Annotated in this window: 44 protein-coding genes (1 of these 44 running past the window's edge); 30 read left to right on the forward strand and 14 right to left on the reverse strand. The window is 60.7% G+C overall.

Going from position 1 to position 57,671, the window contains the following annotated elements; translation table 11 throughout:
- Nucleotides 1-93: 93 nt before the first annotated feature.
- The 7 genes from ACQRBT_RS20995 to ACQRBT_RS21025 form a co-directional block, all read right to left on the reverse strand.
- Entirely contained in the window at nt 94-1,494 is a 1,401-nt protein-coding gene (locus ACQRBT_RS20995) for a sigma-54 interaction domain-containing protein (RefSeq protein ID WP_244383324.1), read from the reverse strand.
- 109 nt (nt 1,495-1,603) lie between these two features.
- The gene (locus tag ACQRBT_RS21000) at nt 1,604-3,175 is read right to left on the reverse strand and encodes an ABC transporter ATP-binding protein (protein WP_090370575.1); all 1,572 of its coding nucleotides are present in this window, start codon (nt 3,173-3,175) and stop codon (nt 1,604-1,606) included.
- Nucleotides 3,176-3,185: 10 nt separating this feature from the next.
- On the reverse strand, nt 3,186-4,208 hold the full coding sequence (locus ACQRBT_RS21005; protein ID WP_161549799.1) for an ABC transporter permease: 1,023 nt from the start codon (nt 4,206-4,208) through the stop codon (nt 3,186-3,188).
- The gene (locus ACQRBT_RS21010) at nt 4,208-5,269 is read right to left on the reverse strand and encodes a microcin C ABC transporter permease YejB (protein WP_060752575.1); all 1,062 of its coding nucleotides are present in this window, start codon (nt 5,267-5,269) and stop codon (nt 4,208-4,210) included. Before ACQRBT_RS21010 ends, ACQRBT_RS21005 begins: the two co-directional genes overlap by 1 nt.
- A complete protein-coding gene (locus ACQRBT_RS21015) occupies nt 5,269-7,128 on the reverse strand; it encodes an extracellular solute-binding protein (RefSeq protein ID WP_412047527.1) in 1,860 nt (619 codons plus the stop codon). The genes ACQRBT_RS21010 and ACQRBT_RS21015 overlap by 1 nt, the downstream gene beginning before the upstream one ends.
- 130 nt (nt 7,129-7,258) lie before the next feature.
- Nucleotides 7,259-7,540 carry a peptidylprolyl isomerase gene (locus ACQRBT_RS21020; RefSeq protein WP_060752577.1) on the reverse strand — a complete coding sequence of 94 codons (282 nt, stop codon included), beginning with the start codon at nt 7,538-7,540 and terminating at the stop codon, nt 7,259-7,261.
- Nucleotides 7,541-7,657: 117 nt separating this feature from the next.
- A complete protein-coding gene (locus tag ACQRBT_RS21025; RefSeq protein ID WP_060752578.1) occupies nt 7,658-8,152 on the reverse strand; it encodes a DUF1543 domain-containing protein in 495 nt (164 codons plus the stop codon).
- Between the two features lie 105 nt (nt 8,153-8,257).
- Here ACQRBT_RS21025 and ACQRBT_RS21030 point away from each other — a divergent pair, with 105 nt between their 5' ends.
- The gene (locus ACQRBT_RS21030) at nt 8,258-9,079 is read left to right on the forward strand and encodes an aldo/keto reductase (RefSeq protein ID WP_060752579.1); all 822 of its coding nucleotides are present in this window, start codon (nt 8,258-8,260) and stop codon (nt 9,077-9,079) included.
- Between the two features lie 490 nt (nt 9,080-9,569).
- Here the strand turns inward: ACQRBT_RS21030 and ACQRBT_RS21035 are convergent, their stop codons facing one another.
- A complete protein-coding gene (locus tag ACQRBT_RS21035) occupies nt 9,570-10,085 on the reverse strand; it encodes an Hcp family type VI secretion system effector (RefSeq protein WP_060752580.1) in 516 nt (171 codons plus the stop codon).
- A gap of 484 nt (nt 10,086-10,569) precedes the next feature.
- Here ACQRBT_RS21035 and tssA point away from each other — a divergent pair, with 484 nt between their 5' ends.
- The 16 genes from tssA (at nt 10,570) to ACQRBT_RS21115 (ending at nt 30,328) form a co-directional block, all read left to right on the forward strand.
- Nucleotides 10,570-12,123 (forward strand): type VI secretion system protein TssA, encoded by a 1,554-nt coding sequence (gene tssA, locus ACQRBT_RS21040; RefSeq protein ID WP_412047526.1) that lies wholly within the window; start codon nt 10,570-10,572, stop codon nt 12,121-12,123.
- 25 nt (nt 12,124-12,148) lie between these two features.
- The gene (gene tssB, locus ACQRBT_RS21045; protein WP_104994008.1) at nt 12,149-12,646 is read left to right on the forward strand and encodes a type VI secretion system contractile sheath small subunit; all 498 of its coding nucleotides are present in this window, start codon (nt 12,149-12,151) and stop codon (nt 12,644-12,646) included.
- Nucleotides 12,647-12,673: 27 nt separating this feature from the next.
- Entirely contained in the window at nt 12,674-14,152 is a 1,479-nt protein-coding gene (gene tssC / locus ACQRBT_RS21050) for a type VI secretion system contractile sheath large subunit (protein WP_412047525.1), read from the forward strand.
- A gap of 14 nt (nt 14,153-14,166) precedes the next feature.
- Nucleotides 14,167-14,568 carry a type VI secretion system baseplate subunit TssE gene (gene tssE, locus ACQRBT_RS21055; RefSeq protein WP_060752584.1) on the forward strand — a complete coding sequence of 134 codons (402 nt, stop codon included), beginning with the start codon at nt 14,167-14,169 and terminating at the stop codon, nt 14,566-14,568.
- On the forward strand, nt 14,558-16,345 hold the full coding sequence (tssF, locus tag ACQRBT_RS21060; protein WP_412047524.1) for a type VI secretion system baseplate subunit TssF: 1,788 nt from the start codon (nt 14,558-14,560) through the stop codon (nt 16,343-16,345). Before tssE ends, tssF begins: the two co-directional genes overlap by 11 nt.
- Nucleotides 16,309-17,316 (forward strand): type VI secretion system baseplate subunit TssG, encoded by a 1,008-nt coding sequence (gene tssG / locus ACQRBT_RS21065; RefSeq protein ID WP_060752586.1) that lies wholly within the window; start codon nt 16,309-16,311, stop codon nt 17,314-17,316. Before tssF ends, tssG begins: the two co-directional genes overlap by 37 nt.
- A 12-nt stretch (nt 17,317-17,328) precedes the next feature.
- Nucleotides 17,329-19,755 carry an AAA family ATPase gene (locus tag ACQRBT_RS21070; RefSeq protein WP_412047523.1) on the forward strand — a complete coding sequence of 809 codons (2,427 nt, stop codon included), beginning with the start codon at nt 17,329-17,331 and terminating at the stop codon, nt 19,753-19,755.
- The gene (locus ACQRBT_RS21075; RefSeq protein WP_244699372.1) at nt 19,752-21,284 is read left to right on the forward strand and encodes a sigma-54 interaction domain-containing protein; all 1,533 of its coding nucleotides are present in this window, start codon (nt 19,752-19,754) and stop codon (nt 21,282-21,284) included. Before ACQRBT_RS21070 ends, ACQRBT_RS21075 begins: the two co-directional genes overlap by 4 nt.
- Before the next feature lie 81 nt (nt 21,285-21,365).
- Nucleotides 21,366-21,497, forward strand: coding sequence for a hypothetical protein (locus ACQRBT_RS21080; RefSeq protein WP_048729418.1), 132 nt, complete (start codon nt 21,366-21,368; stop codon nt 21,495-21,497).
- Between the two features lie 16 nt (nt 21,498-21,513).
- Nucleotides 21,514-22,698 carry a type VI secretion system-associated FHA domain protein TagH gene (gene tagH, locus ACQRBT_RS21085; RefSeq protein WP_412047529.1) on the forward strand — a complete coding sequence of 395 codons (1,185 nt, stop codon included), beginning with the start codon at nt 21,514-21,516 and terminating at the stop codon, nt 22,696-22,698.
- A 5-nt stretch (nt 22,699-22,703) separates the two neighbouring features.
- On the forward strand, nt 22,704-23,189 hold the full coding sequence (gene tssJ / locus ACQRBT_RS21090; protein ID WP_244699371.1) for a type VI secretion system lipoprotein TssJ: 486 nt from the start codon (nt 22,704-22,706) through the stop codon (nt 23,187-23,189).
- Nucleotide 23,190: 1 nt separating this feature from the next.
- On the forward strand, nt 23,191-24,519 hold the full coding sequence (tssK, locus tag ACQRBT_RS21095; RefSeq protein WP_412047522.1) for a type VI secretion system baseplate subunit TssK: 1,329 nt from the start codon (nt 23,191-23,193) through the stop codon (nt 24,517-24,519).
- Between the two features lie 5 nt (nt 24,520-24,524).
- Complete coding sequence (icmH, locus tag ACQRBT_RS21100; protein WP_412047521.1) at nt 24,525-25,385, forward strand: type IVB secretion system protein IcmH/DotU; 861 nt, start codon at nt 24,525-24,527, stop codon at nt 25,383-25,385.
- Between the two features lie 16 nt (nt 25,386-25,401).
- Nucleotides 25,402-28,761 carry a type VI secretion system membrane subunit TssM gene (gene tssM / locus ACQRBT_RS21105; RefSeq protein WP_412047520.1) on the forward strand — a complete coding sequence of 1,120 codons (3,360 nt, stop codon included), beginning with the start codon at nt 25,402-25,404 and terminating at the stop codon, nt 28,759-28,761.
- Nucleotides 28,758-29,489, forward strand: coding sequence for a PP2C family protein-serine/threonine phosphatase (locus tag ACQRBT_RS21110; RefSeq protein WP_412047519.1), 732 nt, complete (start codon nt 28,758-28,760; stop codon nt 29,487-29,489). Before tssM ends, ACQRBT_RS21110 begins: the two co-directional genes overlap by 4 nt.
- Nucleotides 29,486-30,328: a serine/threonine-protein kinase gene (locus ACQRBT_RS21115; RefSeq protein ID WP_161549809.1), complete on the forward strand. Its 843-nt coding sequence runs from the start codon at nt 29,486-29,488 to the stop codon at nt 30,326-30,328. The genes ACQRBT_RS21110 and ACQRBT_RS21115 overlap by 4 nt, the downstream gene beginning before the upstream one ends.
- Nucleotides 30,329-30,380: 52 nt before the next feature.
- Here ACQRBT_RS21115 and ACQRBT_RS21120 read toward each other — a convergent pair whose 3' ends face one another.
- A complete protein-coding gene (locus tag ACQRBT_RS21120; protein ID WP_060752596.1) occupies nt 30,381-30,659 on the reverse strand; it encodes a hypothetical protein in 279 nt (92 codons plus the stop codon).
- Nucleotides 30,660-30,950: 291 nt separating this feature from the next.
- On the opposite strand from ACQRBT_RS21120, the gene ACQRBT_RS21125 reads away from it, so the two are divergent.
- Nucleotides 30,951-33,026: a PTS sugar transporter subunit IIC/EAL domain-containing protein gene (locus tag ACQRBT_RS21125; RefSeq protein WP_412047518.1), complete on the forward strand. Its 2,076-nt coding sequence runs from the start codon at nt 30,951-30,953 to the stop codon at nt 33,024-33,026.
- Here the strand turns inward: ACQRBT_RS21125 and ACQRBT_RS21130 are convergent.
- From ACQRBT_RS21130 to ACQRBT_RS21140, 3 genes are read right to left on the reverse strand one after another with little or no spacing between them, the layout of a single operon-like run.
- Nucleotides 33,023-33,865 carry a metal-dependent hydrolase gene (locus tag ACQRBT_RS21130; protein WP_060752598.1) on the reverse strand — a complete coding sequence of 281 codons (843 nt, stop codon included), beginning with the start codon at nt 33,863-33,865 and terminating at the stop codon, nt 33,023-33,025. The genes ACQRBT_RS21125 and ACQRBT_RS21130 overlap by 4 nt on opposite strands.
- A gap of 15 nt (nt 33,866-33,880) precedes the next feature.
- Entirely contained in the window at nt 33,881-34,771 is an 891-nt protein-coding gene (locus ACQRBT_RS21135; RefSeq protein WP_412047517.1) for an SDR family NAD(P)-dependent oxidoreductase, read from the reverse strand.
- Nucleotides 34,768-36,306, reverse strand: coding sequence for a flavin-containing monooxygenase (locus ACQRBT_RS21140; protein WP_412047516.1), 1,539 nt, complete (start codon nt 36,304-36,306; stop codon nt 34,768-34,770). Before ACQRBT_RS21140 ends, ACQRBT_RS21135 begins: the two co-directional genes overlap by 4 nt.
- A 277-nt stretch (nt 36,307-36,583) precedes the next feature.
- Between ACQRBT_RS21140 and ACQRBT_RS21145 the strand changes: the two genes are divergently transcribed.
- The 10 genes from ACQRBT_RS21145 to ACQRBT_RS21190 all read left to right on the forward strand — a co-directional run bounded on the left by ACQRBT_RS21145 (nt 36,584) and on the right by ACQRBT_RS21190 (nt 50,137).
- Nucleotides 36,584-37,582 carry an alpha/beta fold hydrolase gene (locus ACQRBT_RS21145; protein WP_412047515.1) on the forward strand — a complete coding sequence of 333 codons (999 nt, stop codon included), beginning with the start codon at nt 36,584-36,586 and terminating at the stop codon, nt 37,580-37,582.
- 318 nt (nt 37,583-37,900) lie between these two features.
- The gene (locus tag ACQRBT_RS21150; protein WP_104993990.1) at nt 37,901-39,181 is read left to right on the forward strand and encodes an alkane 1-monooxygenase; all 1,281 of its coding nucleotides are present in this window, start codon (nt 37,901-37,903) and stop codon (nt 39,179-39,181) included.
- A gap of 131 nt (nt 39,182-39,312) precedes the next feature.
- Nucleotides 39,313-39,807: an alkane oxidation protein activator PraA gene (gene praA, locus ACQRBT_RS21155; protein ID WP_161549816.1), complete on the forward strand. Its 495-nt coding sequence runs from the start codon at nt 39,313-39,315 to the stop codon at nt 39,805-39,807.
- 135 nt (nt 39,808-39,942) lie between these two features.
- Entirely contained in the window at nt 39,943-40,428 is a 486-nt protein-coding gene (gene praB / locus ACQRBT_RS21160; protein WP_104993988.1) for an alkane oxidation protein activator PraB, read from the forward strand.
- 115 nt (nt 40,429-40,543) lie between these two features.
- Nucleotides 40,544-41,989 carry an outer membrane protein transport protein gene (locus tag ACQRBT_RS21165; protein WP_104993987.1) on the forward strand — a complete coding sequence of 482 codons (1,446 nt, stop codon included), beginning with the start codon at nt 40,544-40,546 and terminating at the stop codon, nt 41,987-41,989.
- Between the two features lie 300 nt (nt 41,990-42,289).
- Nucleotides 42,290-44,815, forward strand: a complete 2,526-nt coding sequence (locus ACQRBT_RS21170) for an acyl-CoA dehydrogenase (protein ID WP_412047514.1) — start codon at nt 42,290-42,292, stop codon at nt 44,813-44,815.
- Nucleotides 44,816-44,869: 54 nt separating this feature from the next.
- Complete coding sequence (locus ACQRBT_RS21175) at nt 44,870-46,213, forward strand: 3-oxoacyl-ACP reductase (RefSeq protein WP_412047513.1); 1,344 nt, start codon at nt 44,870-44,872, stop codon at nt 46,211-46,213.
- 3 nt (nt 46,214-46,216) lie between these two features.
- On the forward strand, nt 46,217-47,107 hold the full coding sequence (locus ACQRBT_RS21180) for a MaoC/PaaZ C-terminal domain-containing protein (RefSeq protein ID WP_104993984.1): 891 nt from the start codon (nt 46,217-46,219) through the stop codon (nt 47,105-47,107).
- Nucleotides 47,104-48,402 carry an acetyl-CoA C-acetyltransferase gene (locus ACQRBT_RS21185; RefSeq protein WP_060752609.1) on the forward strand — a complete coding sequence of 433 codons (1,299 nt, stop codon included), beginning with the start codon at nt 47,104-47,106 and terminating at the stop codon, nt 48,400-48,402. The genes ACQRBT_RS21180 and ACQRBT_RS21185 overlap by 4 nt, the downstream gene beginning before the upstream one ends.
- 31 nt (nt 48,403-48,433) lie before the next feature.
- Nucleotides 48,434-50,137 (forward strand): AMP-binding protein, encoded by a 1,704-nt coding sequence (locus ACQRBT_RS21190; protein WP_412047512.1) that lies wholly within the window; start codon nt 48,434-48,436, stop codon nt 50,135-50,137.
- A 402-nt stretch (nt 50,138-50,539) separates the two neighbouring features.
- On the opposite strand, the gene ACQRBT_RS21195 is transcribed toward ACQRBT_RS21190, so the two are convergent.
- Complete coding sequence (locus tag ACQRBT_RS21195; RefSeq protein ID WP_412047511.1) at nt 50,540-51,655, reverse strand: Gfo/Idh/MocA family protein; 1,116 nt, start codon at nt 51,653-51,655, stop codon at nt 50,540-50,542.
- Nucleotides 51,656-51,979: 324 nt separating this feature from the next.
- Between ACQRBT_RS21195 and ACQRBT_RS21200 the strand changes: the two genes are divergently transcribed.
- Together ACQRBT_RS21200 and ACQRBT_RS21205 are read left to right on the forward strand one after the other, a co-directional pair.
- Nucleotides 51,980-53,020, forward strand: a complete 1,041-nt coding sequence (locus tag ACQRBT_RS21200; RefSeq protein WP_412047528.1) for a WD40/YVTN/BNR-like repeat-containing protein — start codon at nt 51,980-51,982, stop codon at nt 53,018-53,020.
- 16 nt (nt 53,021-53,036) lie between these two features.
- Nucleotides 53,037-55,412, forward strand: a complete 2,376-nt coding sequence (locus ACQRBT_RS21205) for an efflux RND transporter permease subunit (RefSeq protein ID WP_412047510.1) — start codon at nt 53,037-53,039, stop codon at nt 55,410-55,412.
- Nucleotides 55,413-55,820: 408 nt separating this feature from the next.
- On the opposite strand, the gene ACQRBT_RS21210 is transcribed toward ACQRBT_RS21205, so the two are convergent.
- A protein-coding gene (locus tag ACQRBT_RS21210; RefSeq protein WP_412047509.1) for a dermonecrotic toxin domain-containing protein crosses the window boundary here: on the reverse strand, nt 55,821-57,671 show its end. The gene runs 3,084 nt beyond the window's last position; 1,851 of the gene's 4,935 nt are visible here — the last part of the coding sequence; its start codon lies beyond the right edge, outside the window — the gene reads right to left on this strand; it ends in the stop codon at nt 55,821-55,823.

Consider the following 57,671-nt stretch of genomic DNA (forward strand, 5'->3'; position numbering starts at 1 on the left):
ATGCCAGGCAATAAAAATGCTGACTGGAGCACCGCTATCGGGAGCAAGCCCCCTCCCACAGGAGGAAGTCTCTATTATGAGAGCTTTGTCTCTTTATTGAGATTGGATGATGCCCAGCGCCACCATCTTCTTGTACAGCGTCGACCGCCCAAGCCCCAGGCGCCTGGCCGCCTCCACCACATTGCCGTCACAGGCTTGCAGTGCGCCCGTGATCACCTGCCGATCAAAGCGTTCCCGTGCAGCGCTGAACGACTCACCCTCGATCGCCCGCAGCGTACTGCGCTCCACCGGGCTGAACGTACCGATCGCCGCTCGAATGTCTGCGGCATTCAACACCAGGTCATCACTCAACAACGCCGCACGCTCCAGCACATTGCGCAGCTCGCGGATATTCCCCGGCCACGCATGTTGCGCCAGCAACCCCAAGGCCTCGGGGGCGAGTTCGTGGCGGCTGAGCAGTTCTTCAAGAATCGCCTCGCTCAGCGCCGGGATGTCCTCCAGGCGCTCACGCAAGGGCGGCACCTGGATCGGCAGCACGTTGAGCCGGTAATACAAGTCCGCACGAAACTCACCGCGCTTGATCGCCGCTTCCAGGTCCATGGAGGTGGCGGCGATCACGCGTACATCGCTGTGCAGCATCTCGTTGGAACCGACCGGTTCATATTCCTTTTCCTGCAGCACCCGCAGCAGTTTGCTTTGCAGCGGCAGCGGCATATCGCCAATTTCATCGAGAAACAGCGTGCCGCCCTGGGCGATCTGCAGTTTGCCGGGGCGCCCCTTACGGTCGGCGCCGGTAAACGCGCCGGGGGCGGTGCCGAAGAATTCGGCCTCCAGCAGGTCTGCGGGGATGGCCGCGCTGTTGATACTGACGAAGGCTTTGCTCGCCCGATTCGAAGCGCCATGAATCGCCTGAGCGAGCAGCTCCTTGCCGGTGCCGGTCTCGCCAAGCAGCAATACCGGTGACTCGGCACTCGCACTGCGGCGTGCCCGGCGTTTGACTTCCAGGCTGGCAGTGCTGGTGCCGATAAAATGGGCGAAGTTGTACTTGCTCTGACGCTTGCGCAGCAGCGAGCGGGTCGACGCCAGCTCCTGTTGCATGCTCAGGTAACGTTCGATCATCGGCGACAGGTTGCGCAGTTCATCAAACAGCGCAAAGCCAATCGCCCCGATCACTGCCCCGGCTTCGTCATGGATCGGCAGGCGCATCACCACCAGCGGGCCTTTGGGCGTGTCCTGGATATCCAGCAGAATCGGCCGGTCGGTGCGCACCACTTGGCGCAGCAGGCTGTTGGAAATGACCTTCTCACAGGGCTGGCCGATGGCTTCGTCAGCGCTGTTGAGCCCGAAGCGCTTGGCGTAGCGCTCGTTCATCCAGACGATATTTGCGTCGCGGTCGACAATCACCGTGCCTTCACTGGACTGCTCGATGATCTCGAACAGCGACTGGATCGCCTGGCCGCGAACCTGTTGGTAGTCCTTGAGGCTGGTACTCATGCGTGCAGAATCCTGTAGGCGCGAGCTTGCTCGCGAAAAACATCAACGATAACGCAGCGCTGCCCGATACCCCGTGTCGCCTATTTGTGCTTCGCGAGCAAGCTCGCTCCTACAAGGGGATGTGCGCCGCTGCCAGCAGCTCTTTGGTGTAAGGGTGTTGCGGTGCATCGAACACGTCGTGGCTCGCGCCGCGCTCCACCACTTTGCCGTCCTTGATCACAATCATGTCATGGGCCATGGCGCGTACCACGGCCAGGTCATGGCTGATAAACAGGTAGGTCAGGCCGTATTTTTCCTGCAACTCACGCAGCAACGCTACCACCTGTTTCTGCACTGTCCGGTCGAGTGCCGAAGTGGGTTCGTCGAGCAGCATCAGTGCAGGCTTGAGCACCAATGCGCGGGCGATGGCGATGCGTTGACGCTGGCCGCCGGAAAACTCATGGGGGTAACGATGCCGGCTCTCTGGGTCGAGGCCCACATCCTTGAGCACCTGGATCACCTGGGCGTCGCGATCTTCCAGGCTGCACGGCGCATGCACTTCCAGGCCTTCGCTGATGATCTGCTGCACCGACATGCGCGGGCTGAGGCTGCCGTAAGGGTCCTGGAACACCACCTGCATCTGCTTGCGCCACGGGCGCATCTGCTGAGGGTTCAGCGGGTCCAGGGCCGCACCCTGGAAGCGGATGCTGCCGGTGGACTCCAGCAGGCGCAGGATCGCCTGGCCCAGGGTGGATTTGCCCGAGCCAGATTCGCCGACAATCCCCAGGGTCTTGCCGCGCTGTACGCTGAGGCTGATGCCATCCACTGCGCGCAGGTAGGTCTTGCGTCGAAACAGACCGCCGCCGAGCGGGAATTGCACGCTCAGGTCGTCCACCTGCAACACCGTTTCGCGTTCATCACGGCACAGCACATCACCGCTCGGCTCGGCGTCCAGCAGCAGGCGGCTGTAAGGGTGCTGCGGTGCGTTGAACAAGGTCTGGCAGTCCGCCTGCTCGACAATGTCCCCGGCGCGCATCACGCACACGCGTTGAGCAATGCTGCGGACCAGGTTGAGGTCGTGACTGATCAATAGCAGCGACATGCCCAGGCGTTCCTGCAGGGACTTGAGCAGCAGCAGGATCTTGCGTTGCACGGTGACGTCCAGCGCGGTGGTCGGTTCGTCGGCGATCAGCAGTTCCGGCTCGCACGCCAGGGCCATGGCGATCATCACCCGCTGGCGCTGACCACCGGAGAGTTGGTGCGGGTAAGCCTTGAGCCGCTCCCGGGGCTTCTGGATGCCCACCAGGTCGAGCAATTGAAGGATGCGCGCCTGTGCCGCCTTGCCGCCCAGGCCCTTGTGCAGCAGCAAGGTTTCGCCGATCTGTTTTTCGATGCTGTGCAGCGGGTTGAGGGACGTCATCGGCTCCTGGAAGATCATTGCAATCCGGTTGCCACGCAGCTTTTGCAGGGTGGCTGGCGACGCCCCGATCAACTCCTGGCCACGGTACTTCACCGAGCCTGTGGTGCGCGTACCGGCTTCGGGCAGCAGTTGCAGGATCGAATGCGCCGTCACCGACTTGCCCGAGCCCGATTCACCCACTAGCGCCAGGCATTCGCCAGGACGGATATCCAGGCTCAGGTTGCGCACCACGGTCTGGCCGCTGAAAGCGACGCTGAGGTCGCGGATTTCGATCAGGTTCATACGGCGTCACTCATGAACGTGGGTCGAAGGCATCACGTAATGCCTCACCGATAAAGACCAGCAGCGACAAGATCAGCGCCAGGCTGAAAAACGCCGTCAGGCCCAGCCAGGGCGCTTGCAGGTTCTGCTTGCCCTGGGCGATCAGTTCGCCCAGGGAAGCGCTGCCTGCAGGCATGCCGAAGCCGAGGAAATCCAGGGCGCTCAAAGTGGAAATCGCCCCGGTCAGGATAAACGGCAGGTAGCTCAGGGTGGCGGTCATGGCGTTGGGCAGGATATGCCGGCGAATGATTTTGCCATTGCCCAGGCCCAATGCCCGTGCGGCCTTGACGTATTCCAGGTTGCGTCCGCGCAGGAACTCGGCACGCACCACGTCCACCAGGGCCAGCCAGGAAAACAACGCCATGATCCCCAGCAGCCACCAGAAATTCGGCTCGACGAAACCCGAAAGGATGATCAGCAGGTAGAGCACCGGCAACCCGGACCACACCTCGAGGATGCGCTGGCCGAGCAGGTCGATCCAGCCGCCGTAAAAGCCTTGCAATGCGCCGGCAGCGATGCCGATAGCGGCGCTGATGGCGGTGAGCGCCAGGGCAAACAGGATCGACACCCGGGCGCCGAAGATCACCCGCGCCAGTACATCCCGTGCCTGGTCATCGGTGCCCAACCAGTTCACCGCAGACGGTGGGCTGGGGGCGGGGCGGGTCAGTTCGTAGTTGGGCGTGTCGTCGCTGAACGGAATCGGCGGGAACAGCATCCAGCCGCCGTCCTGCTTGATCAGCTTTTGCACGTAGTCGCTGCGGTAATCGGCCTGGAACGGCAACTGCCCGCCGAACTGCTGTTCGGTGTAGCGCTTGAAGACCGGGAAATACAGCTCGTTCTTGTAGCTGAGCACCAGGGGCTTGTCATTGGCGATCAGCTCGCCGCCCAATGTCAGGATAAACAGCCCGATAAACAGCCACAGTGACCACCAGCCGCGACGGTTCTTCTTGAAACGCTCGAAACGCCGACGGGCCACGGGGGAAAGATTGAGCATCAGGCGTTCCTCGCGGCGAAGTCGATACGCGGGTCCACCAGGGTGTAGCAGAGGTCACCGATCAGTTTTATCAAGAGCCCGAACAGGGTGAAGATAAACAGCGAGCCGAACACCACCGGGTAATCGCGGGACACCGCCGCTTCGTAGCTCATGCGGCCCAGGCCATCGAGGGAAAAGATCACCTCGATCAGCAGCGAGCCGGCAAAGAACACCGCGATAAACGCTTGGGGAATGCCCGAGATCACCAACAACATCGCATTGCGGAACACATGCCCGTACAGCACGCGTCGCTCGCTCAAGCCCTTGGCGCGGGCGGTCACCACGTACTGGCGCGTGATTTCATTGAGGAACGAGTTTTTGGTCAGGATAGTCAGCGTGGCGAACCCGCCGATCACCAATGAGGTGACGGGCAAGACCAGGTGCCAGAAATAGTCGGCGATTTTGCCCACGGTGCTCAGCTCTTCGAAGTTTTCCGACACCAGCCCGCGCACCGGGAACCAGTTCAACGAAGTGCCGCCGGCAAAGAGCACGATCAGGAACATGGCGAACAGGAACGCCGGCATGGCATAGCCGATGACAATCGCGGTGCTGCTCCACACGTCGAAACTGCTGCCATGACGCACGGCCTTGCGAATCCCTAGGGGGATCGACACCAGGTAGGTGATCAGCGTGGCCCACAGGCCGAGAGAAATGGTCACCGGCATTTTTTCGAGGATCAGGTCGATCACAGTCTTGCCGCGAAAGAAACTGTTGCCAAAGTCCAGTTGGGCATAGCTCTTGAGCATCAGCCACAGGCGTTCCGGCGCGGGCTTGTCGAAGCCGTACTGTTTCTCGATGTCGGCAATCAGCTTCGGGTCCAGGCCCCGGCTGGCGCGTGAGCCGCCGCTGACGCTTTCGCCGGACGAGCCGCCGACGCCACCGCCGCCGATCCCCTGCAAGTGGGCGATGGCCTGTTCCACCGGGCCACCGGGCGCGGCCTGTACGATCACGAAATTCACCAGCAGGATGATCACCAACGTCGGGATGATCAACAGCAGGCGCCGTACGATGTAGGCAAACATCAGTGGGTCGCTCCGCGTTTTTTCAATTCGGCGTTCATTTGCTCATTGGTCAACGGTGTCGGACTGATCTCCCACCAGGTTTCCAGGGCTTCGTCGTTTTTGGCCTCGATGGCGGGGCGGCCGAAGCGGTTCCACCAGGCCGCCGAGGTGCCGGGCGGGTAGTAGTTGGGAATCCACAGGTAGTTCCACTGCAGCACCCGGTCCAGGGCGTGGGCGTAGGTGAGCATCTGGGCTTGGGTGTCGGCTTTGACCAGGCCCTTGATCAACGTGTCGACGGCCGGGTCCTTGAGCACCGCGTAGTTGTTGGCGCCTGGATCGTAGGCCGCAGCTGAACCGAAGTAGTTGTACAGCTCCATGCCGGGTGAGGTGGTGACCGGGAAGCCGATCACGATCATGTCGTAGTCTCGGGCCATGATTCGATTCACGTATTGGGAAGCGTCGATGCGCCGGATATTCAGGGTGATGCCGATCTGCGCCAGGTTGCGCTTGTACGGCAGCAGCAGGCGTTCCAGCCCGGCCTGGGCGCTGAGAAAGGTGAACTCCAGCGCTTCGCCGTCGGCGTTGACCAGTTTGTCACCGTCGGGTTTCCAGCCGGCTTCTTCCAGCAGGGCCAGCGCTTGCAGCTGTTTGTCGCGGATCATGCCGCTGCCGTCGGTGACCGGTGCCTTGAACACCTGGGTGAACACCTCGTCGGGCACTTGCCCACGCAAGGGTTCGAGAATCGCCAGTTCCTCTTGTGTGGGCGGTTGGCTGGCGGCCAGCGGGCTGTTGGAGAAGAAGCTCTGCTGGCGGATATACATATTGCGCATCATCTGCCGGTTGGCCCATTCGAAATCCCACAGCATCGCCAGGGCCTGGCGCACGCGGCGGTCCTTGAACATCGGTTTTTGCACGTTGAACACATAGCCCTGGGCCGGTTGCGGCATTTCCTTGGCCAAATGGGCGCGTTGCAGGCGGCCATCGTCCAGGGCCGGCCCGTTGTAGCCGATGGAATAGCCGGTGGCGGAAAACTCGCGGTTGAAATCATAGGCGCCACCGCGCAGCACCTGGCGGGCGACTTCGGTGTCGCCGAAATATTCCAGGCTCAGGTGGTCGAAGTTGTACAGGCCACGGCTGACCGCAAGGTCCTTGCCCCACCAGTTGGGGTCACGGGTAAAGGTGATGGTGCTGCCGGAGTCGATCTTGCTGATGGTGTACGGGCCACTGCCCAGTGGGGCTTCGTAGCCGCCGCCGTTGGCGAAGTCGCGGGTTTTCCACCAGTGCTCGGGAAACACCGGCAGGGTGGCGACATCCAGGGGCAGGGTGCGGTTTTCATTGCTGGAAAAGTCGAAACGCACCTGGCGCTCGCCTTCGACTTCGACGTGCTTGACGTCGGCGAACAGCGTCCGAAAGCGCAAGCTGCCCTGGGTCATCAGCAAGTCGAAGCTGTAGCGCACGTCTTCGGCAGTGATCGGCTTGCCATCGGCGAAGCGTGCCTTGGGGTTGAGGAAGAAGCGCAAGGACAAACCGTCATCGGCGCGTTCCATCTTCTCTGCCACCAGGCCATACACGGTATAGGGTTCATCCAGGGAGCGCTGGGCGAGGGGCGCATAGAGCCAGCCGTCGACCTGGGATACGCCGATGCCTTTGTCGATATACGGCAGCACATGGTCGAAGCGCCCGATCTCGATGGCCGAGCGCCGCAGGCTGCCGCCCTTGGGGGCGTCGGGGTTGACATAGTCGAAGTGGCTGAAGCCGGCGGGATACTTGGCCGGTTCGCCGTACACCGTCAGGTAGGTCTGCGGGGCCGCGATCACGGCGGTACTGGCCAGCAGCAGGGCCAGGGAGGTACTGAGCAGTCTGGAAAAAGCCAATCGCATTATCAGCCTTGAACGCCGGGTGAAGAAGAATAGGGATTTGTACGCTAACGGCATCCGTGTCGCCAGTCATCACATGCACAACGGCCCACCAAGAGGCGGGCCGTTGTTTATCGCATCAGCGCGGACGGGATCAGTCCTGGCGGCTGGTGACTTCCAGCAGGTGATAACCGAACTGGGTCTTCACCGGGCCTTGCACGGTATTGATCGGGGCGCTGAATACGACGGTGTCGAATTCCTTGACCATCTGGCCTGGACCGAACGAACCCAGGTCACCGCCTTGGCGGCTGGAAGGGCAGCTGGAGTTGGCTTTGGCGATTTCTGCGAAATCAGCGCCGCCTTCGATTTGGGCCTTCAGTTCGTTGCACTTGTCTTCGCTGGAAACGAGGATATGACGGGCGGTGGCTTTGGCCATGGGAGTAACTCCTTGAATGAAAAGGGTGAGCCTACCGGATTCAGGCGGTTATTTCCTGGCAAAGTTCCGATCCGATGAACCAGCGGTCATTCTTGAACGCCCAGGAACTGTCTGTGCTCAGCTCAGGACGATATAGTCATTTTGCTGAATGATGGGGCGATGCGAGCCTTGTACGAGGTGAATATAGCGGCCGTCCACCAGGTCGATGGGCAGGCAGTCGTCGACATCCATCACGCGGTCGGTGTGGGCCAGAGACCAGTGGCTCAGCATCTTCTGTTTGCCTTTGGCCTTGGCTTCCTGCGGGTTGCGGGCCACGACCAGCACGTAGTGATGAGCTTCGCCAAAGGCGCCGGCTTCATAGCCGCCGAGATTGATGAAGTACAACCGCTGGGCATCGGCGCTCGGCGCCAGGTGGCTCACTTCGACTTTCCAGCCATCCACACCGTCGACCCCCATCCACGCATCGATATGCATACCGGACGGGCTGCCGAACCAGTTGTCGCGCAATTGCGGATAAGTGGCTTGCAGCGTATCCGCCACGGTAAAGACCACATCGTGCACTTCGATTCGGGCCCTGGGGTGCTTGCCCCCGAGCATCACTACAAACAGCATGGGAGAGCTACCTGGCGAGTGGGCAAAACGTAACCATACTTCGATTGAACCCTTCTGTCCGCTCAGTGCCACACTCTAGACCTGCGAACTCATCAGGAGATTGTCATGCGTACCATTGATCTGGCTGGCGTTCCTGTGCCGGTCATCGGCCAGGGGACCTGGCGCATGGGCGAAAACCCGGACCAGCAGCGCGCCGAAGTGGCCGCGCTGCAGTTGGGTATCGACGAGGGCATGCGCCTGATCGATACCGCCGAGATGTACGGCGAGGGCGGCGCCGAACGGGTGGTCGGCGAGGCCATTCGCGGCAGGCGTGACCAGGTGTTCCTGGTCAGCAAGGTGTACCCTCACAATGCCAGTCACCAGGGCGTTCCACGAGCCTGCGAAGCCAGCCTGCAACGCTTGGGCACGGACTACATTGACTTGTATCTGTTGCATTGGCGTGGCCAGTACCCCCTTGAAGAAACCGTCGAGGCGTTCGAGCGCCTGCGTGAGGCCGGCAAGATCGGCCGTTGGGGTGTCTCCAATTTTGATGTCGCCGACCTGCAGGAGCTGGCATCGCCGGCCTGTGCGACCAACCAGGTGCTCTACAACATCGAAGAGCGCGGTATCGAGTTCGACTTGCTGCCGTGGTGGCAGCAACATCATTTGCCGTTGATGGCTTATTGCCCGATTGCGCAAGGCGGTGAGCTGTTGTCCAGTTCCACGCTCAAGCAGGTTGCTCATCGCCATGGTGTGACGCCTGCCCAGGTTTGCCTTGCTTGGGTTTTGCGTCAGGAAGGGGTGATTGCTATCCCCAAGGCCGTCAAGCCCGAGCATGTGCGGCTTAATGCCGGGGCTGCGAAACTGGTGTTGGATGAGCATGATCTGGATGCGATTGATCGTGTATTTGGTGCGCCCAGGCGTAAGCATCCGTTGGCGATGGTGTAGCACCTGTGGTGAGGGGGCTTGCTCCCGTGGCGGCCTATGGGCCGACCAGGATGTCGGAATGGGTTGTGTACATATCCATTGCTGCGGTAACGGCGGCTTAGGGTTCCGCTCTTACAGCGGCTCACTTTTGGAAAGGCCCAAAAGTAAGCAAAAGGCCTTTGCCCCACCACTCGGCACCTCGCTCAGGCTCGGTGTGCCCGAACGCAGGCTTGAATCCGTGGGCCGCCGCTACGCGCCATCCATGGCGCGGGGCGGCTAACCCGGCGTCCTGCCGGGTTACCCACGGATTCAAGCCTGCGTTCGGCCAGCGTGGTTTAACGGGGCGCCTGAGATCAAGATCCAAAGCAGATCAAAAGCAGATCTAGAGCAGATCAAAAGCAACATCAAAACACGGCAGACAGTGCGTCACGGCCGTTGTTGCTGTAGGTACCCACGCCTCCAGCAGCAGGAGCGGCGCCTTCCCTGGCTGCCGGTCCTGCGTGAGCCTTACTTAACTGGCCACTGGGCTGCGCCAGTCGTCAGAGCCGGACGTGCCGGCGACTTCGTGGGTCCAGACGATTTTGCGATAGGTGAAATACACATCCTCCAGATGGGTGAAATGCGCGTTGTCGGGGTCCTGGCAATTAGGCATGCGCGATTGAATGTCCACGATGGTCGCGCCCTCGAGCTCCATGGTGAAGTAGTGTTCCTGGGTTCCGGCTGACGAAGTGCGGAACCATTCGAGCCGGCACGTCACTTCTTCGCCTGAGGTCAGTGCGCTGAATAGCAGTGGTGAGGATTTGTCGAAAATCTTGCTGATCATGAGGGGCTTATGTACCCGTTGCCCCGTCGGCTGGCCTGATTGCGGGTCGCGGGGAATGATCACCTGGTGAGCAAATGCCTGCACCAGGATCTGATCTTCATGACCTTCCTGAAAAAGATTGCCTACTGAGTCCTGGGTGAATGTACCCGCCGTAATCAAACCTTGTTTGACGCCGGTGACGGAGAGGTACGCGGGTGTTGGCATGACTGGTTTCCTTGCCTGATTAAGTAGGGATTGCCGAACGGCTTCGTTGCCGGACGGGCAAGTAGTTCCTATAACAAGAAGCGTGCCTGAAATTAGAAGGTGCAATGAAATAAGGGGGCGGAAGAGTTGAGCGGAGAATGTTGGAAAGTTGTGGTGAGGGTTTTGCCATTTTTTTCGGTAGTTGTTTGCGCATATATGTGCAGTTAGTTGCTCATGCGATTCGGGCTGTCACTGTTGAGTCCTGGGATGTGACGCGGTTTTTTTTGATCCATTTGACTGTGCAATTTGTTGCGCAGGTCTCGGTTTTATTGGTTTGTAGGAAAATCCTTAAGTGATTTTCTGTTGCTTGATGATTGGCTCCGGCATGGCTAGTGTTCGCACACTTCATTCACTCGCTGGGTGAAAGTTAAATGGCATTCTGATGCGCATCTAAAGAGCGGTTAGTTTGTTTTTTTCTGTGATGGATAGTTGTGTGCGCCTCTAAATGGATTACTCGGAAAAGCTTTGCGACTATTACCTTGAATTGGCGCGGCGACCGTGTTCGCCAAACGCGTTTGCTGGAAGTGATATGCGCTTTTCAGGCGAGTTCGAGGCACTGGAAGCGGAGCTGGGCAAGGCGCATTCGATTCATGGCGCGAGCCTGCCCGATTGGCAGAAGGTCAGTGAGCTCAGCGAGCACTTTTTGCGTGAGCATTCCAAGGACCTGCGAGTCGCCGTCTGGTTGACCTGGGCCCTTCATCAGCGTGATTCATTCGCCGGACTGTTGGCGGGGCTCGCTCTGCTGCGGCATCTCTGTGAGCATCACTGGGTTGTGGTCTACCCGGTCAAGCCGCGTACACGCGTTGCCGCGTTGGGTTGGTTGGTGCTGCGGCTGGAGCAGCTCTTTGCGCAGGACCTTTCGCTTCTGGATCAGCGGCCTTTGTTTCAGGCGTTACATGACCACCTCATCCGACTCGATGAGCTATGGGACCAGCATCTTGGAGCGGACGCACCCCTGTTGTTACCGATCCGCAGGCAGCTGTCGGAGCGCTTGGCGCGTACTTCGCGAGGCGCGGCTGAGCCTGGCGGTGTCTTGAGTGTGATTGCCCAGGTCAAGCAAGCGACCACGCAATTGCTCAAGCCGGAGCCGGCGGTGAACAACGAAAAAGACGCGCACAAATTACTACGCGCCTTGCAGGAGCAGGCCCGTCCTTTGTGCGCCTGGTGGTTGCGCCAGAGTGCCAGTGACGTGCGCGCATTGCGCCTGAGCCGCACCTTGGCGTGGCTGACGCTCATCAATTATCCCGACGCCAATGGTGAGCGCGTTACGGCTCTGCGCCCGCTCTCTGCCGACAAACTCAAGCGTTGTCAGGAGCGCCTCAGCCAAGGTCATTACGCTGATCTGTTGCTGGAGCTTGAAGTCAGCCTGGCCGGTGCATTGTTCTGGTTTGACGGACTGCGTATGGCCTGGGAGTGCCTTGAGGCGTTGCAGGCAGAGCCCGCCAGGACCGAGCTGGAAATGCACTTTGCTTTGCTCCTGCAACGCCTGCCGGGCTTGCCTGACTACAGGTTCGACGACGGAACACCGTTCGCGGATCCGGCTACCTGTGAATGGATCACCCTGCATGTCATGCGTCACCTGCAAAGGACCGAGCCCTCCAGCGTTGTGCCCGATGTGGCAGGCGAATCGTGGGATGCGGCCTTGCAGGCGGTGATGCCGGTGCTGCGCAAGGAAGGACTCAAGGCCGCGGTTGCTGTGCTCAAGCAAGGGCAGCAGGCGGCACGCGGCGAACGGGCCCGTTTCCACTGGCAACTCGCACTCGCCCGGTTGTGCATGCGGGCCGGCAAGCACGACCTGGGCAGGGTTCAGCTGGAACAACTGGACCTCGAATTGCAACGCGCCGGGCTCGAACGCTGGGAGCCGCAACTGGCTCTGCAAGTCGCTCGGCTGCTGTATCGCTGCTATGACCGCTTGCCACAAAGTCACACCGTGCGCGAAAGCAAGGATCTCACCCATCGCCGGTTGTGCCACTTCGACCTTGAAGCAGTACTTGAATGAAGCCCGATCAAAAAGGAGATACAACATGGCCAAAGACGGTTCGGTAGCCCCCAAGGAACGTATCAACATCACCTTCAAACCTGCGGTCGGCGGGGTTCAGGAGGAGGTCGAGCTACCGCTGAAGTTGCTGGTGCTGGGGGATTTCTCCCAGCGTGAAGACCCGCGCAAGCTCGAGGATAGAAAGCCCATCGGCATCGACAAGAACACCCTTGACGAGGTGTTGGCGAAACAGGCGCTCAGCTTGACGCTGAGTGTGCCCAATCGTCTGCAGGAGGCGGCTGACGTCGAGGAGCTGGCCGTCGAGGTGCGGATCAATTCGATGAAGGATTTCAACCCGGCGAATCTCGTCGAGCAAATTCCCGCATTGCAGAAGCTGATGGTACTGCGTGAAGCGTTGATGGCACTCAAGGGGCCGCTGGGTAACACCCCCAGTTTTCGCAAAGCCATCGAACAGGCGTTGGCCGACGACGGTTCCCGCGCTCGGGTTCTGGCCGAACTCGGGTTGAACAATCCAGACGCCTGACATTTTCAGTAAAAGGACACTGACAGCATGACGACCACCCCAAGCAACTCGCAGCCCCTGCAAGGCTCCGCCGAGGGCAGCATCCTCGATAACATTATTGCCCAGACATTATTGAGCGCCGACGACGAGGCTTACGGCATCGCCAAGCGCGGCGTGTCGGCGTTTATCGAAGAGCTGGTCAAGCCGCACAACCGTGCAGAACCGGTCAAGAAACACCTGGTCGACCGGATGATTGCCGAGATCGATATCAAGCTCAGTCAACAAATGGATGAGATTCTGCATCATCCGGATTTCCAGGCGCTGGAGGCGTCCTGGAGAGGGCTGCAGTTACTGGTCGAACGCACTGATTTTCGCGAGAACATCAAGATCGAACTGCTGAATGTCTCGCGCACGGACCTGCTGGACGATTTTGAAGACGCCTCGGAAATTACCCAGTCGGGGCTGTACAAGCATATCTACAGCGCCGAGTACGGCCAGTTCGGCGGTCAGCCGGTAGGCGCGATCATCTCCAACTATTACCTATCCCCCAGCGCACCCGATGTGAAGCTCATGCAATACGTCGCCAGTGTCGCGTGCATGGCCCATGCCCCTTTCATCGCCGCTGCCGGCCCGAGCTTCTTCGGGCTGGAAAGCTTCACCGGATTGCCCGACCTGAAGGACCTCAGGGACCATTTCGAAGGCCCGCAGTTTGCCAAGTGGCAAAGTTTTCGGCAGAGCGAAGACGCCCGTTACATTGCCTTGACCGTACCGCGTTTTCTGTTGCGAACCCCGTACGATCCCCTGGAATGCCCGGTGAGAACCTTTGCCTACCAGGAAAACGTGGTCAACAGCCACGAGCATTATCTATGGGGTAATACCGCCTACGCGTTTGCCACACGATTGACCGACAGCTTCGCGCGTTTTCGCTGGTGCCCGAACATCATCGGCCCACAGAGTGGCGGGGCGGTCGAAGATCTTCCCTTGCATCATTTCCAGAGCATGGGTGAGATCGAAACCAAAATTCCTACCGAGGTCCTGGTTTCAGATCGGCGTGAATATGAACTCGCGCAAGAGGGCTTCATTGCCCTGACCATGCGCAAGGGCAGTGACAACGCAGCGTTCTTTTCCGCCAGCTCAGTGCAAAAGGCCAGGACCTTCGGCATCAGTGAAGAGGGCAAGGCCGCCGAGCTGAATTACCGGCTTGGCACCCAGCTGCCTTACATGATGGTCGTGAACCGCCTGGCCCATTACCTCAAGGTGCTGCAACGCGAGCAATTGGGCTCGTGGAAGGAGCGCACGGACCTGGAGCTGGAGCTCAACAAGTGGATTCGCCAATACGTGGCCGACCAGGAAAACCCCAGTGCCGAGGTGCGTGGGCGTAGGCCATTGCGTGCAGCGCGCATTGTCGTCAGCGATGTCGAGGGCGAGCCGGGCTGGTATCGGGTCAATTTGAGTGTGCGCCCGCACTTCAAGTACATGGGGGCAGACTTCACATTGTCCCTGGTCGGAAAGCTCGATAAAGAATGAGCGGAGGCCAGGGAATGCCCCATCGCAATAGCCTGTTCGAGCGCCTGGAATGTGAGGGCTCGAGCCGAACGTGCAGCGTGATGTCCGTCGCCGCACATCTGGGAAAAATGCTCAGTACGCGTGCAGGCAGTGTTCAGACATTGCCGGACTATGGTCTGCCCGACCTCAATGACATGCGGCTCAGCCTGCACGAGTCGCTGTCTCGGTCCCGCTTGCTGATCGAGCGTTTTATCCGGGCTTATGAACCGAGGTTGGCGAATGTACATGTCAGGGTGTCTCCCCTTGCTCGGGAACCCCTGGCCTTGGCATTTGCCATTGAGGCCGAAATGGCCATCGACGGTGTCAACCAGGCGGTCGTGTTTCATGCACGCCTGGATGATGCAGGACGGGTTGAGGTCGGCACCGATGGCTTTTAACCGTTATTTTCAGAGCGAACTCAGTGCACTTCGCCAGCTGGGTCGGCGTTTTTCCGAGCGTAATCCGGCCTTGGCACCGTTTCTCGCGGAGCCGGGCCAGGACCCGGACGTCGAGCGATTGCTTGAGGGGTTTGCGTTCCTGACCGGTCGTCTGCGCCAGAAGCTGGAAGACGAACTGCCGGAGCTGGCGCATTCCTTGATGCATCTGCTGTGGCCCAACTACATGAGGCCCTTGCCGTCGTTCAGCATCCTGCAATTTGACCCTTTGAAACGCGCGGGCCCCAGTGTTCGTGTGGCGCGGGATACGGCAGTCGAGAGTCTGGCTATCCAGGGCGAGCGCTGCCGCTTTCGAACGTGCTACGCCACGGATGTCATGCCATTGCAACTGTGTGGCCTGGAGTACCTGTGCCGAGGCGAGGGCGCCTGGTTGGACCTGCGCCTGGTGATGAGTGCCGAAGGGCATTTCGGTGACTTGGTGTTCGACTCGTTACGCCTGCATCTGGCTGGCGACCGCTACGCGAGCCAGGCGCTTTATCTTGACCTGTTGCGCCATCTGGATGGCATCCATCTATTGCTGTTGGACGAGGCTGGCTCGCAGGTGACGTGGCCCGATGGCCAGCCCATGACGGTAAGGCTCGGTGCCGGCCAGGTTCAACCGGTGGGGTTTTCCCAGGAGCAGGCGCTGATTCCCTATCCGCAGAACACATTCCGTGGTTACCGCCACTTGCAGGAGTACTTCGCATTTCCCGAGAAGTACCTGTTTGTCGATATTGCGGGGCTGGATGTACTGCACACACTCCCACGAGCATCGCTGGAACAGGTGCACGGCATGGTCATGCGTTTTGAATTGCGCACCCAGACATCCAGCCCCCTGCGGCCCACCCTGGACAACGTCAAGCTGTACTGCACCCCCATCATCAATCTGTTCAAGCTGGATGCGGTGCCCATTCGGCTGGATTGCAAACAGGATGAGTACCTGTTGATGCCCGGGGATTACACGCCGGGCCACGCGGCGGTGTTCGCGGTGGACCGGGTCATCGGCTGGCGTCCTGGCGGGTTGGGCTACCAGACGTATGTGCCGTTCGAATCGTTCGAGCATGACGGCGATGCCGAGTCTCTGGAGGCGCGTCCCAGTTACAGCATTCGTCAGCGCCTGTCGGTGCAGCATGACGGGCTCGACACCTGGATGGGATTCGGCCGTCGTCGCGAACAAGGTCATGAAACCGTATCGGTCGAACTGACCTGCACTAACTGCAACTTGCCACGGCGGCTGCGAGCAGGCGAGATCAATCAGCCCAGTGAGCAGACCCCGGAGTCATTGACGTTCCGAAACATCACGGCGCCCACCGCAAGTTTCGCGCCGCCACTGGATCAAGACTTCCTGTGGAAAGTCATCAGCAACATGTCGCTCAACTATTTGTCACTGGCCGATATCAACGCCTTGAAAGTGATTCTCGAAACCTACGATCTGCCGCGTTATCACGATCGGCAAGCGTTGAAAGTCAGCCGCAAGCGCTTGGGTGCACTGCGTTCCATCAGCCACGAGGCTGTTGATCGATTGCATCGAGGGTTGCCCGTCCGGGGGTTGCGGGTGGACCTGAGCATCGACCCCCAAGGCTTTCTGGGGCAGGGCGACATGTTTGTGTTTGCGTCGGTCCTCAACGAGTTCTTTGCGCTTTACGCCAGCCTCAACTCGTATCACGAGTTGCGAGTCATCAGCACACAAGGAGATGTGTACCTATGGCCATCCCGGATGGGACAGCAACCCCTGCTTTGACCCTGATCTGCCAGGTTATCCGCGAGTACACGCTATTTCAGGCCGTGCTGCAGGTGATGGAACGATTGCGCGAGGCTCATCCGTTGCTGGATGACGACACGCTGTACGACCAACTGGAGTTCCAGGCCAATCCAGGGCTGGGATTTGCAGGGCATGACATTGACCGGGTGGAGTTCTTCAGGGAGCACGGGCAATTGCGTGCTCGCCTGCGCCTCAACGTATTGGGGCTGTTCGGTGCCGGATCTCCTTTGCCGGCCTTTTATGCCGAGCAGGCCTTTGCCGAGCAGCCGAATGGGAATCCTACCCGCGACTTTCTCGACCTGTTTCACCATCGCCTGCAACGGCTGATGCTGCCGATCTGGCGTAAATACCGCTACCGGGCCTGTTTCCAAACGGGGGCCCGTGATGCTTTTTCCGAGCAGATGTTTGCACTGATTGGCTTGGGGGGCACTGCGATACGAGAGGCCTCGCAACTCGACTGCAAGCGTTTACTGCCTTACCTGGGGCTTTTGAGCTTGCGCGCCCACTCGGCCGCCTTGATTGAGTCGGTGCTGCGTTACTACTTCAAGCACGACCTCATAGGGATCGAGCAATGGGTCGAACGCACGGTGGAGATTACCCACCCACAGCGCAATGAACTGGGCCGCGGCAACAGCTCGCTCGGTCTCGACCTGGTGCTGGGGCAGCGGATTGCCGACCGCAGTGGCAAATTCAGGGTGCACATTCTGGCGCTGTGTTGGCGGCGCTTTCACGAGTTCCTGCCCATGGGGCCTGCGTATCAGCCCCTGTGTTCGCTGGTGCGCCTGGCCACGCGTGACCCACTGGAATACGACCTGCGGCTGGTATTGGCGCAAGGGGAAGTGCGGGCGTTGTACATCGGTGAGAGCAATGTCTGTCGCCTGGGTTGGACCAGCTGGCTGGGAACCGAGCGCGCCGATGGTGTGGTCACCCTCTCCGGTAATTTTCATTAGGGACTGATGGTTATGATGAATGTGGACCTGCAACAACTGATCCGCACCTTGACAGCCCAGGCACGCCAGGACCTGGAGCGCGCGGCCGAGCGGTGCGTGATGCGCGGCGGTCGTGAAGTGTTAGTGGAAGATTTGCTCCTGGCCTTGCTTGAGCATCCCGAGGGAGTAATGGCCAAGGCGTTGGCAGACGCCAATGTCAACGCCGGTGAGCTGCATGCAGCCTTGCAGCCCCGCAGTGAGCAGAGTGCAACCCGCAACCCGGTCTTCGCGCAGGCACTGGTGTGTTGGCTGCAGCAGGCATTGATGGTTGCTCATGTTGAGTTGGGGCAGTCTTTCGTGGACCACGGCGCATTGTTGCTGGCACTCCTGCGTCACCCACTGGAGTACGCGGGCAGTGGTTATCACGAGGTACTGAGCCGCGTGGATGCAGATCGGGTACGTGATTTTCTGACGAGCCAGCCTGCCGAAACCGAACCGGTAGCCAGCGCTTCTCTACTGCAGCGTTTTACCCATGACCTGACCCGACAGGCGCGTGAAGGGTTGATCGACCCGGTGCTGTGCCGTGATGGGGAAATCCGCCAGTTGATCGAGATCCTGGTACGACGACGCAAGAACAACCCGATGCTGGTTGGAGAGGCCGGAGTGGGCAAAACGGCGATCGTCGAAGGGCTTGCTCGGCAGATCGTTGCTTCGCAGGTGCCTGCGGCTCTGAAAGGGGTTCGCTTACTGACCCTGGATATGGGCTTGTTACTGGCAGGCGCCAGCCTCAAGGGCGAATTCGAACGGCGTCTCAAAGGCCTCATCGATGAAGTGAATGAATCGCCGGAGCCGGTGATCCTGTTTATCGACGAGGCCCATACCCTGACCGGTGCCGGGGCACAGGCGGGCGGTGCCGATGCGGCAAACCTGCTCAAGCCGGCGCTGGCGCGGGGAGCCTTGCGGACCATCGCCGCCACCACCTGGTCGGAGTACAAGCAGTACATTGAGAAGGACCCGGCGTTGGCGCGGCGCTTCCAGCCAGTGTCGGTCGATGAACCCAGTGTCGAGGCGGCGGTGTCCATCCTGCGTGGAGTGGTTCCTGTTTATGAGGAAAGCCACGGCGTTTATGTTCGCGATGATGCTGTCGTCGTGGCAGCGCATATGAGCGCTCGCTATCTGGTGGGGCGGCAGTTGCCGGACAAGGCTGTGGATGTGCTGGACACTGCCTGTGCCGCGGTTCGCACGCGCCAGGCAATGCCACCTGAGGCGTTGCAGAAACTGTGTGTGGAGCTGGGCGAAGGTCGACGCCAACAGCGGGCGTTAAGTCGAGACACCGACCTCGGATTGCCCGTGGATACCCAGGCGCTGCAAGCCTTGAACCTGCGTCTTGAAGCGCTTGAGCGACAGCATCAGGCGTTGGAGCAGTCGTGCGGGCAACCCACTCGGAACCTTGAGGTGTGCCCGCATCAGGTGGCTCGCGTTATCAGCGCCTGGACCGGCATCCCAGTCGAGCAGTTGGCCCTTGAACCGGATGAAAAAATCCTCGGCCTGGCCGGCGCCCTGCGTAAGCGCATCCTGGGACAGGAGCACGCGGTGCAAGCCCTTGACCGCGCTTTACGTGCTGTTGCCGCCGGCCTGAACAACGCGGATGCGCCCGCAGGCGTATTTTTGTTGGTGGGGCCGAGCGGTGTCGGCAAGACTGAAACGGCACTGGCCCTGGCGGATCTTTTGTATGGCGGCGAGCGTTTTGTTACCACCATCAATATGTCCGAATACCAGGAGAAGCACACGCTCTCGCGCTTGATCGGGGCGCCTGCGGGTTATGTCGGTTACGGCGAAGGTGGGGTGCTGACGGAGGCCGTACGCCAGCGCCCTTACTCGGTGGTGTTGCTCGACGAGGTAGAGAAAGCCGACCCGGAGGTGTTGAGCCTGTTTTACCAGGTTTTCGACAAAGGGCGCGCCAACGATGGCGAGGGGAGGGAGATCGATTTTCGCAATACGTTGCTCCTGCTGACCTCCAACCTCGGCAGTGACCGCATCAGTGAACTGTGTGGCGATGGACGCCGGCCTGAGCCCCAGGTGCTGCAAGACGCGATCTACCCCGTCTTGCGCAACCACTTCAAGCCGGCCTTGTTGGCACGGATGCGCGTCGTGCCGTATTACCCGCTCTCAGGCGACGTGTTGGGTGATGTAGCGAAACTCAAGCTGGCGAATGTGGGCACACGCTTACATCAACGCAAGCTTGCATTCACCTACACACCTGAGTTGGTTGCGCATATGACCGAGCGTTGCGCCGATGGGGACAGCGGTGCGCGATACATCGATCAATGGATTGAGCGCCACTTGCTGCCACAGATGGTGGACGGCCTTCTCGACGCTACGGCTAGGGATGAGGCGATGTCCCGGGTGCATGCGAGCCTCGATGGGAGTGGCTGGCCCACCTGCGAGTTCAGCCAATGACCGACAATCGCTTTGCACAACAGCCCGGTCCGCAGGCTGATACCGATATCTTTCTGGATTGCTTCACACGCTTGGGGCTCGACTGCGATGAAACCTCACTGCCCGATGTGTGTGTCGCAGGCGCGGCGCGACTGAGCGGGTGTGAACTCAGCCAGTTATACCTGCTCGATGAAGTGAGCGATCGGCTCGATCTGATTGCCCAGCATATGCCCGGGAGTACGTGGCGAGCTGGCGCAGGCGAGTGTCCTGACCTGAGGAACCAGCAACTGCTGCATTACACCTTGAGCCAGGGGCGTGCGCTTGGCTTGGATACGGTGCAAAACAGTCTGTATGACATCGGTTTCTTGCCGGCCTTGGGTGCACCTTGGTGTGCCCTGTTGAGTGTGCCGCTGTTCAACCGGAGCGGTGGCGCCACGGGTGTATTGCTATGCGCCAGCCGGCGCTGCATTCAATTGCAAGACCATGCAGTGGCGTTGGGGCAACTGGGTAGTTTTGCCTTGAACCAACTGCGGATGCTGCGGCAGATGCAACCGGTGTCCGGCATTCCAGACCCGAGGCCCAGTATGCCCCTGGCCGGAGCGTACGGCTTGATCGGCACCAGCCCGGCGATGGAGCAGACCTGCAAGTTGCTCGGCAAGGTCCTGCATTCCCCTTACACCGTGTTGCTCTGTGGCGAGACCGGTACCGGCAAGGAGGTGGTCGCCCGTGCCATCCATGCAGCCGGGCCGCGTGGCGGCAAAGCCTTCGTGGTGCAGAACTGCGCAGCGTTCCCCGAAGGGCTGTTGGAGAGTGAGCTATTCGGTTACCGCAAAGGTGCGTTCACCGGCGCCGAACGCAATTATGCCGGGCTATTTGACGCGGCCGACGGCGGTACGTTGCTGCTCGATGAAATCGGCGATATGCCGCTGGCGTTGCAGGCCAAGCTGCTGCGGGTATTGCAGGAAGGCGAGGTACGCCCGTTAGGCGCCAATGCGGCCCATAAGGTTGATGTACGCATCATTGCGGCCACCCATCGCGACCTGGCTGCGATGGTTGCCGAGGGTAGTTTTCGTGAAGATTTGTATTACCGGCTCGCTCAGTTCCCGATCCAACTGCCTGCCTTGCGTGAGCGCGACGGCGACGTGCCGTTGCTGGCGCGGCATTTCGCGCAGAACGCGTGCACGACGCTGGGGAGGGCGCCGGTGGGATGGTCGAATGCTGCCCTGGATCAACTGTTGAATCATCGCTTCCCCGGCAACGTGCGCGAACTCAAGTGCCTGGTCGAGCGCGCCGTACTGCTGTGTGACGACGACGTGATCCTGCCGACGCACCTGTCGCTGCCACCGACACCGGCCGCATCGGCTGGCGATGATGTAACGCTGCGCCAGCGCATGGAGCGGGTGGAACGGGTGTTCCTGCTCGATTGCCTGCACAAGAACCGTGGCAATCGGACCCGCACCGCACGGGAATTGGGCGTCGCCCGACGCACGCTGCTCTACCGACTCGCTCGTTTGAACATTCCCCAGTGGGACGCGAGGGAAGAGTGCTGAGTGCGAACTTGAATCTTGCTGGAACACATGCCGCCTTCATCGAAATGAGCCGGCCTGCCTTTTCATTCTGGGAGAAACCAAATGCCTGACCGTCCATGGCAAGCCGTGGTGCTTGTGTTGTGTTTGCTGGGTGGCTGTAACGCCAACTACGTTTTCGATGACGCCGATTATCGACCGCTGGGTGACCCGCAGGCGATCACTCGTGGCCAGTGAATGGGAATGTCTGACGATGCAGCTCGTACTTGAAGTGTGTGGGAGCGATGGCGGCGCACCCGTGCCCTTGGCCCGTAAAGTCTTTGACCGTGTCGGCGGCGTGATTGGCCGCGGTTCCGGTTGTGACTGGGTGATTCACGATCCCAGTCGATTGCTTTCCAGCCACCATGGGTTGATCGGTTACCGCGAGGGCCGCTATTTCTTGACCGACATCAGTCGCAACGGGATTGGCGTGGCGGGCAGCCCCGAGCGCTTGCGCAAAGGACAGGCGCGCCCCATCAGCCATGGCGACGTTTTTCAGTTGGGGGCGCTGGTGATGCGTGCCGGGTTGATGGAAGCACAGCGCGGTCCAGAAGCAGCGCTGGTCGGCGCGGGAGGACCGATCCCCGATGACGCCTTCCTGGGGCTTGACCCCTTGCAGGCGCTGGACCTTGAACAGCAGCGGCAGGTTGCCTCGAATGAGCTGCAAGCCTTGATCGAGAGCAGCGAGGAGCCGGGTGCATGGCAGGAAAGGCACGCGGCCGACAGGGCGTTTCTGGTCATGCCTCGCCGGGCGGAGCCGCCAGTGGAGGCCGCCACGGACGCAATTCTCGCGCCTGGAGCCGCCGTTGAGGAGTCGTTTTGGACGCCGTTTGCTGCTGCCCTGGGCATGGATCTGGACCACCTTGACGGACCGGGCCGTGCGGCGTTGGCTATCAAGGTGGCGCACCTTTTTCGCGTGGCGATCAAAGGGTTGCAACAAAATCTGCGCACCCGTGAAGCGCTGAAGAACGAACTGATGCCGGCATCTGCCGACAGGTCGGCGCAGAGGCAAAATCCCTTGGCGGTCTGTGTGGATACCCCGGCTGTATTAACCGCGATGTTAGGGGCGCTGGATCAATGCTCTGCCGAGCGCGCCATTACCCAGGCCCATCAAGACGGGCAAATCCATCAGGTGGCTCTGCTGGTGGCGTGTCGCAGTGCATTGCGTCACGCACATGCCGTCTTCGCCCCTGGGCATTTGCTGTTGAGCCTGGAGTCCCAGCGCAAGCCTTCCAGGTTTTTCAGCGACGCTGGGTACTGGCGGGCTTACCAGCGCCATTACCAACGTCTTACCGAGGACGATCAGTTCAACGATCCCCTGCTGGGCCGCGAGTTCACCAGGGCTTATGAGGAACAGGTACATCTGGCCTCAGCCCTGCACATCGATTATCCAGGATGATATTCATGCATCGAACACCCCTCAGATTCATGCTGTGCTTGTGCAGCCTGTTGGCCGGCTGCACGGCGCTGTCACCTTTGTCGACATTGACCAAACTGGATGTGGTGCTGACAGCCACCGAACAGGTAAACCCCGACCTTCACGATCGACCCTCGCCGGTGGTGGTGCACCTGATTGAACTGCGTCATGCCGTAGCCTTCGAGAATGCCGACTTCTTCAGCCTGTATAACCATGCCGAACAGGTGCTGGCAAAGGATTGGGTGAGCAGTGAAGAGATAGAATTGCGTCCGGGTGACCGCCTGGCCCTCAAGCTTAGTGTTCGACCGGAAAGCCGTTTCGTGGGGGTACTGGCGGCCTATCGGGATTTGCCGCATGTGCAGTGGCGGCTGCTACTGCCAGTGACGCCGCGACACCTGAACCGTGCCGACCTGGTACTGGACAAAGCCGGGGTTCGTATTGCCGGCCCGCTCTCCGGCACGGAGATGCAATGACATGCAGGTTCACAAAGTCATCTGGCAGGAAGGCATGCTGTTACGGCCGCAGCACTTGCAGCACAACGACCGCTATTACCAGCAGCAACTCAACCGCACGCGCTTGTTGGGCAATGATGCCTGGGGCTTCCTGACGCTGGAACTCAATGAGCAGTACCTCAACCTGGGCAAGCTGGTGATCAACCAAGCCAGTGGCGTTTTGCCCGATGGCAGCTTGTTCGACCTGAGCGCAGTCATGGAGCCTCTGGTGCTGGACGTGCCTGCCGATTCGGGCAAACACGCGGTTTACCTGGCGCTCCCCCTGGCCACCGGCAATCAGGTTGAAACCCGTCAACCGTCCCAGAGCGAGGTGCTGGCCCGCTATATCGCCTGTGAAGTCGAAGTGGGGGATTCGAACGCCGGCATGGGTTCCCCTTGCCGGATCAACTGCGCACGCCCCGATTTGCGCCTTCTGCTGGACGAAGAGGAGAGCGATACGGGCTTCGTGAAACTCAAGGTCGCCCAGGTACTGGTGTCGTCGGGTGAAGGTGGTTTGAGCCTGGACAGGGAGTTCATGCCGGCCTTTATTTTTGTGCAGGACTGCGGGTATGTGTCGTCATGCCTGCAGGAGGTCATCAGCCTGCTGGCCAGTCGAGGGGATGCCATTGCTGCGCGGATGTGCGGCGAGGGTACGGCGGCCGGATCCCACGTGGGCGATTTCTTGATGCTGCAAGTGATCAATCGCACCGAGCTGGAGTTGCGTCATTACTTGAGCCAGCCTTTGGTGCGCCCTGAGACGCTGTTCCGGGCACTGGTGTCGTTGCTTGGTGAGTTATCAACGTTCACCCACGACAGCAAGCGTGCCCACCTGGACGTGCATTACCAGCATGCTGACCAGGCAGGCAGCTTCCGCGGCCTGATGGCGCAAGTGCGTGCCGCGTTGTCGGTCGTGCTCGAACAGCACGCCGTCGAGCTGACGCTGCAGCAACGTCAATACGGGGTGTTGGTCTGCCCGGTGAGCGACTTGAAATTGCTCGGCACTGCGACATTCATCCTGGCGGCGACTGCGCAATGTGACTCTGAGGAACTGCGCAGTCGGCTGCCGGCCCATCTGAAAGTCGGCCCCGTCGAACGCATCCGTGAGCTGGTCAACCTGCATCTGGCAGGCATCAAGGTCAAGCCATTGCCTGTGGCACCGCGACAGATTCCATTTCATGCCGGCAAGACCTATTTCATGCTCGATATGAATGCCCACGACATCGCGCAGTTGGAGCAGTCAGGTGGCTTCGCTTTCCATGTAGGCGGGGATTTTGCCGGGATTGAACTCAACTTCTGGGCCATTAGGAATTGAACGCTATGGACAGTGACTACCCGCAGGACGAAAAGACCGTGCTGCTTGACCATGAAGGTCGCGGGCCGGTACAGGGGCCGATGACCGACTTTCCAGCGCCGCCGCGTTATGAGCAGTTGGAAGACCGGATGATTTATGCGGGCCATCTGTTGGGGGCGCAGCGTTTCAAGGTGGGCCTCAACCCCCTGGTGACGGCGGCCTGGGAGCTGTTGTCGGAGTTGGTCCAACTCAAGGGCTGCTCCGCACGTGAGCAACTGGATACGATCAACGACCGGTTATTGTTGGCGGTCACTCAATTCGAAGCCCGCAGCTTGCAGAGCGGCATCGAGAGCAGCCAGGTCATGTCGGCGCGCTACGTATTGTGCAGTGTCATTGATGAAGCCGTCGTCACCACCCCGTGGGGGGCCAGAAGCGACTGGTCGAAGATGAGCCTGTTAAGCCGTTTTCACCATGAAACCTTCGGCGGCGAAAAGGTCTTTCAACTCCTGGAACGGTTGTCTCGCGACCCGGTGAAACACCTGGCCGTCCTGGAGTTGATCTACCTGTGCCTGAGTTTGGGGTTTGAAGGCAAATATCGGGTCATGGAGCGAGGCGGGCTGCAACTCGAAGCCATTCGCGATGGATTGTATCGACAGATCCGGCAAGTGCGCGGCGATCTGCCGGTGGAACCTGTGCTTCCTGCCAGGGACTTGTCGCGTCGCCGCAGGCCGTTACGCCTGATCCCAGTCTCGTGGTTTGTGGCCTTTGTCTTGGCCTGTTTGTTGGTGATGTACACCGGGTTTTCCTGGGTGCTCGGCAAAGAGCGGGCGAATGCGCTGCAACCCCTTCAACTGTCGGCGTCGGATTTGAACCAGACGCCTTTGTAAACGCTGGGAGCGATGAATGAACGCATTCTTCAAGGGCGCGGGCGCTGTGCTGGGCACGGTTTGGGTCTGGAGCCTTTTACTGGTGCTGTGCAGCGCTGCTGTGGTGTGGTGGATCGGGCCGTTATTGGCCGTGGACGATCATCGGTTCTGGCAAGGTTCGGCGGCCCGGCTGGTCAGCATCAGTGTGTTGTTTCTGCTGTGGGGCATTGCGATGGCGCTGGCGGGCGGGGGCCAAGTTGCCGGCCTCGCGAAACCGGGGCGGCGGGCACGCCGGCAGCCATTGAAATGGGTCGAGGAGGAGCACCGGCATGTACGCGGTCGGTTCAAGCAGGCCGTTCAGTTGTTGAAGACGTCCCGGCGCTATGGCGAGCATAACCAGCGTTGGCGCCGTGACTTGCCCTGGTATCTGTTGATCGGTGAGCGCGGCAGTGGCAAGACGCAGCTGTTGGCCGCCGCCGGCTTACCGTCGCCGTTCGACCAGGCTGGGGGGACGCCGACGAGCGGCGGCGTTCACTGTGACTGGTACTTCGCCGACGAAGGCGTGCTCATCGATACGCCGGGGCGTTACCTGTTACAGCCTGACGTTTCAGTCGATGCGACCGGTTGGACAGCGCTGCTGCGCCTGCTCAAGTGGCGGCGCCGCGCGCGGCCGCTCAACGGCGTGGTGGTGACGCTTTCGGTAGAGCGGCTGACGAGCGACAGTGAGCATGATTTGGAGCAGCATGCACGGGCCGTGCATTCACGTTTGCAGGAAATCCAGCAGGTGCTGCATGTGGATGTGCCGATTTATCTGGTATTGACCCAGGCTGATCGGCTGCCGGGGTTTGCTGAGTTCTTCGACTCGCCCCTGGGGGAAGCTGCCGATAGCTTGCTTGGCCAGCCACTTGAGCCTGGCAAAACGGGTATTGAAGTCGCTCAGGTTCACCTGGCGTTCGAGCAGTTGCTGCAACGTTCGAATGATCAACTGATCGCTCGATTGCATCAGGAGCGTAATGCCGACCGTCGTGGCCAAATGCTGGGTTTCCCGCAGCAGGTTGCGCGCCTGGGCGAGCGCCTTTGCCTGTTCATCGAGCTGGCTTTTTCCGCTCATCGCTATCAGCGCGTCAATGGTCTGCGAGGGTTCTACTTGACCTGCGCCAATGGCAGGCGCAACCACTTTGTCCAAGGCCTGTTCAGCCGGGTGATATTCGCCGAAGCCGACCTCGCCGGTTTGCAGGCCCACGAGCAACAGCGCATACGGCGACGTCAGGGTCTGCAGGCACTGGCAGCAGCGCTGGTGATCTGTGGTGTCGGGGGGCTGTGGATGTACAGCTATTCGCTGAACCAGCAACGCCTGGCTCAGATAGCGGCATTGGCAACTTCAGTTTCGAGCGTCCCGCAGGGTGGCGATGCAGCCTTGAATCTTGTGGCTGTGTTGGATGCGCACCTGTCGGCAACCCAGGTTTTCCCGGATGTGGCAGGCACCCGGCTGGTGGAGCGAGTAGGTTTGTATCAGGGCGAGTTGAGTCGCCCGTTCCTGGTTCGAGCCTATGAGCAGGCGTTGCACCAGCGGCTCCTGGCCCACGTCACGGCGCTGCTTGAAGACCAGGTACGCGCCAGCCTTGGGGATCGGGAGCGCCTGGTGGAAAACCTGCGCGCTTACCTGATGCTCAACCTGCGCGAGCGGCGCGATACCCGCTGGCTGGCGCAACAGGTGGCGGGCCATTGGGCCGCCGGTTTTGCCGGCAACGCTTCGGTGCAGGCGCGCTTGAATCAGCACTGGGTGCGCTTGCTTGAACAGCCGTTCACGGCGCATCTCAACGAGGAGTTGGTGGCACAGGCACGTGCAGAGCTGCGAGGCGAGTCGTTGGCGGAGGGGATTTATCGCGTGCTGCGCGAGCAGTCGCGCCACCTTGAACCGCTGCGCCTGGCCGAGGGCAAGGTATTCGCCGCCATCGACCCACCGATTCCGGGTTTCTATACAAAAAAGTATGTGCAGTATTTCGAGGCCCAGGGGCCGCGACTGGTGAATGCTATCGCACAGGACAACTGGGTATTGGGGGAGGGCACTGATCTGGGGGCCATGGATTTGCGTCGGTTGATGGTCCAATTGCAGCAACGCTACTTCAGTGAGTATGCCGATGTCTGGGCTGCCGCTCTGGGCCGACTCAGGCTGCTGCCGACAGACAATCTGCGCCAGGACGCCGAGCAGTTGGCGGATCTGACCTCCGCTCAATCCCCGCTGATCCAACTGTTGCTGCAACTGCGTGAAAACACCCGTTTGCTGGCGGGGCATGAGCTTCTGGGCAAAGTGGCCCAGCAAACCGGTGAGCTGGGCCCCTTGACCTCGGCGGCGGCAGCGCAGGCGATGTTTCCCGACGCCGGGCGGCGGGCGTTGCAACGGCGTTTTGAACCCTTGCATCAATTGCTTGATGAGCAGGAAAACCCTGGCGCGCAATTGACCCAGGCATCGCGCTTGCTGGACGAATTGCATCTGCAATTGGCGGCCCTCAACCGAGACAGCTCACCGGAGCAGGCGGCTTTCCTCAGGGTCAAGCGGCGCATGGAGGGGCAACCGGATGTACTGGGTACGCTGCGTGATGCAGCCGCCCGTTTGCCGCTGCCGTTGGCGGGCTGGGTCGAGGGCATCGCTGATGACAGTTGGCGTCACTTGCTGGAACAGGCCTATACGCATGTCAACCAGCGCTACCAGAGCGACGTGCACCCACTCTATGCCAGGGCGATTCGCCAGCGTTACCCGTTCAACGCCCATGCAACCAGTGATGTGGCCCTCAACGACTTTCATGAGTTTTTCAAGCCTCAGGGCGTTCTGGTGCGTTTTTATGAAGGTTACCTGCGACCCTTCGTCAGTGCCGACGGCAACCGCTACCGGTTACGGGGCATGGATGGGCAAAACTTACCGGTCTCACGCTTTCTGTTGGACCAACTGACGAAAGCCCAGGTGATCCGTCGCGGTTTTTTCACTGAGGAGCAGGGAGAGCTGTCAGTCCGGTTTACCCTGGCGCCCTATAGCCTGGACCAGTCGGTCAGCCGGGCGATCCTGCGGGTTGGCGACAAGCAGTTGGAGTACCGCCACGGGCCAATCCTGCCCATGATGTTCCATTGGCCGACCGACGCGGATAACGGTCGCAGCAGCCTGGTTCTGGAACGAGGCGCTGGGCAACGGCCATTGGGCCTCGAAAAAAGTGCCGGGGCCTGGTCGTTGTTCAGGTTGTTTGACTTGTTGCAGAAAGAGCCTGCCAGTGGGCGCAACGCCCAGTTGTTCAAGGCGAACCTGGCCGGCTTGCGCGCCAACTTCTTGCTGACCAGTCAACGTACGCCCGGGCCGTTTGAAATCGATACCTGGCGCACTTTCCGATTACCGGAGCAGCTATGAGCTGCGGCCTGCATCAATGGCGCAGTGCCGGGCGTTCGCAGCAAGGGCGAGCGCGAGCCCGCAATGAGGACGCCTTCCTGGACTGCCCGCAGCGAGGCTGCTGGGCTGTGGCGGATGGCATGGGCGGCTATCGCCATGGCGAGGTCGCCAGCCAGTGGGTGGTCAGCAGCCTGGCGGCAATGTCGGCCGAGGGTGACCTTGATCGACGGGTTGGCGCGCTTCGCCAACGTTTGCAAGACGTCAATCAACGGTTGGGCGATGTGCGAATGGCGCCCGCCACGGGCGGCGACGTCACGATGGGCAGCACCGTGGTTGCACTGTTGCTTGAGCACGGGCGGGCGGCCTGTATCTGGGCGGGTGACAGTCGCTGTTATCTGTGGCGCGATAAGAGTCTTTACCAGTTGTCGAGGGACCATTCCCTGGCGCAGCGCCTGATGGATGAGCGCCTGTTGAGCGTGGCGCAAGCCCAGGCTCACCCCGATGCCAGGGCCTTGACCCGCGCCGTGGGCGCGCGTTCGCGGTTGCAGCTTGAGGTGCTGGAACTCAGCACCCGCCCAGGCGATGTATTTTTATTGTGCAGTGACGGTCTGTACCAGGCACTCAGCCATGGTGACCTGGGATGTGCGTTGAGCCTGGGAGCACCCCGGCAGGCGGTGGACCACTTGTTTGCCAGGGCGTCGTGCCGGCCAACGGCGGATGACCTGACCGCTGTCGTGGTGCAATCCTGAACGCCGCGTCGACCCCTCCCGGCCTGCTCGTGGGGCGCTATCACCTTGAGCGCGTGTTGGGGCGGGGCGGGATGGGCGTGGTGTATGGCGCACGAGACCTGTTGCACGAGCAGTTTGGTGAGCCCTGCTCCAGGGTTGCGCTCAAGCGGCTGGATGAGACTTTTTCGGCGTGCCCCGATGCACATGTGCTGTTGTTCAGCGAGTTTGCGTTGACACGCAGCCTGCGCCACGACCGTGTGGTGCGCATGTTTTCGTTCGAGGTCGACACCCACAGCCAGGTCGCGTTCTTTACCATGGAGTGGCTGCACGGCATGACCCTGGATCGGTTGTTGCTGGAATGCCCGGAGGGTTTGCCCTGGCGGGAACTGCAACCCTTGGCCATCCAGTTGCTGGATGCGCTGGTCTATATCCATCAGCAAAACATACTGCATGGGGATGTGAAACCGGCCAATGTCATGGTCGGTGAAGACGGGGTGCGTTTATTCGATTTTGGCCTGGGTTATACGCCGGCATGGGCGAAGTCGGGTTTGCCGAGTCTCAGCCGCGACCGTTTCAACGCCTGGACGCCCGCGTATGCGGCCCCGGAGCTGCTGGCCGGTGGCGCGTTGACGGCTGCTGCCGATGTGTACGGTGTCGCGTGCGTGTTGTATGAACTGGCCCATGGCCAACGTCTGGGTGAGCGCAGCTGCATCGCAAAGCTGACCCGGCCCAGGCAACTGCCTGGGCATTGCTGGCCTGCACTGCGCTGTGCGTTGGCTACGAGCCCCGAGCGGCGCAGTGTGACGGCAGCCGAGTTGCGCGAGGCCTTCGGCCGCAGGCGGTCTTGCTGGTGCCTCTAGGGTAGGGGGCAAACGGTCACGTCATACAACTGGGCTGACAAGAGGGGGCCCCTTAGTGTGAACGACGCGGCTCGATATCAGGGGAGGGCCGGCTGAGATGACGTCGAGCGCGTTTCTGGGCCTTGCGGCGTATCCAGTTTTGCAAGGGCGCCAGCAGGAAAAACATCAGGTAGGCCGTGAGCACCAGGGTCAGGTCTATCCAGGTTTCAGCGACTGGGCCGGTAAAGATTTCAATGACGTTTTTGATGATGAACAGCAACGCTACGCTGCACAGCCACAGCACCATGGTGACAAAGATCGGGCGCATAGGGTTTGGGCGTTTGTCTTGCATGGTAAAACTTCTCCTGAGTGCCTGCTTCCGTTCCAGACAACATCCTTGAGTGGGTAGCCCGGTTTTCATCCGGTCTGCAACATCCATTAATGCGCAGAACGGCGCGGATGATACCGACTCAGATCAGTTTAGGGAGCAGGTTATGTCGGAAAGTTCCTATTATTCATCTGGAAATTGGCGTAACTGATGGGCTTCCACCGCCAAAATGCCCCTGGACAAGTGGCAAAAGGCTTTCGCTTCCGCCATCAGGACGTGTAGCGTTGCAGCGAGTCACAGGCAGAGGGACGGGTCATGGCGCAAACGCTGTTCAAGCTTTTCCTTACTCAGCGCCTGGCGGCCCTGGCCAGTACGGATTCATTGCGCGCGATTCGTGAGGGGTTGTTGTGGATCCTGCCGTGCCTGCTGGTGTCCGCCGGCTTCCTGATCCTGTCCGAGTGCGCCAGTGTGCTGGGGTTCAGCTCACAAGTAGTGGGCTTTCTATCGGGGGTGCACAACCAGATCAGCTCGGTTATCCCCCTGTTGGTGGCCGCATCCATCGGGTACATGCTGGCCATTCAGTATCGCTTGCCACAGCTGCCGGTCGCTTTCCTGTGCCTTGCCCACGTAGTAGTGGCCACGTTCGTGCTGCGTGATTATCCCCGGGCTTCGGCGACCTTCGTGCTGTTCATCGCGATTGCGTCACCGTTGATCAATGTGCCGGCCATCGCCTGGTTGCACCGCTTTCGTTGGACGCGCCTGGTCAACGAGGACCTGGTAGGGCACAACCTCAAGGGCACTATCAACATGGTGCTACCGGGTGCAATCACGGCGCTGTCATTGGTGCTGGTGTTGTCGTCTTTGCTGCAGATTCCCTATGTCGGGCAACTCCAGGGGCCCCAGGTGCTCGATGCGCTGCAAACGCCCTACGGCAGCGGGTTGTTCGTCACGATGATGAATTCGTTGTTGTGGTTTTTCGGCATTCACGGAGTGTATGCCATGCAGCCGCTGTTCGATGTCCTGGACCAGGCCGTAGTGCTCAACGGTGCGTCGCTGGCGGCGGGGGAGCCCAGCCGATACCTGCTCAACAGCGGGCTGTTGGGGTGTTTCGCATTTATCGGCGGCTCGGGCGCGGCGTTGTGCCTGCTGTTTGCGATCCTGCTGTTTTCCAAGAGCCACACCGTGCGCCTGCTGGCAATTGCCAGTTTGCCGCTGTCGTTGTTCAACGTCAGCGAGGTGCTGCTGTTTGGATTGCCGATCATCCTCAACCCGCGTCTGTTCATCCCCTTCCTGCTGGCGCCTGCGCTCAACGCCATGGTGGCCCTGGTGGTGGTGCAGATGGGCTGGGTATCGCCGGCGGTGGCCAGCGTGCCGTTGACCGCACCGGTATTGCTCAATGCCTACCTGAGTACCCATGGCGACATCGGCGCGGTGGTGTTGCAACTGGCACTGCTGGGGCTCGGCACTCTGGTGTATGCGCCGTATGTGCGGGCAATGCATCGCCAGGCCGATGAAAGCGGTACGGTGTATCTCAAGTCGCTGGACATGACTTTTCGCGGCCTCGAGGAAAAAGGCCGCTTGCTGGAGCTGGACCCCGTGCTGGCGTCCCATCGCAGCGCAGCGCGCCAGGCGGTGGAGTTCAGCCGGATTCAGCAGATCAGCGATTACGAGTTCTACCTGGAGTTCCAGCCCCAGGTCTCCATCCGTACCGGCCTGTGCACCGGTTGCGAAGCCTTGATGCGTGCCCGCGACAATCAGGGCGTGGTGCATTCCCCCTGGGAGTTCCTGCAATGGCTGGCGCAGGCACGGCTGATGCCCGATGTGGACGTATGGGTGGCGTCCCAGGCCGTGCGCCAGTATCAGCAATGGAAGAAGGTTGGCTTCGAGTTGCCGATGACCATTAATATTTCCAGCTCGACCCTGACGCACGCCGCCTATGGTGATCGCCTGGTGCAGATCCTTGCCCAGGCTCATGGGCGAGTGTCAGTGGAAATTACTGAAGACGCATTGGTCGGTGATATCCAGGCCACGCGCCAGACCATCCAGAAACTGCAATCGATAGGCGCCAAGGTGTATATCGATGACTTTGGTACCGGGTTTTCGGCGTTGAGTTACCTGCACCAGTTTCCCGTGGACTTCATCAAGATCGATCGCAGTTTTGTCGTCGCCCAACGCGACCCCAAGGGGGCCCAGGTGCTGACCGGCATGTTGCGTTTCTGCGAGGCGCTGAAGCTGGGCGTCGTGGTCGAGGGCGTGGAGACCGCCGAGCAGTTGGCCTTCTTGAACACCGGCACTGAATTGTTTGTCCAGGGCTGGTATTTCAGCAAAGCGCTGCCCAGCGATCAGATGCCGGATTTCGTGCGCGAACGCGAAACCTTGGCGCAGGTCTAGGCCGATTCGTAACCGCGTCGCGTGCGTTCTATCTCGTCGAGCAGGTTATCGATGCCCGCCAGGCGTGCGCGGTTGTCGTGATCCCAGGGGTGAAAGCCCGGTTTGAAATAATGCAGCCATGGCCGCAGCATGCGCGGGAACACCCCTTTGGGACCGTACAAAAACTTGAGCATGCGCCAGAAACCCTTCAAGTGCCCGCCTGAGGTGCGATCGGCCAGCAGCAGGCGCAGGTGAAAATCAAACACCACCAACCAGAACAGCACCGTCGTGGTAAGCATGGTGCCGGTGCGCAACAGGTAGCGCAGTGGGCCGGGCTTGATCACTGCGTTCCACACATCGAACGCCACCGCCTTGTGTTCGGTTTCTTCGAAGGCGTGCCAATACCACATTTGCTGGTAGCCCTTGAGCGAGTCGCCAAAGCGCGACGGGTCGCTGAGCAGAATCTCCGCAAGCATCGCGGTGTAGTGCTCAAGGGCGATGGTCACCGCCAGGTTGAACGAAGGCGGCAGGTGTTTTTTTTGCAGGTCGAGGATGAATTTGAGACGACGGTCGAGGGTGTGTGCCGGCAACCCGGCCGCTTGCAGCAGATCGTTGTAGGCCACGTGTTCGCGGCTGTGCATCGCCTCCTGGCCGATAAACCCCTGGATCTCGGCCTTCAAGGCGGGATCTTCAATCTGTGAGCGGTAGTGGCGCACACTGTCCATGAAAAACAGCTCGCCCTGGGGAAACAACAATGACAAGGCATTGAAGAAGTGGGTGATGAACGGGCCTTGTTCATGCCAGTTCTTGATGCGCTCGGCAGGCAAGGCAAAACGGATATCGCGGCGGATCGGCAGCATGGTGCGTTCTCCTGTTCAGTGACGGGGCTCGTCGTTGGTTTCAAACACCGGCCTGCGTGGCTTGGGGGCCATGCGTTTGCTGGCGACGACCACGAGCGCTTGATAGGCCGCCGGTAGGCAACGGGCGAGCAGGTCGAGGAAGTAGGCGTCACGGCCGATCAGCACGCGGCGTTTGTTTTTGCGGATGCCGTGCAAAATCACCTTGGCAGCCTGATCGGCGTCGGTGATGAACAACTTTTCAAAATCGGCGCGGGCCTGTTGTTCGCTGTGGATGAGAAAGCCGGTCATGTTGGCGTCGATACGGCTGCTGCGGCAGATGTCGGTGCGGATGCCGCCGGGGTGCACGCAGGTGGCCGAGACGCCGCAACGCTGCAGGTCGAGTTCCTGGCGCAAGGCTTCGGTAAAGCCGCGCACGGCGAACTTGGTGGCGTTGTAGCCACTCATGCCGGGCTGGGCGAACAAGCCGAATACGCTGGATGTGTTGATCACATGCCCATCGCCGCTGGCTTTGAGGTGCGGCAGAAACGCCTTGGTGCCGTGCACCACGCCCCAGAAGTTGATGTTGACGATCCACTCCAGGTCAGCGTAGTCCACGCCTTCAACGGTGCTCGATAGCGCCACCCCAGCATTGTTGAAGATCAGGTTGACCTGTCCATGGTCGGCGACGCAACGGTCGGCCCAGGCCTCCATCGCTTGGCGATCGGACACATCCAGCACCTGCGTGGTGACCGTCACCGGCGACGATTTCGAGGTCCGGACCAGCGCCAGTGTCTGCTCCAGGCCCTGGCTGTTCTTATCGGCGAGCGCCAGGTGGCAGCCTTCCCGCGCCAGGGCCAAGGCCAATGCGCGGCCCATGCCGGATGCCGCGCCGGTGATTGCCGCCACGCGGCCGTTGAATGACTTCATGACAGGCTGCCTTCTGCGCGGGAGTGGGGCGCTGGAACCGGATGGAGGGAGGGGCTGGTCGCGATCGGATGGGTGACGTAATCCTTGAGCGCGAATTGGCGGGTCACCTGTTTGAAGCGCCAGGTCGAACCGGGCCACAAGGTGGTGTTCTTGCCGGTACGCGGGTCGAGGTACCAGCTGCGGCAGCCACCGGTGTTCCAGATGGTGCGCTTGAGCTTGTCCTGCAACCGACGGTTATAGGCATCTTCGACGGCGGGCTTGATGTCCACTGTGGCGATGTGATGACGCCGCATCTGCTTGAGGGCATCGAGGATGTAGCTGACCTGGGCCTCGATCATCAGAATCATCGAGTTGTGGCCCAGCCCGGTGTTGGGGCCGACGATCAGGAACAGGTTCGGGTAGCCCGGTACGGTGGTGCCTTTGTAGGCGTGGGCGCCCTCGCGCCAGGTGTCCATCAGGTCGATCCCGTCGCGGCCGATGATGCAGTTCCGAGGCAATGGATCGGTGGCCTGGAAACCGGTGCCAAAGATCAGGCAATCGGCCGGGTGCTTGATACCGTCACGGGTGATCACGCCGTCGGCTTCGATACGCAGCACACTGTCGGTGATGACCTCGACATTGCTGCGCGAGAGCGCCGGGTAATAGTCGTTGGAGATCAGCACGCGCTTGCAGCCGATGGTGTAATCCGGCGTCAGGGTTTTGCGCAGGGAAGGGCGGGTGACTTGTTTGTGCAGGTGGCGCAGGGCGATTTTCTGCACCATTTTCATCAGGCGCGGGTGCCGGGCGAAGCCGAGCACACGCCCTTCCAGCGCCCAATAATACGCGCCGCGCACCAGCCGTTGCGTGAACGGCAGGTGCTTGAACGCCCAGCGCTCGAAGCGCGAAATGTTTCGGTCCGGTTTGGGCATGATCCACGGCGGTGTGCGTTGAAACAGCTGCAGATGAGCCACCAGCGGCGCGATCTGCGGTACGAACTGAATGGCGCTGGCCCCGGTGCCGATCACCGCCACGCGCTTGCCCCGCAATGAATAGGCGTGGTCCCACTGCTGGGAGTGGAAGCGCTTGCCTTTGAAGCTGTCCAGCCCGGGAATATCCGGCAGCGCCGGGCGCGACAGGCCGCCCATGCCCGAGATCAGCACGCGCGCATTGATGTGTCGTCCATTGCTGAAGCTGAGCTGCCAGCGTTGTTGCTGTTCATCGAACACGGCGCGTTGCAGGCCCATGCCAAAACGCAGGAAGGACGCCAGCTCATAACGCCGGGCGCAATGCTCCAGGTACGCGCGGATCTCCGGCTGCGGGGCAAATTGCCGGGTCCAGTCCGGGTTGGGGGCAAAGGAAAACGAGTACACATGGGACTGCACGTCGCAGGCGCAGCCAGGGTAATGGTTGTCACGCCAGGTGCCGCCGAGGGTCTCGGCTTGCTCGGCGATCAGGAAGTCGGTGACCCCGGCCTCCTTGAGTTTGATCGCCATGCACAGCCCGGCGAACCCTGAGCCGATGATGGCGATATCGATGGCGTCGCTGTAGGCATTCATAGCTTGTCCTTCGTGGGCATCGGTTGTGCTCCTGTTTTTGTTGTGTCTTTTGGATAGAACACCATTGCAAAGGAAAATTGAATTAATTATTTTAAAAAAGATTTTAAATAATCTACCTGAAAATATCGCTTACGCTAGGACCTTGTTGCGCAGGTCCGACTTTGTCCGACGGACGAGTAGGGTCTGCATGAGGTTCAAGTCCAGGGTGTGGACGATGGCTGAGGCCTTGATCAATACCGGTCGGGTCGCCAGCAGCAGGGAAGCAGAGGACCGAGCTATGGCTGTCGAATGGGTTGTCGCTGCGGCTGTGTGTGTGGGGGCAAGCGTTTTGTTATGGGGTTTCAGCGCCTGGATGACCCGGCGTATTGAAGCGGCTGTTCCGATCAACGGGCGTTTCGTGGAGGTCGATGGCGAGCGCTTTCATTATGTAGAAGAAGGCAAAGGCCCACCGCTGGTGATGATCCACGGGCTGATGGGCAGCAGCCGCAACCTGACCTACGCCTTGTCCGGCCAGTTGCGTGAACGTTTTCGGGTGATCACGCTCGATCGCCCGGGATCGGGTTATTCCACCCGGCATAGCGGTACCGCGCCGGACCTGTCGGCCCAGGCTCGACAAATAGCCGCGTTCATCAAGACCCTGGACCTGGATAAACCACTGGTGCTTGGGCATTCCCTGGGCGGCGCGATCGCCCTGGCGCTGGCGCTCGATCATCCCCATGCGGTCAGCGGCCTGGTCCTCGTGGCACCGCTGACCCATCCGCAACGTATGTTGCCGCCGGTGTTCCTATCATTGGCGGTGCGCCCGGCCTGGTTGCGTCGTTGGCTGTCGCACACCCTGACGATGCCCATCGGCCTGCTGACCCAGGGGGCGGTGGTCAAGGGGGTGTTCGCTCCGGATGCTCCGCCGACGGATTTCGCCACACGCGGTGGCGGTTTGCTGGGCATGCGTCCCGACAACTTCTACGCCGCTTCTACCGAGATCAATCGGGTCAACGATGACCTGCCGGATATGGTCAAGCGCTACCCGCAACTGAGCCTGCCCATCGGGTTGATCTATGGTGCGCGGGACAAGGTGCTCGACTTCCAGAAGCACGGCCAGGCCCTGGCCAGCAAGGTGCCAGGGCTGAAACTGCAGGTGGTGGAAGGGCGTGGCCATATGTTGCCGATCACCGCTACCGAGCGGGTCGCTGCGGTGGTGGAGCAAATCGCCAAACGCGTGCGGCCACTGCAAAGCGCCACGGTGCTGCATCCGCCGTTTGCCCTGGCGAGTCAATAATTTTGCAATCGAACCTGCGGTTCGGCGGCGTCAATGCTTGCCCTAGACACCTGACCCTGGAGCCGGAAAAGAGACTACTCGGTCACGTCCGAAAGGCCCTTAGAAATTAGTTGACGACCTAACGATTCCGCGCTATTTATTTAAAAAAATTATTTCAATATCTAATTTGAAACAATTTTTGAAATGCCTAAGAGCGAATAAAATAATGAAAAAAACGCCTTTTATCGCATGGTTGGTTTTCCGGGGCAGTCAGCGCTCCGTGAACCTGTTGTCCGCTCGATTTGTCACCCCCGCCACCGGTCTCGTACGGAGGTTGCCATGAATCAGTCTCTGGCCACTTCCAACGTCTGGACCGACGGCAAGCGCCACTTGTGGTGGCTTGGCATCATGCCTCTGGCTACCCCATTGCTCTCTGGTGCGCTGGCCATCACCACCGGTGTGCAGCAACTGTGGTGGGTCGGTGTCCTGGTCATCTTCGGCCTGATCCCGTTGATCGATGGCCTGCTGGGTGAAGATGTCAGCAACCCGCCTGAATCCGCCGTCAACCACCTTGAATCGCAAAGCTATTACCGCTGGATCGTCTACACCGGCGTCGTGTTCGTCATTGCTTCGGTGGTGATCACCGGTTGGCTGGCGGCGGGCGGTATCGACTGGATCATTCAGGGCGGCCTGTTGCAGGCCACCGCGCACCTCGACCCGTCGAGCTGGCCGGCCCAGGCCGCCAGCTACCTCACTGCACGCACGCAGTTGCATGGATCGGTAAGTTGGTTCACTTATCTGGGCATGGCACTGTCCACCGGCGCCGCCACCGGGATTGCGATCAATACCGCCCACGAGTTGGGGCACAAACCCAAACCCCTGGAAGTGTTTCTCGCCAAGGTGACCCTGGCGCCGACGTTCTACGGGCACTTCTACACCGAACACAACCGCGGCCACCACGTGCGGGTCGCGACCCCCGAAGACCCGGCCAGCTCGCGCCTGGGTGAGAGCTTCTGGGCGTTCCTGCCACGCTCGGTTTGGTTCAGCGCCCGCTCGGCCTGGAACCTGGAGCGCGAGCGCTTGCGCAAACTCGGCTTGCCGGCCTTGCATTGGAAGAACGCTGTCCTCAGCGCGTGGCTGTACAGCGTGGGGTTGTGGGGCGCGATGATTGTGTGGCTTGGCGTCGCCGTGATTCCTTTCCTGATCATCCAGGGTGTCTACGGGTTCTCGTTGCTGGAAGTGGTGAACTACGTCGAGCATTACGGCCTTAAACGCCAGAAGTTGCCCAACGGCCGTTATGAGCGCTGTTCGCCTCGGCACTCGTGGAACAGTAATCGGATTGTCACCAATATCTTTCTGTTCCAACTGCAACGGCACTCCGATCACCATGCCAACCCCACACGCAGTTATCAGTCGTTGCGTCACTTCGATGAGTCACCGCAACTGCCTTATGGATACGCGAGCATGATTGTCTGGGCTTATGTGCCGTACTTGTGGCGCCGTCGCATGGATCATCGAGTGCTGAATCATTACGGCGGCGATATCCACCTGACCAATCTTCAGCCGTCAAAACGCCTGAAGTATCTGGAGAAATACGCGAACGGTACGGCACCGTTCTGATAGCAACCTGATTGTCGGGCTGACTCGGGATCCAGGTATTGCGCAGGTTCCGATCGCCCAGAATTTAAAGATTGAATGCAAGTGAGTTGTTTGACCCGAACAAAAATAATTTCAAGGGAAGGACCTGCACCATGCAAACAGCTGCCAAGTTCACCACTCATATCGTGCTGGCCGCCCTCGGCCTGATTGTCTACCAACAGGCCCAGGCTGCCCGTATCGAGCCTGCGGGCAGCGCCTTCACGGCCCAAGGCCCGATCAGCTTTTCCAAGGGCGCCCTGATCAGCGCCGACTGCACCATCAAGGTGGCCGGCAAAGTGGCGGCCGATGGTTCGTCGGTGAACGTCGACAAAGTTGAGTTCGATGGCGGCCTTAAATGCAGCCGTGTCGAAGCCATCAACTTGCCCTGGATCCTGGTCGCCAAAGATACCCAAAGCGGTTCCATGTCGAAGATCAGCGTGGATGTGCACGCCTTCGGTCTCGGTGGCAAGTGCGGTCCTTCGACCGCCAACGGCACTTGGGATAACGCCACCGGCAAGTTGGAAGCCGCCAACGTGCCGATCGGCGAGGACTGCAAGATCAAGACGGTGTCGATCAAGATGCCGCCCAACTTCAAAGTGGTTGAATAAACACAGTCGAAAGATGCGGTGGTAATCGAATTGAGATTTGGCTGGAAAGGGAAGTTCTGCAGTTTCACCGTGACCTCTCGTTCATGGCCATTACCCCTGGCGAAATGACTTCGCCATAACATGTGAGGAAAAACAATGAAAAGCTTGAAAACCCTCGTTTGTGCAACTTCTTTTGCAATGTGCTTTGGCGCGGCTTCGATGGCCAGTGCGGCTTCGGTTGCTCCGGATGGTCCGTTCTCCACCAATGCCGGCACCATCGTTGTGAAATCGCCATCTTCCTTCGGGGCTGCGGTGACCTGCGGGATTACCTTCACCGGCAACGTCAGCGGTGGCGTGGCTTCCATCAACGGCGCGACCCTGACCGGTGGCGGCCTGTGCGCGTTGCCGACGCTGACCAACCTGCCATGGGTGCTGACTGCGGCGACGGGTACCACCGGTACCGTGACCAACGTCGGCTACAAAATCTCCTCGATTCCTGCCACCAACTGCGGCCCTACCACCATTGCGGTGGCCTGGAACCCGAGCAGCAAAACCCTGTCCGCGGCCAACCAGGCGCTTAGCGGCAACTGCACCGTGGTTTCCCTGAGCGTGGTAGCGCCAACGCTGACGGTGAACCCGTAAACCGTAACTCCTGAGGGCTGATCACCCCGGTACACACAGGCGCCTCGCCAGAGGCGCCTGTTCGGGTACCGAACACCGGCAGGGGCCGGGCGTAGATAATAATAAGGAGTACCGCATGAATAATAAGAAACCACATGCTCACACTTTACTGGGGCTGGCCTTGCTGGGCGGCCTGATGACCACGGGGCCGGTCGAGGCGGGCGGGTTTTCTACGCCTACCTACGGCGCACCGGGTTGGGGGCGTGCATTCGGGGGCGGTTCACTGTTCAAGAACGATCCGAGTGCCGCGTACAACAACCCGGCGGCGATGGCGTTCATCGACTCCACCATTGCGCAGCAGACGGTCGATTACGCTCGGGTCAAGATCAAATATTCCGGCCAGGCTTATGACCACAACGGCAACCCGGTGACCAACACCCCGGTTCTGGATGACCAAGGCAATTTGGGCGATCCGACTCTCAATACCAACAATGGCGGGCAAGGTGGCTTTACCGCCTGGCTGCCGACCGGCTTTCTGGTGGTGCCCATCGGCGACCGCTTCGCCTTTGGCCTGAGCCAGGTGGTACCCCAGGGCATGAAAACTACCTGGGATCAGAACTCGAAGCTGCGCGATTTCGCGGTCGACACCAAAATCGAAACGGTCGGCCTCACAGGCTCGCTCTCGTTCAAAGTCAATGATGAGTTCTCGGTGGGTGCCGGTTTGATCTATCAGCGCAGCCAGGGCTTTGTCAGCCAGAACATTGACGTGCTGGCGGCTGCGGATGTTTCTCCCGGGCTGGGAGGCACTGGTTTTCCAACCGGTGTCGGGCATTCATTGATGCGCGTGAAAGTCGATAACAGTTCAGTGGGCTGGTTTGGCGGCATTGTCTGGAAGCCGACGCTGCAAGACACACTGGGCCTGAACTATCACGCCAAGATCAAAAACAAGATGACCGGTAAATACAACATTTACACGGATGCGATTGGCCGCAACACCATGACCAACCCGATCGGTCCAAACGGCGAAACCCTGGTTGAAATGGCTTATCCCGGCCTCAAGCTGTTCCCGGATGGCGCGCATGCCAGTACTCAGCTGGACATTCCGGCGACCGCCGCCGTTGACTGGGTGCACCAGTTCAATGACCGCTGGGCGTTGGGTGTGAGCGTCATGTGGACCGAATGGTCTTCGTTCCAGGACCTGACGCTCAAGTCGCAAGGTTCGACGATTGTCGCTATTCCCTACAACTACAAGAACGCCTGGATGACGTCGATTGGCGGCGATTACAAAGCCACCGACGAACTGACCCTGCGTGCCGGTGTGGCGTACGACCAGACCCCCACCCGCAATTCAACCCGAGACCCACGGATTCCTGATGGCGACCGCTACTTCCTGGCGTTCGGTGCCGGTTATGACATCAAGGCCGTCCCTGGCCTGTCGGTGGATGCCGCGTATTCGCACCAGTTCGTCGAGAAGGTCAACCTGAGGACCAAGAACGTGGATCGCCTCGGAGCCGCGCAGTTGGATGGCAAGGCCGAGTCGTCCGGTGATGTGGTCAGCCTGTCGGCCACCTACAAGTTCTAAAGCGTCTGGCACGGCAGTCGTGGGGCAGGGCGTCCAGCGCATCTAGAGGCTCGGCTCCACACTGTCGTCGGATTGGGCGGTTGGCCCTTGTGACGGTCCTGATATTTTCCTTCATAACCTGAAAGGCTGACGTGTTCAGCCTGGTATTTTTTCGCCAAACGATTAAATAAAAATTTCAAAACATAATTTGAATTTGTCTTTTCAAGTTTGTAGTGTGGCTTTATGCAGCAGCTCATTTCGATCTGCCGTGCAACAGCCTGCCCTGAATCGAGTTGTTCTGGATCAAGTGAGGTATCCCCCATGGTTATCTGGTTATTGATAGGTGTCGCAGCAGCGATTGCCCTGGCATATCGACAAGCCGCCGCTGCGGTTTGGCTTGGTGCTGGCCTGGTCTGGCTGGCGATGGGTTACCTGTTCAACGCGGTGGCAGGTTTTGGCGCCACCGTCGCGGCGGTGCTGGTGGTGTTACCCGCCTTGTTGATGAGCCTCAAGCCGCTGCGCCGCAGCTTGTTGTCGAGTAAGGCGCTGGAGCTGTTTCGTACGATCATGCCGGCGATGTCCGACACAGAGCGCGCCGCCATCGAGTCCGGTACTGTGTGGTGGGACGCCGAGTTGTTCAGTGGCAAACCCAATTGGGCGCGCCTGCTCAACGCGGCACCGGCGCGCCTGAGCGCCGAAGAGCAAGCCTTCCTCGACAACGAGGTCGAAACCCTGTGTGACATCGCCAACGACTGGGAAACCACCCAGGTCTGGCAGGACATGTCCCCTGAAGCCTGGCAGTACACCAAGGACGCCGGCTTCCTCGGCATGATCATTCCCAAGCAGTACGGCGGCAAAGGCTTCTCCCACTACGCCCATTCCCAGGTGGTGATGAAGTTGTCGACGCGCTGCTCGGCGGCGGCGATTTCGGTGATGGTGCCCAACTCCCTCGGCCCGGCGGAATTGCTGCTGCATTACGGCACCGATGCCCAGCGCAACTATTACCTGCCACGTCTGGCGCGGGGCGAAGACATTCCCTGCTTTGCGCTGACCAGCCCTTACGCCGGCTCAGACGCCGGGGCGATTCCGGACCTGGGGGTCGTCTGCAAAGGCGTGCACGAGGGCGAGGAAGTGCTGGGTTTCAAGGTGACCTGGGACAAGCGCTACATCACCCTGGGCCCGATCGCCACGGTGCTGGGCCTGGCATTTCGCGCCGAAGACCCGGATGGGCTGCTTGGCCAGCCGGGTTCGTTGGGGATCACCTGCGCATTGATTCCGACGGCTCATCCGGGGGTGAACAGTGGTCGTCGTCACTGGCCACTCAACGCTGTCTTCCAGAACGGTCCGACCACCGGCAAGGATGTGTTCATCCCGCTGGAATGGGTGATCGGCGGGCGCGAACAAGTCGGCAATGGCTGGCGCATGTTGATGGAATGCCTGGCCGCCGGCCGCGCGATTTCCTTGCCTTCGGCCAACGTCGGCCTGGGCAAGGTCGCGGTGCGCGGCACCACCGCCTATGCGGCGATGCGCAAGCAGTTCGGTTTGCCGATCGGCAAGTTCGAAGGCGTACAGGCACCCTTGGCGCGCATGGCCGGGCACTTGTATGCCTGCGACGCCGTGCGCAAGGTCTCGGTGGCATCCCTGGATGCCGGCGAGAAACCTTCGGTGATTTCGGCCATCGCCAAATACCACGTCACCGAACGGGCGCGGATGATCGTCAACGACGGCATGGACATCGTCGCCGGCAAGGGCATCTGCATGGGGCCGAACAACTTCCTGGCCCGCGCCTACCAGCAGAGCCCGATTGCGATCACGGTGGAGGGGGCGAACATCATGACCCGCTGCCTGATCATCTTCGGGCAGGGCCTGATCCGCTGCCATCCCTACGTGTTCCGCGAGATGGAAGCGGCGCACCACCCGGACCGGCGCAAGGCGCTGGAAGCGTTCGACAGTGCGATGTTCGGCCATCTGAGCTTTGTGCTGGCCAACACCGTGCGCGCCGCCGTGCATTCGCTGACGGGCGGGCGACTGATTGCTGCACCGGCCAAGACCGACCCGGCGCTGGCGTCCTACTACCGTCAGGCCAACCGGCTGTCGGTGGTGCTGGCGCTGATCTCGGACATTTCCATGGGCGTGCTGGGCGGTGCCCTCAAGCGCAAGGAAAGTATCACCGGGCGCCTGGGGGACATTCTGTCGCAGCTGTACATCTTGTCCTGCGTGCTCAAGCGTTTTGAAGATGATGACCGGCCCCAGGCCGACCTGCCGCTGGTGCATTGGGCGGCCCAGGATGCGTTGCTGCGCGCCCACGAAGCGTTGGCCGAAGTGCTCGACAATTACCCGTCGAAAGCGGCCGCACGGGTGGTGCGAGGCTTGAGTTTCCCGTTCGGTATTCCCCTGCGCAAACCTTCGGACCGTTTGCTGGCACAGGTGGCTGAGGTGGTGCAGACCCCCGGCGAAACCCGTGACCGTCTGTTGGCCAATTCCTACATCCCTCGGCCGGAAATCGACAAGCTGGCCTATGGCGAACTGGGCTTCCGTTTGCTGCCGCAGGTAGAGCTGATCGACGCGCGCCTCAAGTCTGCCGTCAAGCAGGGTCTGATCGAGCCGATGCCGATTTCCACCACCGCCTTTACCGCCTGGCGCGTCAAGGCGCGGGCGCTGGACCTGATCAGCGACGACGAAGACGCCTTGCTCGGGCGTTATGTGGAATACGCCGACCACGGCATCCAGGTCGACGACTTCCCGCAGGACTTCGGCTTGCTGGAAGCCTTGCAGCAGCGCCAGCAGGCGTTGGAACCCAAGGCCAGGCGCCGCACCGCCCAGAACGAAAACGCCCCGGTCAACTAGGCGAATGCGGCCAGTGTGGGGCCGCGTATACAGAGCAAGTGAGTGAGTACCGATATGAGTGACAGCTACCTTTCATTCGTCAATTCGTCCTGGGGGCGTCGCCTGGCCCAGGCCATTGGCCTGCCGCAACCGTTGCCGCTGCAACGCCATCGCAGCGGCCAGCCCGGCCTGGCCAACCCGGTGATCGTCGCCGGGGCCGGGCGCTTGGCGCCACAGGTGCAACAGATCTTCAGCGCCACCGACACAGTCGTCGCCACCCCGGCGACCCTCCAGGCGCCGTCCACGCTCAAGGTGCAGGGCGCGGTGTTCGACGCCAGTGGTGTGGTGGATGTCCAGCAACTCGATGAGCTTTACCTGTTCTTCCACGCCAATGCCAAGCGCATCGGCCATCACGGTCGTGTGGTGGTGCTCGGCACGGCGCCGGAACATTGCAGCGACTTGCCCCAGGCCATCGCCCAACGAGCCCTGGAAGGGCTGGTGCGTTCCCTGGCCAAGGAACTGCGGCGGGCCATCACCGTGCAATTGATTTACGTCGCGCCGGGCGCTGAAGAGGCGCTCGACAGCAGCCTGCGTTTCTTTCTGTCACGCCGTTCGGCCTATGTGTCGGGGCAGGTGGTACGCCTGGAGAAGCCGGTGGAAGGGCACGTCACCGTCAATTGGGAAAAGCCCTTTGCTGGTCGTCGCGCCCTGGTTACCGGCGCCTCACGCGGGATCGGCCTGGCCATTGCCCAAGTGCTGGCCCGCGACGGTGCCCATGTCGTGTGCGTCGACGTCCCCCAGGCCCAGGAAGCACTGCAGCAGGCGGCCGGCAGCGTGGGCGGCTCGGCGTTGCCGCTGGACATCACCGCCGCCGATGCGGCCGCCTTGTTGCAGGCGCATGCCAGTCAATACGGTGCCTTTGACGTGGTGGTGCACAACGCCGGGATCACCCGCGACAAGACCATCGCCAAGATGACCGAAACCGCCTGGCGTGAGGTGCTGGCGGTCAACCTGCAAGCGCCCCTGCAACTCAGTGAGGCGTTGCTGCAAAGCCAGGGTTTGAAGGCGGGCGGGCGCATTGTTTGTGTCTCGTCGATATCCGGGATAGCCGGCAACCTGGGGCAAAGCAATTACGCCACCTCCAAGGCTGGCGTGATTGGCCTGGTGCAGGGCTCGGCGGCGCGTGCGGCCGCGCAGCAGGTGACGGTCAACGCCGTCGCGCCCGGGTTTATCGAAACCCAGATGACGGCGAAGATCCCGCTGATGATCCGCGAAGCGGGGCGGCGCATGAACTCGCTGTCCCAGGGCGGCCAGCCAATTGACGTGGCCGAGACCATCGCCTGGCTGGCCCACCCGGCCTCGGGCGGGGTCAACGGCCAAGTCGTACGTGTGTGCGGGCAAAGCCTGCTGGGGGCTTGAGCCATGGACTACGTGACACAGATCATCGACCCGCCGCCGACCCGCACCCAGCTGTTGCTGGGCGGCCTGCGCGCCTTGCGCAAACCCACGCTCGATGGCGCCCCGTTGTTGCCCCAGGAGCGGCTGGTGCGCTCAGCCGTGGAATTGTCCGCCAGCGGCATTGCCGCCTACGGCCGCGCCTGCGGTTTTCGCCGCGAGCAGGGCGTGCCGCTGTCGTATCCCCACGTGCTGGCGTTTCCCTTGCATTTGCTGCTGCTGACTCGGCCGAGTTTTCCCTACCCGGCCAGCGGCATGGTGCATCTGGCCAACCGCATTCGGCAGCATCAGCGGCTGGAGGAGGGCCAGGCCCTGCGCCTGGAGGTGTACTGCGAGCGCTGGGTCGCCCACCCCAAGGGGCAGGCGCTGAGCATCGCCACCCGTACCTACAGTGCCGGCACGCTGGTGTGGGAGAGCGACAGCCTGTACCTGCGCCGCGACGTGCACAACCCCGTCGGCGAGCCCTGGACTGACGGGTTGCCGTTGCAGGAAGCGGGCCTGTTGCGCACCCAGCGTTGGGTGTTGCCCGCCGACCTGGGCCGACGCTTTGCTCAGGTATCGGGGGACTTCAACCCGATTCACACCTCGGTGATCGGTGCCAGGCTCTTCGGTTTCCGCCGCGCCATCGCCCACGGCATGTGGACCCTGGGCCGAGCCCTGGCCGCGCAGCAACCGCCCGGTGGCGTGGACCAGGCGCAAGCCGATTGCGACTTCAAGTTACCGATCTTCCTGCCCGGCCAGGTCGCTCTGTGGAGCCACCCCGTGAGCGGCCCACGCCGCGAGTTTGAAGTGCGCAATTTCGCCGGCGATAAACCGCATATGCGCGGCTTGTTTATCTGGAATGAGACCTGTCGATGAGTGACTACAGCTTCAATCCGGCCCCGACCCGCCGCGTGGCGATTATCGGCGGCAACCGTATTCCGTTTGCCCGCTCCAACACGGTGTACGCCCACGACAGCAACCAGGACCTGCTGGTGGCTGCGTTACAAGGACTGGTCGACCGCTACAACCTGCATGGCCAGCGTCTGGGCGAGTTTGCCGCCGGCGCGGTGATCAAGCATTCGCGGGATTTCAACCTGGCGCGCGAGTCCTTGCTGTCGACCACGCTGTCGCCGCAAACCCCTGCGTACGACGTGCAGCAAGCCTGCGGCACCGGCCTTGAAGCCGCCTTGCTGGTGGCCAATAAAATTGCCCTGGGCCAGATCGAAGTGGGCATTGCCGGTGGTTCCGACACCACCTCCGACGCGCCCATCGGCATCAATGAGTCCTTGCGGCATACCTTGCTCGCGGCCAACCGGGGCAAAAGCCTGGGCGACAAGGCCAAGGCGCTGTTGAAGGTCCGCCCCTCGATGTTCTTCAAGCCATTGCTGCCGCGCAACGGCGAGCCGCGCACCGGTTTGTCCATGGGCGAGCACTGCGAAGAAATGGCCAGACGCTGGCAGATCAAGCGCCTGGCCCAGGATGAATTGGCCCTCACCAGCCATCAGCGCTTGGACGCGGCCTACAAGCGCGGCTTTTTCGACGATTTGATCAGCCCCTATCGGGGGCTCACGCGGGACAACAACCTGCGCGCCGACACCCGCCTGGAAAAACTCGCCGGGCTCGCCCCGGCCTATGACCGCCAGAACGGCACCCTCACGGCGGGCAACTCCACGCCATTGACGGACGGCGCCTCGGTGGTGCTGCTGGCCAGTGAAGCCTGGGCCGCCGAACGGGGCCTGCCGGTGTTGGCCTATCTGCGCACCGGCGAAACGGCGGCGGTGAATTTTGTCGACGGCACCGAGGGCCTGCTGATGGCCCCGGCCTATGCCGTGCCGCGAATGCTCCAGCGCGAGGGCCTGAGCTTTGCCGATTTCGACTTCTTCGAGATCCACGAAGCCTTCGCTGCCCAGGTGTTGTGCACCCTCAAAGCCTGGGAAGACGCCGATTACTGCCGCGAGCGCCTGGGCCTGGACGCGCCGTTGGGCAGCGTTGACCGCGCCAAGATGAACGTCAACGGTGGCTCGCTGGGCTGTGGCCACCCTTTTGCCGCCACGGGCGGCAGGCAATTGGCGGCGTTGGCTAAAATGATCGATCAGAACGGCGGCGGGCGCGGTTTGATTTCGATTTGTGCGGCGGGCGGGCTGGGCATTACTGCGATCGTCGAAAAATAGCGCTGTCAAAAAAAACAACAAGGAGACTGCCATGAACGCTGTAAGCCTGGAACAAACCGAACGGGTCTGGTTGAACGCATACCTGCCCGGCGTGCCGGCAGACATCGACGCGGGTATCGAGGACTACCCGTCGCTGCGCGAGGTGTTCCTGGAGCACCTGGAAAAATTCCGCGAGCGGGTCGCCTACGTCAGCATCGGCACCGAGATGACCTACGCCGACTGGCACGCGCAAGGGGTCGCGTTTGCGGCCTGGCTACAGGGGCAGGGCGTGAAGAAGGGCGACCGTGTGGCGTTGATGATGCCCAACTGCCTGCAGTATCCGATCTGCCTGCTGGGCACCATCCTGGCCGGTGCGGTGGTGGTCAACGTCAACCCGTTGTACACCTCCCATGAGCTCAAGCACCTGCTCAAGGACAGCGAGGCCGAAACCGTGGTGATCTTCGAGAATTTCGCCTACACCCTGGAAAAGGTCATCGCCGGCAGCTGTGTCAAACGCGTGGTGGTGGCGGCCATCGGCGATTTGCTCGGCACCTTCAAGGGCGCGGCGATGAACTTCATCCTGCGCAGCGTGCAGAAGCAGGTGCCGGCATTCAAGCTGCCGGGGGCGTTGCGCTTCAACCAGGTGCTCAAGCAAGGGCGGGCGCAGCATCATTTTCCGGTGGCGATGGCCCTCGACGACCTGGCCTTCCTGCAATACACCGGTGGTACGACGGGCGACGCCAAGGGCGTGATGCTCAGCCACCGCAATATTATCGCCAACCTGCTGCAAGCCAAGGCCTGGGTCGGTGACCAACTGGACCAGAACCAGCAGGAAACCAACGTCACCTTGCTGCCGCTGTACCACATCTTTTCCCTGACGGTGAACTGCTTGATGTTCATGTGCCTGGGCGGGCGCAACATCCTGATCGCCAACCCGCGTGATGTGAAACGCGTGCAGATGATCCTGCGTAAAGAGCGCTTCAACGGGATTGCCGGGGTCAACACGTTGTTCAATGGTTTGCTGGAGAACAAAGAGTTCTGTGCCCGGGATTTCTCTGCGCTGCGCATGGTGATCGCCGGTGGCATGGCCACCCACAGGGCCGTGGCCAAGCGCTGGAAGGAAGTCACCGGGTTACCGATCATCGAAGGCTACGGCCTCACCGAGTGCTCACCGGTGGTCAGCATCAGCCCCATCGACATTGCGCGCATGCGCGAGATGGAGTTCACCGGTAGCATCGGCGTGCCATTGCCCTCGACCTGGGTGCGCTTCATGCGAGAGGACGGCGAACTGGCCGACATCGGCGAGCAAGGCGAACTGCAAGTACGTGGCCCGCAGGTGATGCAGGGTTACTGGAAGCGGCCCAAAGAAACCGCCGAGGTGCTGGATGACGAAGGCTGGCTGTCGACCGGGGATATCGGTGTGATGGACGAGCGTGGCTATATCCGGCTGGTCGACCGCAAGAAAGACATGATCCTGGTATCAGGCTTCAACGTGTACCCCAATGAAATCGAAGATGTGGTGGCGATGCATCCGGGGGTGGGTGAAGTGGCGGCCATCGGTGTGGAAGACCCGGTGACGGGGGAGCGGGTGAAGATCATTGTGGTGCGCAAGGACCCGAACCTGACCCAGGAACAGATCCTCGCCCACTGCCGGGAATACCTGACGGGGTACAAGGTGCCAAGGTATGTGGAGTTCCGCAGCATCGAACTGCCCAAGACCACGGTGGGTAAAGTACTGCGCCGGGCCCTGCGTTAGAGAGGATCTGATTTTGTAGTGAGCGGGCTTGCCCCGCGCTGGGCGGCGCAGCCGCCCCACCAAAGCCGCCGCGTTATACCAGTGAAACCCAAATCCCCAGATTCTGGGCCACCTTCCAACCCATACCCCCGAAACCGGGGACATCGTTTACACATTTTAAGCTCGGACGCCCCTGTGCGTAGCAGGCCCATTTTTGGGGCCGCTTCGCGGCCCATCGGGAGCAAGCCCCCTCCCACAGTGAAAGCGTTAGGCCTTAGCTGACTGGTATTAGGGCTTGCCCCGCGCTGGGCGGCGCAGCCGCTCCAACTGGGACACCTCGGTCTTTCAGGAGGACCGGGGTGTCTGGATTTGGGGCGGCTACGCCGCCCAGCGCGGGGCAAGCCCGCTCACTACAAGTTTCGCTTAAATTTCTTGCACTTTGATCCAGCGTTCTTCCTTCGCCGCCACACGGATCGCCGTCGCCAGCCGTTCCACCGCCCATGCCGCGTCAAAGTCAGTGCCCTCGGCCCCTTGGCCGGCCACGGCCATGATCAATTCCTGCACCTCCAGCGTTTTCAACTCGTTGTAGCCCAACTGGTGACCGGCCGCCGGGCTGAACGCGGCATAGCCGGGCAGGGCGGGGCCGGCCAGCAGGCGTTGGAAGCCGTCCTGGCCGACACGGTACAAGCGCAGTTCGTTCAAGCGCTCCTGGTCGAATGCCAATGTGCCCAGGGTGCCGCTGATCTCGAAACTCAGGTGGTTCTTGTAGCCCTGTTTAAGCCAACTGATGCTCACCGTGCCGCGCGCGCCGTTGGCGAACCGCAGCAATGCATGCACCTGGTCATCCACCGCGATGGCTTTCAGTTCGCTGCTGCCCGATGTAACAGGGCGTTGGGCGTGCACGGTGTGGGTGTCGGCACACACGCTTTCCACGTCGCCTACCAAGTAGTGCGCCATTGCCAGCAGGTGGCTGCCCAAGTCTGCCAGGGCACCACCGGCATGCGTGACTTCGCAGCGCCATGACCAGGGGGACGCGGGGTCAGCCATGAAGTCTTCACTGAATTCACCCTGAAAACTGATGATTTCGCCAAGGTCGCCCTGGGCGATCATCTGCCGAGCCAGGCTGATCATCGGGTTGTGCTGGTAGTTGTAGCCGACCCGCGTCACGACCCCGGCGGCGCGGGCTGCACGGCGCATGGCGTCGGCCTGTTCCAGGCTGACCGCCAAGGGTTTTTCGCAATACACGGCTTTACCCGCGGCGATTGCCGCCATGGCCATGGGGTAGTGCAGATGGTTGGGAGTGGTGATGGCCACCAGTTCGACGTTGGGGTCGTTGATCAACGCTTGCCAGTCGCCGTGGGCCTGGGCAAACCCCCAGGCGGTGGCGCAGCGCTGGGCGCGTTCGACGTCGGCGTCGGCCAGGGCGGCCAGCTTGAGGGTAACCGGCAGTTCGAATACCGCACGGGCATTATTGAACGCCAATGCATGGGCGCGGCCCATGAAGCCTGTGCCGATCAAGCCGATTCCGAGTTCACGCATAGCCGTGGTCCTTTGAATTGTTGTTTTCAGGAACGGCATTAATGGAATAAAAATTTCTAAAATTCAACATTTGGAATAAAAATTCATCGTCAGACGGTTCCGGTGCAAGATGTAGGAACAATCAACGCTACTGATGTGGCTATATTCAGCACATGGCCAAATGCTGCCAGTTAACAAAAGATAACGTAGCGCCGATTGTCAGACGATTCGAAAGCCCGATAGGATGGCCCCTGCTTCCTTCAGGCGCTCTAGATTGCAGGTTTCAGCGCCTGGTAAAGCCCCTAACAATAATAAAATGGGAGAAGGTCTATGAGTGAGCCTGTCATGGGTTGGGTTGTCTGCCGCCCACGTGCCGCACGCAAGGTTGCGTTGCTGGCCACAGCGCTCTCGTTGCTGGCCGGTGCTGCGTTGTCGGTACCGGTGCTGGCAGCCAGTGATACCGCCGCACCGTCGGTGTTCGCGATTGAATCCCCCAAGGCCGCCAAGGGCCTGATGATCGATGTAGTCCATGCCGGTGCGCGCCTGGTGGCGGTCGGTGACCGTGGGCACATTCTCTACTCCGATGACCAGGGCAGCACCTGGACTCAAGCCAAGGTCCCTACCCGGCAGTTGCTCACGGCAGTGTTTTTCGTCGATGACAAACACGGCTGGGCGGTGGGCCATGATGCGCAGATTCTCGCCAGCACCGACGGCGGTGCCACCTGGGCCCAGCAGTACCAGGACCTCAAGCGCGAAGCGCCGCTGCTCGATGTCTGGTTCAAGGATGCCAACCACGGCATGGCCGTCGGCGCCTACGGTGCGTTGATTGAAACCACCGATGGCGGCAGGAAGTGGGCGGACGTCAGCGACCGCCTCGACAACGAAGACCAATATCACCTCAACGCCATCGCCCAGATCAAGGACGCCGGGCTGTTCATTGTGGGCGAGCAGGGCAGCATGTTCCGCTCCAGCGATGAGGGCCAGACCTGGGAAAAACTTGAAGGCCCCTATGCAGGCTCGTTGTTCGGCGTGATCGGCACGGCCCAGCCGCAGACCCTGCTGGCCTACGGCCTGCGCGGCAACCTGTACCGTTCCACGGATTTCGGCAGCAGCTGGGAGCCGGTGGCGCTGAATGCCACGCGTGGGGCGCTGGAGTTCGGCCTATCGGGCGCCACGTTGCTCGATGATGGCACCCTCGTCGTGGTCGGCAACGGCGGCAGCGTCGTGGTCAGTCATGACGATGGCGTGACGTTCAGTGTGTTCAACCGCCCGGATCGCATTTCGCTGTCGTCCGTTACGGCGGCAGGCAATGGCAACTTGATTCTAGCCGGGCAGGGTGGCGTGCGTGTCGCCACGCCGACTGGCGCAGAACTCGTAAAACAATAATAAGGGCGGGGAAAGCATGAGCAGTCATCACAACGATAAAGCGACCCTCCTTGAGCGCCTGATCTTCAACAACCGTCCGGCGGTGATTGTCATCTGCCTGCTGGTGAGCATTTTCCTGTTCTGGCAGGCGACCCTGATTCGCCCCTCCACCAGTTTTGAAAAGATGATCCCCCTGAAGCACCCCTTCATCGAAAAGATGATGGAACACCGCAACGACCTGGCCAACCTGGGCAACACGGTGCGCATCTCGGTGGAGGCCAAGGACGGTGACATCTTCACTCAGGCCTATATGGAGACCCTGCGTCAGATCAACGACGAGGTGTTCTATATTCCCGGCGTCGACCGCTCCGGTCTCAAGTCGCTGTGGAGCCCCAGTGTGCGCTGGACCGAAGTGACCGAAGAAGGCTTCGCCGGGGGCGAAGTGATCCCACAGAGCTATAACGGCTCGGCGGAAAGCCTCGATCAACTGCGCAACAACGTGCTCAAGTCCGGCCAGGTCGGACGCCTGGTGTCCAACGATTTCAAGTCGAGCATCGTCGACATCCCGCTGCTGGAGTCCTACCCCGACCCGCAGGACCAGGGCAAGCTATTGGCCCTGGATTACCGCAAGTTCTCCCATGAACTTGAAGACAAGATCCGCGACAAGTTCGAAGCGCAGAACCCCAACGTCAAGATCCACATCGTCGGCTTCGCCAAGAAGGTCGGCGACCTGATCGACGGCCTGGTGATGGTGGTGATGTTCTTCGGCATCGCGTTCGTCATCACCCTGATTCTGCTGCTGTGGTTCACTCACTGCCTGCGCAGCACCATTGCGGTGTTGAGCACGACGCTGGTGGCGGTGATCTGGCAGCTCGGGCTGATGCACTTTTTCGGTTTCGGCCTTGACCCGTACTCGATGCTGGTGCCGTTCCTGATTTTTGCGATTGGCATTTCCCACGGTGTGCAGAAGATCAACGGTATCGCGCTGCAATCCAGTGAGGCCGATAACGCGCTGACCGCCGCACGCCGCACGTTCCGCCAGCTGTTCCTGCCGGGGATGATCGCGATCCTGGCCGACGCAGTGGGCTTCATCACCCTGCTGATCATCGATATCGGCGTTATCCGCGAGCTGGCGATCGGCGCGTCGATCGGTGTCGCGGTGATCGTGTTTACCAACCTGATCCTGTTGCCGGTGGCGATCTCCTACGTCGGTATCAGCCAGCGTGCGATCGCCAAGAGCAAGAAAGATGCGCACCGCGAACACCCGTTCTGGCGCCTGCTATCCCGGTTCGCCAGCGCCAAAGTCGCGCCGGTGTCGATTCTGCTCGCATTGATCGCCTTCGGCGGCGGCCTGTGGTACAGCCAGAACCTCAAGATCGGCGATCTCGACCAAGGCGCGCCGGAACTGCGCCCGGATTCGCGCTACAACAAGGACAACAACTTCATCATCAGCAACTACTCCACCAGCTCCGATGTATTGGTGGTGATGGTCAAGACCAAGGCCGAAGGGTGCTCGCGTTATGAAGCCATGGCACCCATCGATCAGTTGATGTGGAAGATGCAGAACACCGAGGGGGTTCAGTCGGCCATCTCGCTGGTGACGGTGTCCAAGCAGATGATCAAGGGTATGAACGAGGGCAACCTGAAATGGGAAACCCTGTCGCGCAACCCCGACGTGTTGAACAACTCTATCGCCCGTGCCGATGGCCTGTACAACAACAATTGCTCCCTGGCGCCGGTGCTGGTGTTCCTCAACGATCACAAGGCCGAAACCCTCGACCGTGCGGTACATGCGGTGCAGGACTTCGCCAAGGAAAACAACAAGGACGGTCTGGAGTTTATCCTCGCCGCCGGTAACGCCGGGATCGAAGCGGCCACCAACGAGGTGATCAAGCAGTCGGAGCTGACCATTCTGGTCCTGGTGTACCTGTGCGTGGCCACCATGTGCATGATCACGTTCCGTTCCTGGGCGGCAACGTTGTGCATCGTGCTGCCGCTGGTGCTGACTTCGGTGCTGGGCAACGCACTGATGGCGTTCATGGGGATCGGCGTCAAGGTCGCGACCTTGCCGGTGGTGGCGTTGGGCGTGGGGATCGGTGTCGACTATGGCATCTATATCTACAGCCGCCTGGAGAGTTTCCTGCGGGCTGGCCTGCCGTTGCAGGAAGCGTACTACCAGACCCTCAAGTCGACCGGCAAAGCCGTACTGTTCACCGGCCTGTGCCTGGCAATCGGCGTGTGCACCTGGATTTTCTCGGCCATCAAGTTCCAGGCCGACATGGGCCTGATGCTGACCTTCATGCTGCTGTGGAACATGTTCGGTGCACTGTGGCTGCTGCCGGCGCTGGCACGCTTCCTGATCAAGCCCGAGAAGCTGGCGGGGCAGAAGGGCAATTCGTTGTTTGCCCACTGAGGTCTGGGCGGGTGGGGGCTTGCCCTGGTGCCCATCAACCAGGAGGCGAATTACTCCTGTGGCGAGGGAGCTTGCTCCCGTGGCGGCCTGTCAGCCGACCGCGATGTGGGTTGTGTACATATCCATTGCTGCGGTAACGGCGGCTTAGGGTTCCGCTCTTACAGCGGCTCACTTTTGGAAAGGCCCAAAAGTAAGCAAAAGGCCTTTGCCCCACCACTCGGCACCTCGCTCAGGCTCGGTGTGCCCGAACGCAGGCTTGAATCCGTGGGTAACCCGGCGTCCTGCCGGGTTACCCACGGATTCAAGCCTGCGTTCGGCCAGCGTGGTTTAACGGGGCGCCTAAGATCAGGATCAAAAGCAGATCAAAAACATAGGCGGTGAGTCAGGGTTGTCATGGGTGCTGGCAACTCAGAGCTTGAGGAACAGCTTCTGGTCCAGCGGTGGTTCGATTTTGGCCCGCACGATGCTGTTGAAGGGTTGGTTGTTGCGCCCGGCATTCTCCACCAGATCCTTCTGGGTCATGTAGCGCTGCTCGGGCAGTTTCAGGTGCGCGGCGCTGTAGGTGTTTCGTGCGGTGGTCGTGTTGGGGTAGTGGAAGTGCGCATACCAGAGCACGTTGGTACTGTTTTTCTCACGAACAGCGTACTCCGTGAGAAAGTCCGCGCCCTTGAGCTTTTTGCCACGGGTGACCAGGCTGATGTCGACGCGCCCATGGGTCCATAGGTAATCGATGTTCTCCGCTCGGGGGAGCTGGCGCAGGTAGCCGTCACAACGGTGCATGATCGCGCGCTCGCGCATGGCCTTGGCGGCATTTTTCCACGTTTCGACCAACGCTTTGGTTTCACTGGCTGCCCCGTGGTTGGCCTGGGCGTCCTGTGCGACTTGCTCAAGCTGGTCGGCCTGGGCTTCGAGCATGTCGCTCCAATCGCGAGGGTTGACGGTTTCCCGGCGAGCCGGATCATCCAGTTTCTTCTTCTGGAACTGGATTGAGCGCTCGATACCGGCCTGTTCTCCCATCAGTTTGCGGGCCGTGCCGATGGAGGCCGACAGCGGTTTGGGTGATCGTACGGAGGGGGAACTGACCGGCTCTGCGTTGACGATCCGGACCCAGTCGCCCTCGGTCGAGTGCCAGCTGTAACTGCTCAGGGGTTGGCCGGTGCGGGAGTCAAGCACGTCGATAATCGGGATATCCTGGCCGGGTTGTGTATCCCGTAACGTGCCCACCAGGGTTTGTTTGTCGCGGGTCTTGAAGACCTTCTTGTTCAGCGATTTGCGCGCCCTGTCGTCACGGCGCGGGGCGACCGGTGGCAAATGCTGTTCCTCGCGCATCAGGTCCGCCAGCTCGACCTGGGCCTGGGTGATGACTTCCTGCAGGCACTCAAGATAACGCTTGCCATAGAACACACGGACGCTGTCGGGGCCGGTCTCTTGCAAGGCGTGCGCATTGTTGAATTCGGCCTGATATTTTTCGATCAGGTTGCTCAACACCGCGATACGTTCCTCTCCGGTGTAACCCTCATGTTGTTGCAGCTCGATGTGGGAGTTCGCGGCGGCGTTCAGGTCGGCCTGGTTGAAGCGGTCGCGGAAAAAGGCTTCTTCGGGGGAGCGGGGGTCGATGGTTCGGTCCAGGCTCAACTCCCGCAGCGCGCTGAGGCGCTCCATGGTGGCGGTGAACACCTGATTGGCCGGTGGCTGCGGGAATTCCTTGATGAACGCCTCCGCGAGTTTCTTATTACCGGGGCAGTCGCTCTTCCATTCGTTCAGCACCTGGTTATAGGCTTGGGCGGCCTCAATCTGGCGCCCGAGGCGCTCGACGTGGTCAGCCATGTTCTCGATCAGATCGGCGTAGGCGCCGGGCTCATTGCGTTGGGTTCGTTCAATCAGCTTTGCGAGCGGCTCACCGGACTTCGCATGGGTGAACTGGTCGTTGACGTACACGTGATCGATCGTGCGTGAAAGCAGGGTGGCGGCGATGGCTTTGTACTGGTCCCCGCGTTTCTCCCGGAAAAGATTGAAATTCATCGCAGGGTTATCGCTGCTCAACGCCTGAATCGCAATGCGCCTGTGGGCAAGCATTGCATTGGCGTTTTTCTGATCGTCTTCGAAGCGCATGCGCATCAAGGTCGACAGGTCTTTATTCTTCCTCAACTCTTGTTGGTACTGTTGCGCAAAGCCGGTACCACGCTCGCCACTGTTTACCAGGCCCCATAGCGTCCTCAGGGTTTTGTTCGACTTGCGCAGGGCTTCATCGGTTTCGTT

This window comes from Pseudomonas sp. R19M (assembly GCF_050312585.1).
GTDB lineage: Bacteria > Pseudomonadota > Gammaproteobacteria > Pseudomonadales > Pseudomonadaceae > Aquipseudomonas > Aquipseudomonas palleroniana.

Excerpts from the sequence above, each read along its gene's own strand:
- ACQRBT_RS20995 (WP_244383324.1), bottom strand. The coding sequence starts at position 1,494 with ATGAGTACCAGCCTCAAGGACTACCAACAGGTTCGCGGCCAGGCGATC.
- ACQRBT_RS21000 (WP_090370575.1), bottom strand. The coding sequence starts at position 3,175 with ATGAACCTGATCGAAATCCGCGACCTCAGCGTCGCTTTCAGCGGCCAG.
- ACQRBT_RS21005 (WP_161549799.1), bottom strand. The coding sequence starts at position 4,208 with ATGCTCAATCTTTCCCCCGTGGCCCGTCGGCGTTTCGAGCGTTTCAAG.
- ACQRBT_RS21010 (WP_060752575.1), bottom strand. The coding sequence starts at position 5,269 with ATGTTTGCCTACATCGTACGGCGCCTGCTGTTGATCATCCCGACGTTG.
- ACQRBT_RS21015 (WP_412047527.1), bottom strand. The coding sequence starts at position 7,128 with ATGCGATTGGCTTTTTCCAGACTGCTCAGTACCTCCCTGGCCCTGCTG.
- ACQRBT_RS21020 (WP_060752577.1), bottom strand. The coding sequence starts at position 7,540 with ATGGCCAAAGCCACCGCCCGTCATATCCTCGTTTCCAGCGAAGACAAG.
- ACQRBT_RS21025 (WP_060752578.1), bottom strand. The coding sequence starts at position 8,152 with ATGCTGTTTGTAGTGATGCTCGGGGGCAAGCACCCCAGGGCCCGAATC.
- ACQRBT_RS21030 (WP_060752579.1), top strand. The coding sequence starts at position 8,258 with ATGCGTACCATTGATCTGGCTGGCGTTCCTGTGCCGGTCATCGGCCAG.
- ACQRBT_RS21035 (WP_060752580.1), bottom strand. The coding sequence starts at position 10,085 with ATGCCAACACCCGCGTACCTCTCCGTCACCGGCGTCAAACAAGGTTTG.
- tssA (WP_412047526.1), top strand. The coding sequence starts at position 10,570 with ATGGATTACTCGGAAAAGCTTTGCGACTATTACCTTGAATTGGCGCGG.
- tssB (WP_104994008.1), top strand. The coding sequence starts at position 12,149 with ATGGCCAAAGACGGTTCGGTAGCCCCCAAGGAACGTATCAACATCACC.
- tssC (WP_412047525.1), top strand. The coding sequence starts at position 12,674 with ATGACGACCACCCCAAGCAACTCGCAGCCCCTGCAAGGCTCCGCCGAG.
- tssE (WP_060752584.1), top strand. The coding sequence starts at position 14,167 with ATGCCCCATCGCAATAGCCTGTTCGAGCGCCTGGAATGTGAGGGCTCG.
- tssF (WP_412047524.1), top strand. The coding sequence starts at position 14,558 with ATGGCTTTTAACCGTTATTTTCAGAGCGAACTCAGTGCACTTCGCCAG.
- tssG (WP_060752586.1), top strand. The coding sequence starts at position 16,309 with ATGGCCATCCCGGATGGGACAGCAACCCCTGCTTTGACCCTGATCTGC.
- ACQRBT_RS21070 (WP_412047523.1), top strand. The coding sequence starts at position 17,329 with ATGATGAATGTGGACCTGCAACAACTGATCCGCACCTTGACAGCCCAG.
- ACQRBT_RS21075 (WP_244699372.1), top strand. The coding sequence starts at position 19,752 with ATGACCGACAATCGCTTTGCACAACAGCCCGGTCCGCAGGCTGATACC.
- ACQRBT_RS21080 (WP_048729418.1), top strand. The coding sequence starts at position 21,366 with ATGCCTGACCGTCCATGGCAAGCCGTGGTGCTTGTGTTGTGTTTGCTG.
- tagH (WP_412047529.1), top strand. The coding sequence starts at position 21,514 with ATGCAGCTCGTACTTGAAGTGTGTGGGAGCGATGGCGGCGCACCCGTG.
- tssJ (WP_244699371.1), top strand. The coding sequence starts at position 22,704 with ATGCATCGAACACCCCTCAGATTCATGCTGTGCTTGTGCAGCCTGTTG.
- tssK (WP_412047522.1), top strand. The coding sequence starts at position 23,191 with ATGCAGGTTCACAAAGTCATCTGGCAGGAAGGCATGCTGTTACGGCCG.
- icmH (WP_412047521.1), top strand. The coding sequence starts at position 24,525 with ATGGACAGTGACTACCCGCAGGACGAAAAGACCGTGCTGCTTGACCAT.
- tssM (WP_412047520.1), top strand. The coding sequence starts at position 25,402 with ATGAACGCATTCTTCAAGGGCGCGGGCGCTGTGCTGGGCACGGTTTGG.
- ACQRBT_RS21110 (WP_412047519.1), top strand. The coding sequence starts at position 28,758 with ATGAGCTGCGGCCTGCATCAATGGCGCAGTGCCGGGCGTTCGCAGCAA.
- ACQRBT_RS21120 (WP_060752596.1), bottom strand. The coding sequence starts at position 30,659 with ATGCAAGACAAACGCCCAAACCCTATGCGCCCGATCTTTGTCACCATG.
- ACQRBT_RS21125 (WP_412047518.1), top strand. The coding sequence starts at position 30,951 with ATGGCGCAAACGCTGTTCAAGCTTTTCCTTACTCAGCGCCTGGCGGCC.
- ACQRBT_RS21130 (WP_060752598.1), bottom strand. The coding sequence starts at position 33,865 with ATGCTGCCGATCCGCCGCGATATCCGTTTTGCCTTGCCTGCCGAGCGC.
- ACQRBT_RS21135 (WP_412047517.1), bottom strand. The coding sequence starts at position 34,771 with ATGAAGTCATTCAACGGCCGCGTGGCGGCAATCACCGGCGCGGCATCC.
- ACQRBT_RS21140 (WP_412047516.1), bottom strand. The coding sequence starts at position 36,306 with ATGAATGCCTACAGCGACGCCATCGATATCGCCATCATCGGCTCAGGG.
- ACQRBT_RS21145 (WP_412047515.1), top strand. The coding sequence starts at position 36,584 with ATGGCTGTCGAATGGGTTGTCGCTGCGGCTGTGTGTGTGGGGGCAAGC.
- ACQRBT_RS21150 (WP_104993990.1), top strand. The coding sequence starts at position 37,901 with ATGAATCAGTCTCTGGCCACTTCCAACGTCTGGACCGACGGCAAGCGC.
- praA (WP_161549816.1), top strand. The coding sequence starts at position 39,313 with ATGCAAACAGCTGCCAAGTTCACCACTCATATCGTGCTGGCCGCCCTC.
- praB (WP_104993988.1), top strand. The coding sequence starts at position 39,943 with ATGAAAAGCTTGAAAACCCTCGTTTGTGCAACTTCTTTTGCAATGTGC.
- ACQRBT_RS21165 (WP_104993987.1), top strand. The coding sequence starts at position 40,544 with ATGAATAATAAGAAACCACATGCTCACACTTTACTGGGGCTGGCCTTG.
- ACQRBT_RS21170 (WP_412047514.1), top strand. The coding sequence starts at position 42,290 with ATGGTTATCTGGTTATTGATAGGTGTCGCAGCAGCGATTGCCCTGGCA.
- ACQRBT_RS21175 (WP_412047513.1), top strand. The coding sequence starts at position 44,870 with ATGAGTGACAGCTACCTTTCATTCGTCAATTCGTCCTGGGGGCGTCGC.
- ACQRBT_RS21180 (WP_104993984.1), top strand. The coding sequence starts at position 46,217 with ATGGACTACGTGACACAGATCATCGACCCGCCGCCGACCCGCACCCAG.
- ACQRBT_RS21185 (WP_060752609.1), top strand. The coding sequence starts at position 47,104 with ATGAGTGACTACAGCTTCAATCCGGCCCCGACCCGCCGCGTGGCGATT.
- ACQRBT_RS21190 (WP_412047512.1), top strand. The coding sequence starts at position 48,434 with ATGAACGCTGTAAGCCTGGAACAAACCGAACGGGTCTGGTTGAACGCA.
- ACQRBT_RS21195 (WP_412047511.1), bottom strand. The coding sequence starts at position 51,655 with ATGCGTGAACTCGGAATCGGCTTGATCGGCACAGGCTTCATGGGCCGC.
- ACQRBT_RS21200 (WP_412047528.1), top strand. The coding sequence starts at position 51,980 with ATGGGTTGGGTTGTCTGCCGCCCACGTGCCGCACGCAAGGTTGCGTTG.
- ACQRBT_RS21205 (WP_412047510.1), top strand. The coding sequence starts at position 53,037 with ATGAGCAGTCATCACAACGATAAAGCGACCCTCCTTGAGCGCCTGATC.